This is a genomic window from Variovorax sp. KBS0712 (genome assembly GCF_006323185.2).
Lineage (GTDB): Bacteria > Pseudomonadota > Gammaproteobacteria > Burkholderiales > Burkholderiaceae_C > Variovorax > Variovorax boronicumulans.
This window is the reverse complement of the sequence record NZ_VCCD02000001.1, coordinates 2,254,514-2,308,731: the sequence shown is the minus strand read 5'-3', so window position 1 is coordinate 2,308,731 and position 54,218 is coordinate 2,254,514. Positions and strand designations below refer to the sequence as shown.

Sequence of the window (54,218 nt, the reverse complement as noted above, 5' to 3'; positions counted from 1 at the left end):
TCCCGTGCTGGGCAACATCCTGGCCGTGCTGGTGATCCCGTTCGTGGGCAACCTGTCGGACCGCATCGGCCGCAAGCCGCCGATCATCGTGGGTGCGCTGGCGTCGGGCCTGCTGTCGTTCGTGTACCTGTACGCCATCAGCATCAAGAACGTGCCGCTGGCCATCTGCATGTCGCTCTTGATGTGGGGCATCGTGTACCAGGGCTACAACGCGACCTTCCCGAGCTTCTACCCGGAGCTGTTCCGCACCCGCAACCGCGTGTCGGCCATGGCCATCTCGCAGAACATCGGCACCACCTTCACCGCGCTGCTGCCCGCGCTATTCGCCGCCGTGGCGCCTCCGGGCTCGACCAACATCTGGTTCACCGTGGGTGCGATCACCTTCGCCGTGACCGTGCTGGCCGCGCTGGCCGCCATGAGTGCCCGCGAGACCTACCGCGTCCACATGCACGACCTGGGCAACCCGAACGCCGTGCCGGTCGACAAGGCCGAGTACGACCGGCTGCGCGAAGAAACGCTGGCCAGCGCCCGCACGGAGCGCGAACGCCGCAAGGCCATGGCCTGAAAACCCCGCGCGCACAAAGGGGTTGTGGCGCCATGAAGAATGGCGCCATGACCGCCCATCTCAAGATCGATTTCGTTTCCGATGTGTCCTGCCCCTGGTGCGCCGTGGGCCTCGGCTCGCTCGAGGCCGCCCTGAAACGGGTGGCGCCGGAGGTCACGGCCGAGCTGCATTTCCAGCCCTTCGAGCTGAATCCGCAGATGCCGCCTGAAGGTCAGGACACCTTCGAGCACCTGAACCAGAAGTACGGTTCCTCGCGCGAGCAGCAGGCCCAGGCCCGCGAGGCGATCCGCCAGCGCGGCGCGGCCGTTGGCTTCGAGTTCAGCGCCGGGGGCCGGCCCCGCGTGTACAACACCTTCAACGCCCACCGCCTGCTGCACTGGGCCGAACTGGAAGACCCGGCCAAGCAGGTGGCGCTCAAGAAGCTGCTGCTCAAGGCCTACTTCACCGACAGCCAGAACCCTTCGGACATCGAGGTGCTGGTGCGCGCGGCGACCGAAGCGGGGCTGGACGCGGCGCGGGCCCGCGAGATCCTGGCCGGCGACGAGTTCGCGCAGGAAACCCGCGAGCGCGAGCGCCTGTACACCGACGCCGGCATCCATTCGGTGCCCGCGATCATCATCAACGACCAGCACCTGATCTCCGGCGGCCAGCCGGTCGAGGTGTTCGAGCGCGCGCTGCGTCAGATTGCGGGCGCGGAGCCCAGCCGTACCGCCACGGCCTGATGAGGCGGGGGGCGCAGGGCTGCGGCCCTGCCGTTTCGTCCTGAAACGAAGCTGACCTTCAGCTTTACCTGAGCGCGCGGCGAGGTCGGTCAACCGCCTACATCGCGAGGCGGTTGAAGGGCGCATGATCGACCGCATGCCGTTTCCGAAGCTGCACCGTTCGCGTGCGATCGCCGTGACGCTGGCCGCCGTGCTGGCGCTCACCGCTTGTTCCACCGGCCTGCTGCGCCCCGAGGGCCCGCCGCTCACGGCACTGGGCCATGCCGCCGACACGCCCGCCGCGCAATTGCGCTGGCTCGATCGTGTGAGCTGGGGCGCCAACGCCGGCAGCCAGGCCGAACTGGCGCGCGACGGCCTGCCGCGCTGGATGGGCCGCCAGCTGCGTCCCGCGCCGCGTCCGCTGCCCGCGGCGGCGCAGGCGCAGATCGACGCCATGGCCATCTCGCGCACGCCGCTCGACCAGCTCGTCTTCGCGCTCGACGCCCGGCGCAAGGCCGCCGATGCCTTGCCCGACGAAGAAGCGAAGAAGGCCGCGCGCACGGCCTACCAGCAGGAACTCAACACCCTCGCGCGCGAGGCGCAGCAGCGCTTCCTGCTGCGCGCGTTGTACTCGCCCAACCAGCTGCAGGAGCAGATGACCTGGTTCTGGATGAACCACTTCAGCGTCAGCATCCGCAAGGACCTGGTGCGCGCGATGGTCGGCGACTACGAAGAGAACGCCATCCGCCCGCACGCGCTCGGCAAGTTCCGCGACCTGCTGGGTGCCACCGCGCGGCACCCGGCCATGCTGCGCTACCTCGACAACGCGCAGAACGCCGCCAACCGCATCAACGAGAACTACGCACGCGAGCTCATGGAGCTGCACACGCTGGGCGTGGGCGGCGGCTACACGCAGGCCGACGTGCAGGAGCTGGCGCGCGTGCTGACCGGCGTGGGCGTCAGCGTGCAGCCGCCCGACGCGGCGCCGCCCGCGGTGCGCCCGGCCGTGCGCGCCGACTACGTGCGCCAGGGCCTGTTCGAGTTCCACCCGAACCGGCACGACTACGGCCCGAAGACCTTCCTGGGCCAGCCCATCCAGGCGCGCGGCCTGGCCGAGACCGACGAGGCGCTCGACCGCCTGGCGCGCGCGCCGGCCACCGCGCGCTTCATCTCGCGCAAGCTCGCCGTGTACTTCGTGGCCGACGAGCCGCCGCCCGCGCTGGTCGAGCGCATGGCCGCCACCTTCACGCGCAGCGACGGCGACATTGCCGCCACCTTGCAGACGCTGTTCGAGTCGCGCGAGTTCGCGGCCTCGCTGGGCCGCAAGTTCCGCGACCCCGTGCACTACGTGGTGGCGGGCGTGCGGCTGGCCTACGACGACGAGCGCGTGGTGCTCAACACCACGCCGATGATCGGCTGGATCAACCGCATGGGCGAGACCCTGTACGCCCACGAGACGCCCGACGGCTACCCGCTCAACGAGGCCGCCTGGGCCAGCGCAGGGCAGATGAACACCCGCTTCGAAATCGCGCGCGCCATCGGCACCGGCGGCGCCGTGCTGTTCCGCACCGACGACAAGGCCCCGCTCGAGAAGCCGCCGTTTCCGCCGCTGGCCGAGTCGCGCGCCGTGCATGCGCTGCAGCCCGGCCTGAGCGCCGACACGCAGCAGGCGCTTGCGCAGGCGAAGAACCCGCCGGAGTGGAACACCTTCCTGCTCGCATCGCCCGAGCTGATGCGGCGTTGATGGTTTTGGTTTTTCTCCCTCCCCCGCTGGGGGGAGGGCAGGGGGGGGGCCGGCGGCGTTCGATGAAGCGCAGCGATGAATGCCAGCGCCGCCGAGCCCCCATCCCAACCTTCCCCGGAAGGGGAAGGGGCAAGGCAAGAAGAAAGGACACCTGCGATGCAACGCCGACACCTGCTGCAACTCCTGGCCGCCGCGCCTTTCGTCGGCGCCGCCGCGCGCGTGATTGCCGCACCCGCGGCCGAGGGCACCAGGCTGCTCGTCGTGTTCCTGCGCGGCGCCTACGACAGCACCAGCCTGCTGGTGCCCACCGCGAACAGCGATTTTTATTACGCCTCGCGGCCCAACATCGCCATCCCCCGCCCCGGCACGCCAGACGGCGCGTTGCCGCTGGACGGCGGCGACTGGGGCCTGCACCCCGCGCTCGCGCAAAGCGTGCTACCGCTGTACCAGCGCAAGCAGGCGGCCTTCATCGCCTTCGCCGGCACCGACGACCTCACGCGCAGCCACTTCGAGACGCAGGACGCCATCGAGCTCGGCGTGGCGCCCGACAACGCGCGGCGCGACTACCGCTCGGGCTTTCTCAACCGGCTGGCCGGCGTGCTCGGCGCCGGGCCGCTGGCCGACGTGTCGCCCATCGCCTTCACCGACCAGCTGCCCATCGTGCTGCGCGGCGACGACGCCAAGGCCGCCAACATGGCGCTCGCGGGCGTGGCGCGGCAGGCCCTCGATGCGCGGCAGAGCCAGATCATCGCGTCCATGTACCGCAACACCGCGCTCGCGCAGCCCGTGGCCGAGGGCTTCCAGGTGCGCGACGAGGTGGTGCGCGCCATGCAGGCCGAGATGGACGCCGCCAGCCGCAACGCCATGAGCCCCAAGGGCTTCGAGCAGGTCGCGCGGCGCATGGCGCTCTTGATGCGCGAGCGCTACGACATCGGCTTTGTCGACGTCGGCGGCTGGGACACCCACGTGGGGCAGGGCGCGGCCAAGGGCTACCTGGCCAACCGTTTCGAAGAACTGGGCCGCGGCGTGGCCGGCTTCGCGCAGGAGATGGGCGAGCCCGCCTGGCGCCAGACCGTGGTGGTCGTCGTCAGCGAGTTCGGCCGCACCTTCCGCGAGAACGGCAACCGCGGCACCGACCACGGGCACGGCACCGTGTATTGGGTGCTCGGCGGCGGCCTGGCCGCACAGGCGGGCGGGCGCGTCGTGGGTGAGCAGCAGCCGCTGACGCAGGCCACGCTGTTCCAGAACCGCGACCACGCGGTGCTCAACGAGTACCGGGCGGTGCTGGGCGGGTTGTTCCAGCGGATGTACGGGCTGTCGACGGCGCAGGTGGCGCGGGTGTTCGGCGGTGCGACGACGAAGGACCTGCGGCTGGTCTGACGGCCCTGAGGGCAACCCTCATTCCCGATCTTTTCCGGACGCGTCGTTCGTCCCCGCTACCGCGTGGCTGCACGGACAAGCGTCGCCGCATTTACTTGTTTTCGGGGATGGTCCCGGCGCACGGCAATTACAAAAATAGACATTCAGAAACAATTGGGCGCTCCAGCCGGAGAGCGGGTTTCTCCAAAAAGGCGTCGGATGCTTTCCAAGCGAGTGAGTTCTTACGGGCGCTGCAGCGCCATGGCCGGTGTGATCGTGCTGCTGGCGGCCTGTGGCGGTGGTGGGGGAGGCGGCGGTGGCGCGGGGTTCCTGCCGATCGTCGCGCCGGCACAGCCGCAGCCCGAGCCGGCGCCTCCCGTGGTCGTGACCCACACGGTCGGCGGCACCGTCACTGGCCTCACCGGCAGCCTGGTGCTCCAGAACAATGCGGGCGACGACCTGAAGCTCACGGCCGATGGCAAGTTCACCTTCACCGCCGCGCTCGTCGAAGGTGCGGCCTACGAGGTCAGCGTACGCACCCAGCCGCTGTGGCAGTTCTGCACCGTCAGCAAGGGCAGCGGCAAGGCGGCGGCCGACGTCGGCGACGTGGCGGTCGCGTGCTCGGCGGTGCAGGCGCAAGTGTCCACGTTCGCCGGATCGGGTACCACCGGCTCGGTCGATGGCAACGGGACCGCCGCATCGTTCTACCTCCCGTACAGCGTGGTCGTCGGCAAGAGTGGCGGCCTGCTCGTGTCCGACGTAGGAACCAATCTCGTGCGAAAGATCTCGCCTGCCGGCGATGTCTCGATCTTTGCGGGCGGCGGTGCCGGTGGTGGCTCGGGGGATGGCAACGGCACGGCCGCATCGTTCGCGGGGCTGGCCGGTCTTGTGCTGGATGCTGCGGGCAATGCCTATGCAACGGAATTCAACGGCAACCGCATCCGCAAGATCACGCCGGCAGCTGACGTGACCACGTTCGCCGGGAACGGCAACAGCAGTTCGCTCGATGGTCATGGCACTTCCGCCACGTTCAATGCACCTGCGTCGGTCGCTACAGATGCCGCCGGCAACCTCTACGTGACCGAACTCTTCGGCGCCGTCATTCGCAAAATCACGCCTGCTGGCGATGTCACCACGCTGGCCGGTTCGGGTGCGCTGGGTTTCGCCGACGGCACCGGGAGCGCGGCGTCTTTCAATATGGCCTATGGCATCGCGGTCGACGCGGGCGGGACCGTCTACGTTGCCGATGGCGGCAACAACCGCATCCGCAAGATCACGCCCGGTGGCGTGGTCACGACGCTGGCGGGTTCGGGCCAGGCCGGGGCGGCCGACGGGGCCGGCAACTCGGCATCTTTCCACCAGCCGAGCGGCCTGACGGTGGACAGCGACGGCATCATCTACGTGGCCGACACGGGCAACAGCCTGCTGCGCAAGATCACGCCGGCGGGCGTGGTCTCCACGATCGCCGGCCAGCCTGGTGTGCTGGGCGCGCAGAACGGCATCGGCACGGCAGCCACGTTCAAGCAGCCTTATGGGGTGACGGTGGATGCCGCTGGCAATCTGTACGTGGCCGACACCTTCAACAACCTGATCCGCAAGGTCACGCCGGTTCGCACGCCCTGATCCCGAGGCATCGCGTCAGTGTCGGTGAGGGCAGGGGCCGTCATGCGACGGCCACGCCACCGAGAATCGGTGCATGCCTCACGCCGTCTCCCTCCTTCGCGCCGCGCGCCTGGCGCGCAGCGCCAAGCCTTTTCTTGCCCGTGGCGGTTTCAAGCGCGAGCGCTGTGCGGGCTGCCGCCTGGTGCCCAGCCACTGCATGTGCGCCGTGCGCCCTCCGGTGGCCACGCGCGCGGGGGTGTGTCTGCTCATGGCCGACATCGAGCCGCTCAAGCCCACCAACACGGGGTGGCTGGTGGCCGACGTGGTGGCCGACACCTTCGCCTTCGGCTGGGCCCGCACCGAGACCGATCCCGCGCTGCTGGCGCTGCTGGACGACCCGCAATGGCAGCCCTACGTGGTGTTCCCGGGGCAGTACGCGGCGCCCGAGCGCGTGGTGCTGGGTGTCGATCCTTCGTCGCCTGACCCGGCTGATGGCGGCGCCGCGAAACGCCCGCTCTTCATCCTGTTCGACGCGACCTGGGCCGAGGCCCGCAAGATGTTTCGCCGCAGCCCCTACCTCGACCGGCTGCCGGTGCTGAGCCTGCAGCCCGAGCAGATCACGCAGTACAAGCTGCGCAACTCCGGCCGCGACGACCATTTCTGCACCAGCGAGGTGGCGGCGATGTGCATGGACCTGGCGGGCGAGCAGGCTGCGCAGCAGACGCTGGACGCTTACCTGGGCGTGTTCACGCACCACTACCTGTGCGCGAAGAACCAGCAGCCGGTCGCGTGGGACGGCGCCGCGCACCAGCGGCTGCGCGAGGTGGCCGCGCGGCGCGATCAGGCCGCCTGAGACCGTCTGCGCGGGTGGGCCTCAGCGCAGGTCGAACAGCGCCGCCGCGTTGCCCCAGGCGATGCGCTGCGCCACGGCGGGCGGCAGGTCGCCCAGCCAGGTGCGGTAGCCGCGCATGATCTCGTCGTAGGCGCTCCAGCGCTGGTTGACCCAGGTGTCGGAGCCGACCATGAAGCGATCGGGGTGCTTGAGGATCAGCGCGCGCCACTCGGGGCACAGGCGTCCGCCTTCGCAGGTCAGGCCGGGGCGGTACGAGAGTTCGCCCATCAGCAGCGGGTAGCGCTCCAGCATCGCCTGCACGCGCTCGACCGGCGTGCCGCCGATGCCGGTGTGGGCCCAGATGAGGCGCAGCGTGCGGCCCTTCGACGGCGCATTCGCCATCAGCAGGTCGACGGCCACGTCGTCTACGTGCGCGAGCACGGCGAGTTTTTTCTCCTCGGCCAGCGCGATCAATTTCTTCGCGACGGGGCCGTTGGCGTTGGCGCTCTCGTACAGGTGGAATTCGCCGAGCCCGCGGTAGGGGCCGCTGGCCGTGCCGCGCGCCAGTTCGGCCAGCACCATCTCGTGGATGCTTTCGTCGCGGAACCAGTTGTTGTAGTCGTCGCGGTTGCGGTACAGGCGCACGAAGGGCACCACGGTGACGCCGGCGGCGCGGGTCTCGCGCGCGGCGGCCAGGGTCTGCGTGCCGGCGTTGGGCCGCGAGTTGGCGATGATGGCCTTCACCTGGTTGCGCTGCATGCGTGCGAGCGCCTCGGTGGGCGGGAAGGGGCCGGCGGTGCCGTCCCAGGCTTCCTGGTTGTAGTGCAGGTGGGTGTCGAACAGCGGGCCGTCGTAAGGCGCGGCGGTTTGCCCGTGGGCTTGGGACAGGGCCAGGGCCGCGCAGGCGGCGAAGCGGGCAATGAAGCGCATGGGGTTCTCGCGGTGAGGGCCGGGGAGCCGGATTACATCACCCCGGATCACCGCATCGGCACAGCCGCGCCCTTGTCGCCGGGCGCGACCTCGAGGCGATCGCGCGGGCCGGCGTCAGCTGCCGGCCGGATGTGTCGTCGCCTTGCGGCTGCCATCCAGCGAGTACAGCTGCGGGCGGTCTTCCACCGCGACCGCCACTGCCTCGGTGCCGTGCTCCGCGGCGCGCGGTTGCCGGTACAGCTCGTTCTCGAGCCGCCGGGCACGTTCCGCGTACATGCGGGCGAGGGCGCTGTGATGCTCTGCGGCAGCCTGGTGTTCGATGCGCGCCATCTGGGCCTCTTCGAGCAGTGCCGAGGCACGTTTCAAATAGGCCGTGTGGGTGGGCCGAAACAAGAAGTCGAACATGATTTCACACTCCTTTCCGCTGCAACAACGGTGCAATCATTGTGAACGAATGGCCTCAAAACGCCATCGCTTCCTGTGGCTGCGACGCATCGAAGAAGCGTTCTGTTTCACTTGAGTCAGACAGAATCGGTGGCGAAGAGAGGGTTCGATCACCGATGAGCAATGAGGTTCGTTTTTGTCTGGAATACCGGCTTGCCGAAGGCGGGCCCGCGCATGCCGTGCAGACCGCGTGGATGGTCGATTCACCGGCCACGCGTGCGCAGATCGAGGAAATGATTGTCAACGCGCGCGCGATGAATGCCGCGCAGGCGAAGTGGTGGGTGGAGGAGCGGCAGGGCGGCGACGCCCCGCGCTGAAACGGGCCGGGGGGGCCTCAGTCGCGCATGTTCGCGAACTTCACCAGCGTCGCGTACTTCGCCGTGTCCTCGCGCATGATCTGCCCGAGGTCTTCCTTGCCCGTGGCGGGAATGGAGCCGCCTTCTTCCAGGCGTCGGCGGATCGCCGGGTCGGCCAGGCCGGCCTGCAGCGCCGCGCGCAGGCTCTGCACGATGGGCGCGGGCAGGTCCTTCGGGCCCGCGAGCGCGAACCAGCCGCTCAGCTCATAGCCCTTCAGCTGCGGATGCTCGCCGAGCGCCGGCACCTGCGGCAGGCCGGGAAAGCGCTTGGCCGACGACACGCCCAGCGGCACGATCCGCCCGCCCTGCAGGAAGGGCGCCGCGGCGGTGGGTGACACGATCGCGAAGTCGAGCGTGCCGCCGACCAGGTCGCTCGTGAGCGGCGCGGTGCCGCGGTAGGGAATGTGCGTGAGGAACAGGCCCGCGCGCTGCTTGATCTGCTCGCCCACGAAGTGCAGCGTCGAGCCCACGCCCGAGCTGCCGTAGCTGTACTTGCCGGGGTTGCGCTTGGCCAGCGCGATGAACTCGTCGAGGTTCTTCACGCCCACCTTCGGACTCGCCACCAGCAGCACGGGCGCGACGGCGAGCAGGCTGACCGGGGTCAGGTCTTTCACCGGGTCGTAGCGCTGCGCCGGGTTCACCAGCACCGTGGCCGCCATCTCGTTGCTGGAACCGGCCAGCAGCGTGTAGCCGTCGGCCGGGCTGCTCACCGCGCGCTGCGCGGCGACCACGCCCGCGGCGCCGGTCACGTTCTCGACCACCACCGTCGCGCCGAGCTTGGCCGACAGGATGTCCGCCGCCACGCGCGCGGCCATGTCGACCGAACCGCCCGGCGCGTAACCGACCAGCAGCTTGATGGGCTTGGCGGGGTAGGTACCCTGCGCGAACGCGGGGGCGGCGGCACAGAAGGCGGCGGCGCCGAGCGCGCTCAAGACCACGCGGCGCGAAACGGAAGAAGAAGCAAGACGGGTCATCGCGGTTCCAGTACGAAAGAGTGGGAAAGGAGAAGGCCCGCTCAGGCCTGCGCGGCGAGGAAGTGCCGCACCAGCTGCACCCAGTAGCTGGCCGCGATCGGCAGGATCGCGTCGTTGAAGTCGTAGCCAGGGTTGTGGACCATGCAGCCGCCGGTGCGGTGGTGCTCGCCTTCGCCGTTGCCCACGATCAGGTAGCTGCCGGGGCAGCGCTCCAGCATGAAGGAGAAGTCTTCGCTGCCCGTGAGCGGCGCCAGCGGCGGCAGCAGGCCGTCGTCGCCCAGCCAGTCGCGCGCGACCTGCCGTGCGAAGCGCGTGGATTCCTCGTCGTTCACCAGCGCGGGGTAGCGCCAGTGGTAGTCCACCTCGGCCTTCACGCCGAGCGTGGCGGCCTGCGCCTGCGCCAGTTCGGTGATGCGCTCGCGCAGCATGGCGCGGATCTCGGGGCGGTAGGCGCGCACCGTGAGGCGCATCTGCACGCTGTCGGCAATCACGTTGGGGGCGTCGCCGCCGTGGATCGCGCCCACCGACACCACCGCCATCTCGCGCGGGTCGACGTTGCGCGACACGATGGTCTGCAGCGCCACGACGATGTGCGCCGCCGCCACCACCGGGTCGGCCGACAGGTGCGGCGCCGAGCCGTGTCCGCCGCGCCCCGTCACCGTGATCGTGACCGAGTCGGACGAGGCCATGAACGAGCCTTCCTTGAAGCCGAACTTGCCCGCCGGAAAGCCGGGCATGTTGTGCAGCGCGAAGATGGCGTCGCAGGGAAAGCGCTCGAACAGGCCTTCTTCCACCATGCGGCGCCCGCCGCCCAGGCCTTCCTCGGCCGGCTGGAAGATCAGGTGCAGCGTGCCGTCGAAGCTGCGCTCCTGCGCGATGACACGCGCGGCGGCCAGCAGGATGCTGGTGTGGCCGTCGTGGCCGCAGGCGTGCATCTTGCCGGGCACCTGGCTGGCGTAGGGCAGGCCGGTCGTTTCCTGGATCGGCAGCGCGTCCATGTCGGCGCGCAGGCCCAGGCGCCGCGTGCCCGTGCCGCATTGCAGCGTGGCGACCACACCGGTGCCGGCCAGGCCGCGGTGCACCTCGTAGCCCCACTCGGCCAGGCGCGTGGCCACCAGCTCGCTGGTGACGTGCTCTTCGTAGGCCAGCTCGGGGTGGGCGTGGATCCGGTGGCGCAGGCCGACCATCTCGGGCGCGACCTCGCGCACGGCGGGCAGCACGCTCTCGAGGGCGGCGGCGTTGTCGACGGTGTAGGTCGTCATGGGGGAATCTGTCTCCTTGCTGTCTTGCGGCGAGTCTAGGAATTCGCTGCCTGCGGGGGCAGACAGGCGCCGCCATGCGGGGGCGGGCGCAGCCTGTCGCCGCGCGCGGCTGCGGATAATCGGCCGCCATGAAGCTGCACCAGCTCCGCTATCTCGCCGCCGTCGCCTCCGAAGGCAGCATCCGCGCCGCCGCGCGGGCGCTGGGCGTCACGCAGGCCACGGTCACGCAGGGCCTGCGCGAACTGGAGGCGCATGCGCAGGTGGCGCTGTTCAGGCGCCACGGCGGCGGCATCGCCTTCACGCCGGCCGGGCTGGAGCTGCTCGAACATGCGCAGCGCGTGCTGGCCCAGCTGCGCCAGGCCGAAGACACGCTTTCACGCCACCGCGACACCGGCGCGCAGCAGCGCCTGACCGTGGCCATCACGCCCTGGATCACGCAGACCCTGCTGCCGCGCGTGGTGTCGCTGTTTCGCGAAGAGCTGCCGCACGTGCAGCTTGAGATGTTCGACGGCCTCTCCGCGCTCAGCTACCCGCGGCTGCGCGAGGGCAGCCTCGACCTGCTGATCGGCCGCATCGGCCCCGACGAGGCCATGCAGGGGCTGCAGGCGCAGCCGCTGTTCCGCTACGACATGACGGTGGTGGCACGCCGCGGCCATCCGCGGGCCGGCGCGCAGTCGATGGCCGAGCTGCTGCAGGACGACTGGGTGCTCAACTTCACGCCGGGCGAGGGCGCGAGCTTTCTGGACAACCTGTTCCGCCAGCACGGCCTGGCCGCGCCCGTGCAGCGCATCCAGCTGGCGCATTCGCCGTCGATGATGCTGGGCCTCGTGCGCAAGACCGACATGCTCACCTTCTGCCCCTGGCCGCTGGTGGAAACCGAGAGCCTGCGCCATGCGCTCGTGACCTTGCAGCTGCGCGAGCGCTTCCACAGCAATGTCGTGGGTATCGTGCGCCGCGCGCAGGAGGCGCCGTCGCACGCGGCGGCGTGTTTCATCGCGCACTTCCTGGCGCAGCTGCCGGCGTGGCAGACCTCGGACGATCCGGAGCTGCGGCGGGTGCTGCACTCGGTGGATTTCATCGAGGCGGCGCCTCACCCGTGATAGTCGCTCCACGACATGCGCACCATGCCCGGCGGCGTGGGTGCGCCGGTTGAGGCCAGCGTCACCGGCGGGTCGTCGTCCACGCGGCTTTTAGCGCGCGAGTCCCAGTCGTCGAGAAAGACCTGCTGGTAGTACTGCGCCACCTCTTCGTTGTGGATGATCAGCCCGGCGTCGCGGTTGCGCAGCACGCCGTCGCTCGACCAGTTGGTGCTGCTCACCAGCACCGCCTGGCCGTCCACGATGATGCCCTTGTTGTGGATGCTGCCCTGGACGCGGAACACGTCCTGGTTGCAGCCCGCCTCGACCAGCTTGCGGATGTTGTCGGCCGCGCTGGTGCTGCCCAGGATGATGCGCAGGTCAAGGTCCGGCTCGGTGCTGCGCTGCGCCAGCTTGCGCAGCAGCGCGCGAAAGTCGGCGTCCTTGTCGGCATCGCTCCAGGTGATGTAGGCGAACTGCAGGTACAGCGAGGTCTGCGCGCTGTCGATGAGCGCGTTGATGTGCGACAGGTAGTTGTCCGGCGTGAGCACGGGCTGCACCTTCACCGTGGTCTTCACCGCCGGCAGCCGCGCGGGTTCGACCGGCACCACCGGCCCCGCGAAGGCCACGGCCTGCTCCAGCAGGTGGTCGAGCGGCACGAACACGTCGGGCAACGTGAGTTTGGGCGCCACGTCCAGCGCCGCGTCGGCGGCGCCGTCGGCTTCTTCCTTCTCGGAGGCCTTGAGGTCGTGCAGGATGTACTTCTCGAACACCTTCGAGAGCACGGCGTCGTTGCAGATCACGTGCCACTCGCGGTTGCCCTTGCTGAACATGCCCTTGGCCTGCGCGGGCGTGGCCACGGGGTCGATGTCGGGCTGGCTGCGCTTGCTCCAGTTGCCGCTCGACAGCCAGAAGGCCTTGCCGTCGCGCACCGCCACTTTCTCGTGGTACGCGCTGGCGAAGCGGCGGCCCTTGCCGCACTGCACGAGCCAGGCCCTGAAGTCGGCCTCCTGCTGCAGCTTGCGCAGCTTCTTGCGGATGACCTGTTCTTCCTTCGTCATGCCGTCGTCCCAGCTCAGCGCCGCCGCGATGCCGCCGTTGCGCACGAGGTCCATGAAGACCTGGGCGACGTGGTCGGCGTTGAAGTCGTACATCGCCACCGACAGCGAACGCGTCGTGCCTTCGAGAAAAGGCCGCAGCACCGGCCACCCCGCATCGGGGCCGACGTGGCACAGGAAGGGCTGCTTCACGTTGTAGACCTTGTCGATGGGCTGGCCTGCAGGCGGCTTGTAGACGAGGCCGACGGCGGCTTCGGCGAGCGCGTTCACCGTGTCCTCGAAGTCCGCGCTGGCGGCCAGCTGCCGCGCCGGGTCGGCCTGCATCACGCAGACGCGGTACGGGCCGAGCTGCCGGGGCGCGCGCTCGGCCACGGGCACCTCCGATAACGGGCGCTTGCGGTCGACCAGCACGATCACCGCGGGCTCGCGCAGGAACCGGCCGTCGACCAGCGGAAAGCCCGGCTCCGCCGCCACGTAGCCGGGCAGGGCGGCCAGCTGCGCCTGGTGGGTGGCGATCACCGACCGGACCGCCGCGCGCGCGGCATCGTCGAGCACTTTCATGGAAGCTCCTTGGGCTGGGTTGTGGTGCACGCGTGTGCGGGCGCCTGCCGGCATGGCATGCGCGAAGCAAGCGCCCCGGGTGGGTCGCGTGTCAGGAGATGTTGGGCAGCCGGCGCGACAGCTCGACCGACTCGACGGCCGGGTCGGCTTCGAGTTGCTGGAGCTTGTCCAGCGGAATTTCGGCCGAGAACAGACCCGGCGAGATGTCGGCGCGCGCGGCGATGTAGTCCGGGCGCTCGGCGCCCTCGCACAGCTTGACCAGCACGACGACGCGCTCGCCCGACACCGGCGCGGGGGCGGCCGAAAAGTCGAGCTTCTTGAGCGAGCGCAAGTCGATGGTCATGAGAGGGCAGATGGGGGCGGGAACACAGATTACACCCCCCGCTCGGGTTCGGCACAACCGCACCGGGCGTGGGGGTCATGGCTGGATCGTCAGATCGCGCCGCTGCCGGCGCGGCCGTCGCCGCGCTGCGGGTCCCAGCCGGCCGGCCCGGCGCCGGGCTTGACGCCTGCCTTCAGCCTGGCGCGGATGTCGGCGATGGTCAGCTTCTTGCCCGCTTTGTGGGCCTTGGCCAGCATCAGCGCGACCAGCCCCGTCACCGCCGGTGCCGCCATGCTGGTGCCCGACTTCTTCACCATGCCGTCCTTCGTGCGCGACTGCGCGGCCTTCACCTGCACGCCGGGGGCGCTGACCTCGGGCTTGGGCCGGCCGTCGCGCGTCGGGCCCGCGCTCGAGAAGCTGGCGGCGGGCTCGCCCGTCTTGCGGGCGTCGTAGGCGCCGACCACGATCGACAGCTTGCCCGTCGACAGCGAGCCCAGCAGGTGCGATTTCACCGGGCTGCCGAAGTACGACTGGCCGCTGTCCAGGCGTTCGAGCCAGGCGTGGAACGGCACGTCGTCGGCGGCCAGGGCGTGCAGCCGCACCTTGAACTCGCCGTCGGGCCAGTTGGGTGCGAGCCAGATGCCGATCACGTTGTCCTTGTTGTTCGGGTCGGTGATGCGGCTGCTGAGGAAGGCGGCGATCTCGCCGTTGCCCGCGCCGAGCGGAAAGTTTTCGCCCGGCGCCACGCTGGCCAGCACCTGGCCGTCGGGGCCCAGCAACTCGGCGCGCAGGCGCTGGCTGCCGCCGTACCAGAGCTCGAATTCGCCACCCTTGCCGTTGACCAGGGTCCACGACACGTCCAGGTGCCCGTTGCCGGGCACCGTGCCTGCCGTGTGCGTGTTGTCTTCCTGCGAATTGCCGGCCGCCAGCACGATCGCGCGGTTGGGCTTTTGCGACACGAGCGCGTCGAAGCCCTGCTCGACCAGCGAGGTGCCGTCGTGCGGGCCGCCGTTGGTGCCCAGGCTCAGGTTGACGACGCAGGGCCTGTCGCCGGCGCGGTCGAAGATGAACTTCACCGCCTCGAGCATCTGCACCGAATCGCCGAAGGAGCTGAACACGGCGTTGTGGCCGGTCCACGCGATGTCGCGGGCCGACATCTCGACGAAGATCAGGTCGGCCTTGGGCGCCACGCCGGGTTGCAATGAGCCCCGGCCGTTGCCGCCGGCGATGTCCATCACATGCGTGCCGTGCGAGCCGGGGCTGCCCGGCATGCCCGCGCCGGGGTCGTAGCCCAGCGCCTTGTACGGATCGGCCTTCTTCAGCGCCTTGTCGATGTCGACCGCCTCGAAGAGCCGGCCGTAGCCGTAGGGGCTGTTGGCCTTGGCCGGCGCGCCTTGCTGCCACAGCGCCAGCAGGCGTGTCTTGCCGTTGGCCTTCAGGAAGTTCTGGTGCGCGAAGTCGCCGCCCGAATCGACCACGCCGATCACCACGCCGCTGCCACCGGCCGTGCCGGCGAGCGCGGGGTTGTCGGCCTGCACGCCCATCGACGCGATGGTGTTGTTCAGCGCCGGCAGCACGGGCTGCGAGGCCTTCATGCTGAGCACGGCCGGATGCTGGCGGATCGCCTCGGCCTTGCCCAGCGGAATGCGGCCCGTGACGAGCGCCGTGCCGTCGTCCGCGGTGCCGATGTCGGAGCCCGCATCGACGTCGGGAATGTCCGCCCATTCGGCATGGCTGGTGACGCGCGCCACCACCGGCACCGAATCGCCATCGGCGGACGAGATGGGCATGCTCTGCTTGCCCGCGCGGCGGTTCATCACCGCCAGCTGCAGGCGCGGGTCCATCGAGGTCTCGACGTCCATCGGCAGGCGCTGCAGCTGTGCGAGCCCGAAGGTCGACACCGGCGAGAGCCGCGTGCACAGCGCGTCGGCCGTGCCGGCGAGCGCGGCGGTGAGGGCGGGGGAGGCTTCGCCCGGCAGGTGGCCCGCGGCGGGCGCATCGGCGTGGGCCGACTGCGCCACCATCGCTGCGGCCATCTCGGGCGGAAGGTCGACCCAGCTGTTGAGCAGCTTGATCTGCCCGGTCACGTGCAGCCGCACGCTGCCCGACGACAGCGCCGGCGTCAGCACCCCGTGCGGCATCCTGGGGACTTTCGTATCAGCGGGCGAGGGCTTCTTCGCGGCGACGCGCTTCTTGGCTGGGGCCATCGGTCGGATCTCCTTGCGCAGGGGCACGGGTGGGTACCGCGAGGTGTAGCAGATTGCCGTGTCATCTGTCACCCCGGCTCGGGCAAGGAGGGGGTCAGAATCGCCGCATGAAAGTGGTGTTCAAGCTTCTGTTCGCGTACCTGGTGGCGAGCCTGCTGTCGACCGGCCTTGCGCTGGTTCTGTTTCCGCTGCACGCGCATGTGCCCGCGGTGGTGGTGCTGCTCGCGTTTCCGCTGGTGCCGTGGACCTTGCTTGCCAACTTGGCGAGCCAGGGCTTCAGGGCCAGGGAGGTGTTGCCGCTGCTTGTCTTTGTGTTGGCGTTCGGCGGCGTGGCCTGGCTGATGTTGCGCACGTCACCGAAGGCCGCGCAGCGATAGCAACGCCGGGCTCACTTCGTCCCGATCTCGAAGACATCGCCGTTCGTCGGCGTCGCGTTCTCGTGGTAGATGTCGTAGAGGTACTGCGCGAGGTCGGCCGGCGCCACGTCCGGCGGAATCGCGAGCTGGGCGAGGCCCAGTTTTCCGTCGGCACCGACCCAGTGGCTGCGCCAGCGGGCATCGGTCATTTCGACGCGCAGGGTGCGGCCGAACACATTGAAGAGGTGGCGCATCGTCGGGGCTCCGGGCATGCACGAAAAGAGATGAGGGGACAGCCACTGTAGCGTCCTCGTCGTATGCACAATGGGCCGAGTCGCCCGTCACATCCACTCCAGAGTCCGCATGGCAGACCCCAACGTACGCAAGACCTACGAAGCGGCCGTGGCCGCGCTCGGTCCTGCTGCCGAGCGGATGCTGGCCGGCGGTGTGATTGAAGAACAGGTGGCGCGCTGGATCTTCGCGCAGCGGGACGATCTGAAGCTGCACTACCGCGCGCTGACGCCCTCGCACGAGCTGCAGGCCCTCGAAGCCAGGTCGCACAGCCGCTACGGCAACACGCTGGGCCCATCGATCGAGCAACTGCGCAGCGCGGGCAAGTCGTGGCGGGACATCATCGATTCGGCGGCGCGGCCGGGGACTCACTACCGCCAGGGCGATTGATCGTTCGTTCGCTACGTGTCGCTGAGCCAGCGGCCGGAGTTCGCGCAGACCTCGGCCGGTTCGCCGTTCACCCGGACCTGTTCTTCATCGAGCCGCGACGCGGTGAGCGGATCGACATCGAAGCCGACGCCGAGCAGCCGCGCCACCTGCGCGTCTTCGATCGACAGCTCCCAGGTCAGGAACAACTGCGTGAGGTCCTGGCTGTCCGGGAAATCGGCCGCATTGAAACCGTGGTCGCTGCCGCGCGGCACCACGGCGTGGGGCTGGCCCGTGTCGAACAGCAGGGCCGTGCCTCGCGTGAGCGCGATGCGGTGACCGGTGACGGGAAAGTGCACGTCCAGGCCCTTGTCCTCGCTGAGGAACAGGTTGCAGAAGGCCGCGCCGCCGTACTGCGCGCCGTCGTGGTGGTAGCGGGCGCCGCGGCAGGCCATCAGGGCGACGTCGCTGGCGGGCAGCAGCGACGCGGGCAGGCCCAGCGTGCCGAGCCAATCGGACATCGCCTGCACGCACTGCGCGTAGTCGGGCCAGCGCGTGCGTGCGCGGGCCAGCGGCATGGGCTCGACATCACCGGGTTCGAGCGGCACGTTCGTGGCGATCTCCCGCTGCCAGTCCGCCGCGAGGCGGGCCGGGGGCTCGGGCACGTCGAGCAGGGCCGCGTGCACGATGCCGCTCACGCTGCGGCTGCGCAGCGTGTCGCCGTGCCAGAAATAGGAGGTCAGCAGGTCGTGCATGCGAGGGCTTTCAAGGCACGGAGGGTACACGCGGCGGGGCGCCGGGCACCGGGAAGCGACGGCCGATGCGGCATACTCCCACCCCCTCCCAACTCGCCAGAATTCCGCTGAATGGACAAGGAAGTCGACCCCTCCGTGCTCGCCGCCATCGATGAGATGCGGCTCTCCGGACCGCGCCTCACGCCGGTCGAAATCGTCGCCAAGATGGGGGTGTTCGACGCACGCGACAAGCCGTTCGAGCACGCCTGGCTCGCCACCGGCGACAACGTCATCGCCACCATCTGGGGCGAGTACGTGAGCGTGGCGGCCGGTGGCCGCTGGTTCTACCTGGAATCGCTCGACGCCCAGCGCCGCCCCGGCGGCGGCGTGCGCAGCGCCCAGCAGGCGCAGCGCGCCAAGGACCGGCTGGCCCTGCTCAAGCGCACCTTCGACGCCGGCCAGGGCTTCCGCGCCGTGCTGCAGACCAACCGCGTGGCCATCGCCGAGCTCGAGAGCAACAAGAGCGCCAAGGTGTCGACCCGCGTGCGCGACGACGCCGAATGGCACGTCGCGAGCTGGGAGCCGGAGCAGCAACTCGCCGTGCTGGTGCGCGGCGCGCGCGGCTGGGCGCCGACCGAGGCCGACATCACGGCCGCCAAGGCCCGCGGCGGTGTGCCGGCGGCCGACGACGCCGACGCGGCCCCGGCCGGCCCGACCACGACGGACGCCGTGCAGGCCGCCGCCATGGCCTACGTCATGGGCCATTTCAAGGGCTACGGCTACAACGCGGAAGACGTGACCAGCAAGGCGCTGGGCTACGACATCGAGGTGTCGAATGCCAAGGGCGCGATGCTGCTCAAGGTGGTCGTGAAGGGCACCGCCCCGGCGCTGCCCACCTTCGCGCTCACGCCCGACGAAAGCCTGTGCGCCGTGCGCGAGCCGCTGTGGCGCCTGCTGGTGGTGGCCGACGCGGGCAGCGCGACGGCGGCGCACAAGATCTACAAGCCGACCGAAGTGGACCAGGCGCCGGGCTTCCAGCGCAAGGCCTGACCGGCCTCCCGGGGCCTCCCAGGCCACGCCGCGGCTGCACCAGTGCGCCGCGGGCGTTTCCAAATTCTTACAACTGAGCCCCCGGAAACCCGTCGTTTCCAACGGTAAAGTTCCGCCGTCCGGCGCGAACAGTTCGTGCCTTCGCCCCTCTGTTCGCCCCCTTTCATGTCCAACCTCATCGTGCACGGCGGTACGCCCCTTCGCGGCCGCATCATTCCCTCCGCCAACAAGAACGCGGTGCTGCCGGTGCTGTGCGCCACCTTGCTCACCGGCGAGCCGCTGCGGTTGCACGGGGTGCCCGACATCACCGACGTGCGCAAGATCCTCGACATCTTCCGCACGCTGGGCAGCGAGGTCCGCATGGACCACGAGAGCGGCACGCTCGAGCTGCACCACCGCGCCACCACCTTCGATGCGGCGCTCCACCGCCTGCCCGAGGAAATGCGCTCGTCGATCATGCTGGTGCCGCCGCTTCTGGCGCGCTTCGGCGTCGCGCGGCTGGAAGACAACGTCAAGGGCTGCACGCTGGGCGTGCGCGAGATCGATCCGCACGTCGAGGTGTTCCAGCGCTTCGGCGGCCAGGTGGAGCGCACCGAGGGCTCGCTGCTGGTGTACGCGCCCGGCCGGCTCACGCCCACCGACCACTGGCTCGACTACGCCTCGGTGACGACCACCGAGAACTTCGTGCTGTGCGCGGCCGCCGCGGGCGGCACCTCGACGCTCACCAACGCGGCCTCGGAGCCGCACGTGCAGGAGTTCTGCCGCTTCATGGCCATGATCGGCGTGCGCATCGAGGGCATGGGCACCTCGCGGCTCACGGTGCATGGCGGCGGCGCGCTGGGCGGCGGCGACTTCCGCTTCGACGAAGACTTCCACGAGATCACCACCTTCCTGGCGCTGGGCGCGATCACGGGCGGCGACGTCGTGGTGCGCAACAGCGCGCCGGGCAACTTCCCGCTCATCGACCGCACCTTTGCCAAGTTCGGCGTGCAGATCGAGCATGCCGACGGCTGGTCGCGTGCCATCCGCAGCGGCCCGCTGAAGGTGCAGACACCGTTCACCAGCAACGTGCTCACCAAGGTGGAGGCCGCGCCGTGGCCGTACTTCCCGGTCGACCTGCTGCCGATCTTCATTGCGCTGGGCGTGCGCGCGCAGGGCAACGCGATGTTCTGGAACAAGGTGTACGACGGTGCGCTGGGCTGGACCGGCGAGCTGTCGAAGTTCGGCGCGCACGTGTTCTCGTCCGACCCGCACCGGCTCATCACCTTCGGCGGCCACGCGCTCACGCCGGCGGTGGTTGAGAGCCCCTACATCATCCGCGTGGCGATCGCGCTGTTCATGGTGGCCGCGAGCATCGAAGGCAAGTCCGAGATCCGCAACGCCACGCCGATCCGGCGCGCGCACCCGCGCTTCGTGGAGAACCTGCGCAGCCTGGGCGTGCAGGTGGAGTGGACCAGCGAGGAGTGAGCCTGCGGCAGGCTGCGCGCTGCTGCTGACCTGTCCCGCTGCCCGATGACCCCGCGGGCGCCGCGCTCAACGGCTTGGCCGGACAATGCCGTGCATTTGACACACGGACACAGGAGCGCACCCCGAATGACGACGTTGCAACAGATCCTCGGCACCGAACTTCCATTGATCCAGGCGCCGATGGCCGGCGCGCAGGCCAGCGCGATGGCGATCGCGGTGTGCAACGAAGGCGCGCTGGGGTCGCTGCCGTGCGCGATGCTCGGCCCCGACGCGATGCGCAGCGAACTCGCGGCGATCCGCGCGGGCACCGACAAGCCCTACAACGTCAATTTCTTCGCCCACACCCCGCCCACGCCGGACGAGGCACGCGAGGCCGCCTGGCGCGCCGCGCTCGCGCCGTACTACGCCGAGTTCGGCATCGACCCCGCGGGCATCCCGACCGGCCCCGGGCGCAACCCCTTCAGCGCCGAGGTGGCCGACCTGCTGGCCGAGTTCAAGCCGCCGGTTGTGAGCTTCCATTTCGGGCTGCCGCCCGAGCCGCTGCTGGCCAAGGTGCGTGGCTGGGGCGCGAAGGTGCTGGTTTCGGCCACCACCGTCGACGAGGCGCTGTGGCTCGAGGCGAAGGGTGTCGACGCGGTCATCGCGCAGGGGCTGGAGGCCGGCGGGCACCGCGGCCACTTCCTGTCGCACGACCTGACGAAGCAGCTGGGCACCTTCGCGTTGTTGCCGCAATTGGTGCGCGCATTGAAGGTGCCGGTGATCGCGGCCGGCGGCATCGCGGATGCCGACGGCGTGGCCGCGGCCATGGCGCTGGGCGCGGCCGGCGTGCAGGTCGGCACGGCCTACCTGCTGACGCCCGAGGCCATGACCAGCGCGCTGCACCGCGCGGCGCGCTGAAGAGCGAGGCCGCGCGCCACACGGCGCTCACCAACCTGTTCACCGGCCGGCCGGCGCGCGGCATCGTCAACCGCGTGATGCGCGAGCTGGGGCCCATCGGCCCGGCGCCGGAATTTCCGCTCGCCACCTCGGGCATCGCGCCGCTGCGCGCGAAGGCCGAGGCGCAGGGCAGCGGCGATTTTTTTCTCCGCTGTGGTCGGGGCAGAACGCCACCGGCTGCCGCGAGGTGTCCTCGGCCGAGGTCACGCGGGCGCTGGCCAAGGGCTTTCGCTGAGCCGCGCCGTCCGTCATTTTTTTCGAGCCCTTCCGACCCATGACATCGCTCCATCTGCCCCTGCAGTTCCTGCATCACCCCGCACCCTCGGGCGGCCCTGAACCCTGGCTGCTCGTGCTCATGCACGGCGTGGGCAGCAACGAGCAGGACCTGTTCGGCCTGGCGCGCATGATGCCGCCGCAGTTCCACGTGCTGAGCCTGCGCGCGCCGTATGTGCTGTCGCCCGGTTCCTACGCGTGGTTCGAGTTCCAGGTGCTGGCCGACGGCGGGCGCCGCATCGACGAAGAACAGGAGCGCGAAAGCCGCTTCCTCATCGGCGAGATGGTCACGTCGGCGTCGCAGCAGCTGGGCATTCCGCCCGAGCGCGTGGTGGTCGGCGGCTTCAGCCAGGGCGGGATCATGTCGCTGTCGCTGCTGCTCACGCAGCCCGAGGCGCTGCGCGCCGCGCTGGTGTGGCACAGCCGGCTGCTGCCCGAGGTGGTACCGCACATCGCGCCGCCCGAGGCCTTCGCGGGCAAGGCGCTGTGGGTGAGCCACGGCAGCGCCGACAACGTGATTCCGCCGAGCGCCGCGCAGGCCACGCGCGAGTTGGCGCGCGGGCTGCCGCTGGCACTGTCGGGCTCGGACTTCCCGGGCGCGCACGAGATCCGCCCGGCCGAGCTGCAGGGCACGCTGGCGTGGCTGCAGGCGCTCAGCGCGCCAACAGCCGCGCCCTGACCATCTTCCATCTCGGCGACCCACGCGTCGTCGATGGTGTCGGGCTGCACCAGCAGCCGGTAGCGGCGCCCGCCCCAGGCCGCCGTCAGCAGCGCCTGCACGGTGGCGGGCGAGGGCGGCGGCTGCAGGTCGCGGCAGGCGGCGAAGGCCTGCGTCCAGCGCGCGAGCAGTTCGTCGTACACGCGCCGGTGGTGCTTGGGCTCGGCCACGCGGTGTTCGAGCATCAGCATCTCGTGGTCGAAGGCGGGCAAGCCGTCGGTGCGCGTGTCGCAGGTGAGGCGCACGAGGCGCTGCGTGCGTTCGCGCCAGTCGATGTCCGGTGGCGCAATCACCTCTTCGTCGAGCCGCGCGAGCAGCGCCTCGACGCAGTGGCGCACATAGCCCGAGAGCAGGGCTTCCTTGTCGGGAAAGTAGTCGTAGAAGGTGCCGACGGCGATGCCGGTTTCGAGCGCCACGGCGCGCGTGGTCACGCCCTCCCAGCCCTGCGCGCGCCAAATCCGAACAAAGGCGTCGTAGATGGCCTGCACGGTGAACTTGCTGCGCGCCTGCGTGGGGCGTTTCAGGGGCTTGGAGCGGGGTGCGGCGGGCATGGACCGGGTTTCCGAACCCGCAGCGAAGCGGGCCGTCCTACAGTTTGCGAATGAACAACGCATTCACTTTAACCCGCCTCGAAACGCGCAAGAACGCACTCGGAACCACCCGCATCGTCACCTCGGAAGACGCCGGCAGTTTGCAGCCGGGCGAGGTGCTGATGCAGATCGAGCGCTTCTCGCTCACCACCAACAACATCACCTACGCGGCCTTCGGCGATGCGGTGATGAAGTACTGGCAGTTCTTTCCCACCGGCGACGCCGACTGGGGCCACATGCCGGCCTGGGGCTTTGCCGACGTGGTGGCGTCGAACGTGGAAGGCGTGGCGGTGGGCGAGCGCTTCTACGGCTACTTTCCCATTGCGAGCCACCTGCGCATGCAGCCGGTGCGCGTGACGCCGCGCGGCTTCTACGACGGCGCGGCGCACCGCAGCGAGCTGGTGTCGGCCTACAACCAGTACATGCGCTGCAGCCACGACGCCGGCTACGTCGCCGCGCTGGAGGACTACCAGATGCTGGTGCGCCCGCTGTTCATCACCTCGTTCATGCTGGCCGACTTCCTCGAAGACAACGGCTTCTTCGGCGCGACGCAGGTGGTGGTGTCGAGCGCATCGAGCAAGACCGCGTTCGGCACGGCCTTCTGCCTCGGCCGCCGCGAGGGCCTGCAGCTGATCGCCGCCACGTCGGAAGGCAACCGCGCCTTCGTCGAGGCGCTGGGCTGCTACGACCGCACGGTGGCCTACGGCGAGATCGCCACGCTCGCGGCCGACGTGCCCACGCTGTACGTCGACTTCGCGGGCCACGACGACCTGCGCGCCACCGTGCACCACCACTTCGGCGAATCGCTGGTGTACGACTGCTATGCGGGCTCGGCGCAGAAGACCGAATTCCTGGGCGACGCCAGCGCGCTGCCCGGCCCCACGCCGAAGCTCTACTTCGCGCCCGTGCAGATCCGCAAGCGCAATGCCGACTGGGGCCCGCGGGAGGTCAACCGCCGCTTCAACGATGCGCAGGGCCGCTTCATCGCCGAGCTGAGCCGCCCGGGCAACCGCTGGATGACGCTGGCGCAGGGGCGCGGCTTCGCGCATGCGCAGGCCGTGATCGCCGACCTGCACGCGGGTCGCGTCGACCCGCGCGAGGCGCACGTGGTGCGCATCGGCGGCGCGTGACGGGCTGAGCGACTGAACTTCGGCGCGGGTGGGGCGTCACAGGGGGTTACGAGAACGTGGCGATCGTGCGGGCCGTGCAGGCCATCCTGGTGCACCATTGCCTTTCGTCTCCCCACTGCCATCCCGCAAAAGGAAACCGCCCATGTCCGACGCCGACTCCCCCCGCGACACCCCCGAATTCCGACCCCGCAAGGAAGCGCCGATGGGCACCATCGTCGGCCTGGCGCTGGTCGTGTTGGTGGCGGCGTATTTCGGCTGGCGCTGGTACCAGCAGCAGCAACTGGCGCCGCTGCCGACCGCGCCGGTGGCCGTCGCCCCGACCGACGCGCCCCCCGAGCCGCCCAAGGTTGAAGAGCCGAAGGGCCCGCAGAACCCGGTCGAGGCGCTGGCCCCGCCCGATGCCGCGCTGCCCGCGCTGGCCAGTTCCGATGCGCGTGTGATGAAGGCGCTCACCGAGCTGCTGGGCGGCAAGGCCGTGGCGGCCTACCTGCAGTCCGACGGCGTCGTGCGGCGCTTCGTGGCCACCGTCGACAACCTGCCGCGCGAGCAGGCACCCGCCAGCAAGTGGCCCGTACAGCCCGCGCCGCAGCGCTTCATCACCGAGGGGCCGCAGCAGGGCGGCGTGCAGACCATCGCGGCGAACAACGCCGCGCGCTACAACGGCATCGTGATGCTGGCCGGGGCTGTCGATCCGGCCAAGGCGGCGGCGGTGTATGCGCGGCTGTACCCGCTGTTCCAGCAGGCGTACGAAGAGCTGGGCTATCCGGGGCGCTACTTCAACGACCGCTTCATTGCCGTGATCGACCACCTGCTGCAGGCGCCCGAGCCCACGGGGCCGGTGCAGGTGAAGCTGGTCGAGGTGAAGGGCGACATCCCCTCGCAGCGGCCCTGGGTGCGCTACGAATACGCCGACCCGAAGCTCGAATCGCTCTCGGCCGGCCAGAAGATCCTGGTGCGCATGGGGCCCGAGAACGAGCGCAAGATGAAGGCCAGCCTGCGCGGGCTGCGCGCGCAGATCGCCACCGGCGAGATCGCGAAGAAGAAGCAGCCCTGAGGCGCGATGCACTGACAGCGCCCCGCCTGCACGCCCTGTAGGCGCGGGCCGATTGCATGCGGCGCGAAGGGTCGAGATGATTTGCGCCTACGACTTCGAGGGCAAGCCATGAACCTGATGAGCGTCGATCTTTACCAGAGCACCACCGACCCCGGGAAATTCCTGGCGCTTCCCGCCGGCACCGACCCGACCGAACTCATGGGCCCGATGACCTTCGACCGGGACTACGCGCACATCAAGCGCTACCAGGCGGCCTTCGCGTTCGATCCGTCCGAAACCTACGCGGGCGTGAACGCCGCGAAGATCGCCGCGGACCTGCTCACCGTGAAGTGGGCCATGTACCGGCGCGAAGGCTGAACGGCGGGCGGCCTGCGCCGCCGCGCCTTCGTCAGGCCTCTTCGGTTTCCTGGTACTCGCCCACCGGCACGCAACTGCAGAACAGGTTGCGGTCGCCGTAGACGTTGTCGACGCGCCCGATCGGCGGCCAGTACTTGGCCTGCTTGAGTTCGGCCAGCGGGAACGCGCCGAGTTCGCGCGAGTACGGGTGGCTCCACTCCGTGCCCAGCAGGCTGGCGGCGGTGTGCGGCGCGTGCTTGAGCGGGTTGTCGTCCTTCGACCAGACGCCTTCTTCGACGCGGCGGATCTCGCCGCGGATGGCGATCATCGCGTCGACGAAGCGGTCGAGCTCGGCCAGCGGTTCGCTTTCGGTGGGCTCCACCATCAGCGTGCCGGGCACGGGGAAGCTCAGCGTGGGCGCATGGAAACCGTAGTCGATGAGGCGCTTGGCCACGTCTTCGGCGGTGACGCCGCTGGTGTCCTTGAGCGGACGCAGGTCGAGGATGCACTCGTGCGCGACGTGGCCGTTGGGGCTCGCGTACAGCGTGGGGTAGTGGTCCTTCAGGCGGGCGCTGATGTAGTTGGCGCTGAGGATGGCCGTTTCGGTGGCGGCCTGCAGGCCCTTGGCGCCCATCATGCGGCAGTACATCCAGCTGATCGGCAGCACGGCCGCATTGCCCAGCGGCGCGGCCGACACGGCGCCCACGCCATTCGAGGGCACGCCGGCCGTGGCGTGGCCCGGCAGGTAGGGCACGAGGTCTTCGACCACGCAGACCGGGCCGACGCCCGGGCCGCCGCCGCCGTGCGGAATGCAGAAGGTCTTGTGCAGGTTCAGGTGGCTCACGTCGCCGCCGAACTCGCCCGGTGCGGCCACGCCGACCAGCGCGTTCATGTTGGCGCCGTCGACGTACACGCGGCCGCCGTGCTCATGCACGAGCTCGCACAGCTCCTTCACGCGGGTTTCGAACACGCCGTGCGTGCTGGGGTAGGTGATCATCACGGCGGCCAGGTGGGCGCTGTGCTTCTCGCAGGCGCGCTTGAGGTCGTCCATGTCGACGTTGCCTTGCGCGTCGCAGGCCGTCACCACCACCTGCAGGCCCACCATCTGGGCGCTGGCCGGGTTGGTGCCGTGCGCCGACGAGGGAATCAGGCAGATGTTGCGGTGGCCCTGGCCCTTGGCTTCATGGAAGGACTTGATGGCCAGCAGGCCCGCGTACTCGCCCTGCGAGCCCGCGTTGGGCTGCAGGCTGATGCCCGCGTAGCCGGTGGCCTCGCACAGCCAAGCGCGCAGCTGCGCGTCGAGCTGGGCGTAGCCCTGCAGCTGGTCGGCGGGCGCGAAGGGGTGGATGTTGGCGAACTCGGGCCAGGTGATGGGGATCATCTCGCTGGTTGCGTTGAGCTTCATGGTGCAGCTGCCCAGCGGGATCATGCTGCGGTCGAGCGCGAGGTCCTTGTCCGACAGGCTGCGGATGTAGCGCAGCATCGCCGTTTCGCTCTTGTGGGTGTTGAACACCGGGTGCGTGAGGAAGGCGCTGGTGCGGCGCAGGTCCTCTGGAATCAGCGGCGTGGTGTTGGCGGCCAGCTCGTCGAAGCGCGGCATCGCGGTGCCGGCCGGCACGAACAGGGCCCACAGGGTTTCGATGTCGGCGCGCGTCGTGGTTTCGTCCAGCGAGATGCCCAGGTGCTGCTGCAGGCGCTGGCGCAGGTTGACGCCGCCGGCCTGCGCGCGTTCGATGATCGCGGCCGTGTCGTCGCCGGTGCGGATCGTCAGCGAGTCGAAGGCGGTTGTGTTCACCGGCTCGCGGCCCATCTGCGACAGGCCCTTGGCGAGGATGGCGGTGAGCACGGCCACGCGCTGTGCGATGCGCGTGAGGCCGTCGGGGCCGTGGTACACGGCGTACATGCTGGCGACCACGGCCGGCAGCACCTGCGCGGTGCAGATGTTCGAGGTGGCCTTCTCGCGGCGGATGTGCTGCTCGCGCGTCTGCAGCGCGAGGCGGTAGGCGGGCTGGCCGTGCGTGTCGACGCTCACGCCGACAAGGCGGCCGGGCAGCGAGCGCTTGAACGAATCGCGGCAGGCCAGGTAGGCGGCGTGCGGGCCGCCGTTGCACAGCGGCATGCCGAAGCGCTGCGTGGTGCCGCAGACGATGTCGGCATCGAACTCGCCGGGAGCGACCAGCAGCGTCAGCGCCAGCAGGTCGGCCGCGACGATGAAGGCGGCGTCGCACTGGTGCGCGTGGCCCGCGAGCGGGCGCAGGTCGTGCACGTGGCCGGTGGTGGCCGGGTACTGCGCGAGCACGCCGAAGAATTCGCCGCTCACCATCAGGTGCGGCAGCGTTTCCGACACGGTGCTCACCTTGACCTCGATGCCCAGCGGCGCGGCGCGGGTCTTGATGACCTCGATGGTCTGCGGGTGGCAGTCGCCAGAGACCAGGAACACGTTGCTCTTGCTCTTCACGCTGCGCTTGGCGAGCGTCATCGCCTCGGCGGCGGCCGTGGCCTCGTCGAGCATCGAGGCGTTGGCGATGGCCATGCCCGTGAGGTCGCACACCATCGTCTGGAAGTTGAGCAGGGCTTCCATGCGGCCCTGCGAAATCTCGGCCTGGTAGGGCGTGTAGGCGGTGTACCAGGCGGGGTTCTCCAGGATGTTGCGCAGGATCACGCCCGGCGTGTGCGTGCCGTAGTAGCCCTGGCCGATGAAGCTCTTGAACACCTTGTTCTTCGACGCCAGCGCCTTCAGCTCGGCCAGCGCGTCGGCCTCCGTGACCGGCGCGGGCAGGCGCATCGGCCGGGCACGGCGGATGGCCGCCGGCACGATGCCGTCGATGAGCTCCGCGCGCGTTTCCGAGCCGATCACCGGCAGCATGCGCGCCTCGTCCGCCGCATCGATGCCGATGTGGCGGGCGAGGAATTCTTCGGCGTTCTCTAGTTCTTGCAAAGAGGGAAGGGCGGGAATCGGCATGGCGGTGAAGGCTCGGGGGAGAAGGAACGAAGGTGCGAGGAAGCTGCTGTTCAGCGGATCAGGATTCGGCGGCGAACTTGTCGTAGCTGGCGGCGTCGAGCAGGGCGTCGAGCTGCGCGGGTTCGCTCAGCTTGACCTTGAAGAACCAGCCGGCGGCCAGCGGGTCGCTGTTGGCCAGCGACGGGTCGGCGCGCAGCGCTTCGTTGACTTCGGTGATCTCGCCCGACACGGGCATGAACACATCGGCGGCGGCCTTCACCGACTCGACCACACCGGCGACCTCGCCCTGCGCGAAGGTCTTGCCCACTTCAGGCAGGTCGACGAACACCACGTCGCCCAGCGCGTCCTGCGCATGCACGGTGATGCCAACGGTGGCGGCGCCGCCTTCGGCCGCCACCCATTCGTGGTCCTTGGTGTATTTGATGCTCATGAAAAAACTCCTCGTGGAAAAAATGGAATCGGGGTGCAGAGCCTAGCCGGGTCTGCGGGGTTCAGTGTCGGTCAGCCGCGGTAGTAGCGCGTCGGCACGAAAGGCAGGGTCGAGACCTCCATCGGCACCGGCTTGCCGCGCACGATGGCCTGCACGCGCGTGCCGGGCTCGGCGAAGGCGGCGGCCACGTAGCCCATGGCCACGCAGCGGTCGGCCGTGGGGCCGAGCAGGCCGCTGGTGACGGTGCCGATGTCGTGGCCTTCGAGCGACTGCAGCAGCGTGCCGTCGCGCACCGGAATGCGTTCGAGTGCCACGAGGCCGACGCGCTTGCGCGTGAGTGTCTTGTGGTCGGTGTGGCCGGCCGCGCCCGAGGCGACGGCAGCCAATTGGGCCAGCACCTTGGCCGCGCCCGGGAAACCGCCTTCGCGCGCACCGCCGGCGCGGCGCACCTTCTGGATCGCCCAGTTGAGCGAGGCTTCGACCGGGGTGGTGGTGGTGTCGATGTCGTTGCCGTACAGGCACAGGCCGGCTTCGAGCCGCAGCGAGTTGCGCGCGCCCAGGCCGACGGGCTTCACCTCGGGCTGTGCGAGCAGCAGGCGGGCGAGGGCGTCGGCGTCTTTTGCGGCCACCGAGATCTCGAAGCCGTCTTCGCCGGTGTAGCCGCTGCGGGTGACGAAGGCGGCGATGCCGCCGATCTGCACCGCGCCGCCGGTCATGAACACGAAGCGCTCGATACCGGGCGACAGGCGCGCCAGCGTGGCCGCGGCCTGCGGGCCTTGCAGTGCCAGCAGCGCGTGGTCGGGCAGGGGCTGCACCTGGCAGCGCGCGCCGATCTTGTCCTGGATGTGGGCGATGTCGGCCACCTTGCAGGCGCCATTCACGATCACGAAGATCGAACCGTGGCCTTCGTTGAAGAACATCAGGTCGTCGAGGATGCCGCCCTCGTCGTTCAGCAGCAGGCCGTAGCGCTGCTTGCCGGCGGGCAGGTCGATCACGTCGACGGGCATCAGGGTTTCGAACGCGGCGGCGGCGTCGGGGCCGACCAGGCGCAACTGGCCCATGTGCGAGATGTCGAACAGGCCGGCCGCGTCGCGCGTGTGCTTGTGCTCGGCCATGAGGCCGGCGGGGTACTGGACCGGCATCGAATAGCCCGCAAAGGGCACCATGCGGGCGCCCAACTCGACGTGGAGGTCGTACAGCGGGGTCTTGAGAAGTTGGGCGTCAGAAGCGGTAGAAGCGGCCACGGGGCACTCCAAAGGGGCAGTCGAAATCCATGGCTGCAACGCCACGGGCCACCCCTGCTGTCCGCTTTACCTGAGAGATTCGCCCCACGATCGGGGTTTGCTCCTTCGGTGGGCCGCATGCAATGCCACGGCCTCTCTCCAGCAAGGAAACGCCGGTGGTTGCCGGCGTCTTGTCAGTCCTTTTGCCTGAGCGTTCGGGGAACCCCTGCGCCTTCGGCGGCCCCGTCGCGCGGGGCTCTCTCCTGACCCGGCGAGTGTAGTGGATCGCGGGGCCGGGGCTGGCGGCTCAGTGCACGGTTTCGGCCGGCGGCAGCAGCTTGTCGATGCGCTCGCGCAGCGAGTCGGCGCGCTCGGGGCCGGCGGCCTTCTCGATCTCTGAGAGCATCAGCGCGGCGATGGTCAGCATGGCTTCGCGGTCGCGGGCCTCGCGCAGGGCGTCGCGCATCTGGTTGGCGAAGCGCGGGTCGCGGCGCACGAACATGCGCTCGCAGATGTCGAACAGGAACATGCGCGTGGTGGCCAGCGAGCGCTTGCCGTCGAAGCTGTCGGCCGAGGTGGCGACCTGGATCGGCTCGGCGGCGGGGACGGGCGTGGGGGCCGGTGCAGGAGGCGGCGCGACCGGGCGCGCGACCTGCAGGTAGCCGCGCTGCATCAGCCCCTGGATCGCCTGCTCGGCCTCGACGCGGCTGGGGAACAGCGGGCTGAAGTCGGTCAGAGAGCGCCGGCCGTCGGCCATGAGCAGCAGGGCGCGCTCACGCTGGCTGAGCGTGCGCTGCCCGGCCTGGAGTTCGTCGCGTGCCTTCTCGGTCTTGGTGGGGAACATGGCGGCCACAGCTTTCGGAGGTCGAAGGCTGCAGCATCGTTGCAAGTGGTGACATCTTCGTGAACCATTTGCCTTACAGGGAAAAGGCGGTGCGCGTCAGTTGCCCGCGCTCTCCTTGCGGATCAGCCAGCGCGGGCCCACGCGCTGCAGCTCGAGCGTCTTGCGGTCGGTCTCGGTGAGCGCGTCGGCGCTGTAGACCTGCCGGAACTGCGCGCTGGCCGACGTGCCCTGGACGCTGATCACCAGCCCCTCGATGCCCACGCTGATGCGCGACTTGCCCGTGATGCGGGCGCGCCGGTCGGCCTCCCAGCGCTCGCGGGTCTGGCCGCGCGCGGGGGTGAAGTCGCTCGCGTAGGCTGCGAGGTAGCGCTCGACGTCGCGCGCGGACCAGGCGGCGGCCCAGGCGCGCACGGCGGTTTCCACTTCGGCGAGGTGGGTGACGGGATTGGCGGGGGCGGCTGCTGGCGCAACGGCTGCAACGGGCGCGGCGGCCGGCGTGGCCGCGATACCGGCGGTGGCCAGCAAGCCGGCAGCGACAAGGCTGCTGCCCTGGGCGACGATTCGGTGCATGGCGTCCTTCTCTTTCCTTCTTCTTGTCTGTCAGGCTCGACGTCGAAGCTTGCGTCGATTCTGGCAGTGAAAGAGCAGGCGTGCGGCGTGGAATCGCCCACGGATTTCGGTGGTTCGTGGTTCAGGGCGCGTGCACAGGACACCGGGTGCTTCCCTCCGCGAATGTCCCCCGCCTTCGGCTCCTCCTTGATTTCGCTGCGGGAAGCACCCAGTGCCCTGTGCACGGTGGGCGCTGCCGTTGCGCGGGAACGGAACTCAACTCAGGCCGCCGCAGCCTCGCCCGCCATCACCTGCACCGTGCGGTTGCGCAGCCGCAAGGCCAGCACGGTCGCGACGCACAGCACGCACAACACCACCGTGAGCGTCACGCCGAGCCCGCGTGCATCCGACAGCAGGCCGAACAGCGGCGACACCAGCCCGCCGACCGAGAGCGCGAGACCGAGCGTGATGCCGCTGGCGGTGGCCGGGTTGCGCGGCAGGTAGTCCTGCGCGAGCGTCACCTGCGCAGCGAAGGGCAGGAACATGCTCATGCCGAGCAGCGCGGTGCAGGCCAGCGCCGCGCCGGGCGTGGAGGCGAGCACGAGGCCCGCCATGGCCGGCAGCGCGAGCAGGTAGCCGCAGCGGATCGTGCCCATGCGCCCGGTACGGTCGCCGAGCCAGCCGCCGGCCAGCGTGCCCACGGCCCCCGCGGCGGTGAAGGCGGTGAGCGCCGCGGCGCCTTGGAAGGTGGTGCCGTGCAGGTCGCGCGTGATGCGCAGCGAGAGCATCGACAGCACCGTGACGTAGGGGATCGACCAGCCCACGATGGTCGCCACCAGCAGGCTGAAGGCGCGCCAGTCGTTGTGCGGCTTCAGCACCTGGGCGCGGGCCTGCGCGGCGCGCGCCGCCGTGGCCGCATGGTGGGCCGCCGCGCTGCGCCGCGCGTTCGCCGCGACCCACACCACGCCCATCGCCAGCGCGGGAATGCCCAGCAGATAGCTGCGCGACAGGCTGCCGCCGCCGACCACCGTGGCCGCCAGCACGGGCGCGAACGAGGCGCCGATGGTGCCGCCCACCGAGAACACGCTCATCGCCTTCTGCGAGGCGCCGCCGCCGCGCGCGCGGCCACGGTGGCGGGCGGGTGGTAGGCCGCGATGCCCAGCCCGCACAGCGCGACCGCGATCCAGGTCAGCAGGTAGCTCTGGCTCAGGCCCGCCAGCACCACGCCCAGCGCCGCCACCAGGAAGCCCACGGGCACCAGCCAGGCGCGCGGGTGGCGGTCGGCGTACAGGCCGAACAGCGGCTGCACCACGCTCGACAGCCCGGTGGCCGCCAGCATCAGGCCGCTCACGGCCGTGTAGCTGTAGCCGCGCTCCAGCACCATGAAGGGCAGCAGCGCGGGCACGAGGCCCTGGTAGAGGTCGTTGACGGCATGGGTGCCGGTGAGCAGCCCGAGTCGGCGCGTGTTCATGCGATGGCTTCTTTCCTGGATGTCCGGTTGGAGAAAAAGAGGGAGAAGAGCCATCGTAGGAAGCCATGGGAAGATGTTCTCGCTACGAATGTGCAAACATCGTCGCGAAATGGACAAACTGAATCTGCGCCCCGACGAGGGCGAATCGACTCCGCGCGCGGTCGCCGTGCTGGCCACCGATCCGGCGGGCGACGCCTTCATTCCGCCGCATGCGCACCGGCGCGGGCAGCTCATTCATGCGATTTCGGGCGTGATGATGGTCGGCGCCGCGGCCGGCAGCTGGGTGGTGCCGCCGGGGCGCGGCGTCTGGGTGCCGCCGGGCATGACGCACCAGATCCGCATGGCGGGCGAGGTGAAGATGCGCACGGTCTTCGTCGAGCCCGGCACGCGGGCCGACCTGGGGGCCGACTGCCGCGTGATCCACGTGGGGGCGCTGTTGCGCGAGCTGATCGTGGCGGCCGTGTCGCTGCCGCTGGACTACCCGCCGGGCGGGCGCGACGAGCGCGTGATGGAGCTGATCCTCGACGAGATCGAGGCCGCGCCCGCGCTGTCGCTGCATGTGCCGATGCCGCGCCACGCGCGCCTGGCCGCGCTGTGCGAGGCGTTCATCCGCGACCCCGCGCAGCCCGCCACGCTCGACGGCTGGGCCGTGCGGCTGCACATGAACGCGCGCACGCTGGCGCGGCTGTTCGAACGCGAGACCGGCATGACTTTCGGTGCATGGTGCCGCCAGGCGCGGCTGCTGCTGAGCCTGCCGCGGCTGGCCGCGGGCGCGTCGATCCTGGAGGTGGCGCTGGCGCACGGCTACGAGAGCCCGAGCGCCTTCACCGCGATGTTCCGCCGCACGCTCGGCGTGCCGCCGAGCCAGTACCTGCACCCGCCGGCCTGAGGCGGGTGAAGGCGGGGGCGGGAGCGGCCTGCGCCGCTACTTGAACCCGAGCGCGCGCGGCAGCCAGGTGCTGAGCATCGGCACGAAGGTCAGCAGCATCAGCACCGCGCCGTGCGCCCACAGGAAGGGCACCAGTTCCTTCACCAGCGCCGACATCGGCACCTTCGACACGTTGCAGGTGACGAACAGCAGCCCGCCCACCGGCGGCGTGATCATGCCCAGCGTGAGGTTGAAGATCACGATCATCGCGAAGTGCACCGGGTCGACGCCCAGCTTGATCGCCACCGGCGCCAGGATCGGCGCCAGCACCATCACGCCCGGCAGCGGCTCGATGAAGATGCCGAACAAGAGCAGGAACACGTTGACGATGATCAGGAACATCCACGGCGAGAGGTTCATGCTGATGAGCCATTCGGCCATCTGCTGCGGAATGCCTTCGATGGTCAGCACCCACGCGAACGAGGCCGACAGGCCGATGATGATCAGCACCGACGCCGACAGCAGGGCCGAGCGCGACAGGATGTCGGGCAGCATCTTCCACTCGAGCGTGCGGTAGATGAACTTGCCGCACACCAGCGCGTAGAACACCGCCACCACCGACGCTTCGGTGGGCGTGAACCAGCCGGCGCGCATGCCGCCCAGGATCACCACCGGCAGCAGGATGGCGGGAATCGCCTTCCACGTCGTGATGAGAATTTCGCGCAGCGGCGGCGTCTGGCCGTCGCCCTTGTAGTTGCGCTTCTTCGAGACGTAGAAGTTCACCACGCACATCGCCACCGCGATCAGGATGCCCGGCACGATGCCGGCCACGAACAGCTGGCCGACCGACACCGTTTCGTCCTGCAGCGCGTAGATGATCATGATGATCGAGGGCGGAATGATCGGCCCCACGATGGCCGTGGAGGCCGTGAGCGCCGCCGCGTACGAGCGGTCGTAGCCGGCCTTGTCCATCATCTTGATGAGCATCGAGCCGGGGCCGGCCGCGTCGGCCAGCGCCGAGCCCGAGATGCCCGAGAAGAAGGTCAGAGACACCACGTTGGTGTAGCCCAGCCCGCCGCGGCGGTGGCCGACGAACTGGCCCGCGAAGCGCAGCAGCACCTCGGTGAGCGAGCCGCCGCTCATGAGCTCGGCGGCCAGGATGAAGAAGGGCACGGCCATCAGCGGAAAGCTGTCGATGCCGGTGAAGGTTTCCTTCAGCAGCACCATCAGCGGGTAGCTTTCCGCGAGGATCAGGGTGGCGGCCGTGGCCAGGCCGAGCGCGAAGGCCACGGGCACGCCGATGGCCAGGAACACGCAGGCGGAGACGATCAGGACAATGCTGGCATCCATGGTCTTCTCCTTACAGCGAGGCCGACGCGTTGGCGTCGAAATGCGCGTCCGACGCGAACTCGCGGTTCAGCACGTAGCCGCGCACCACCAGCAGCCAGTGCACGATCAGCAGCACGCCGCCGATCAGCATCGCGCTGTAGATGTAGGCAAACGGAATCTGCGTCACGGCGGTGAGCTGGAACATCGTGCGCTCCATGTAGAGCCAGCCGTACCAGACCATGAAGCCGAAGAAGGCGAACAGCAGCCCGGCCACCACGATGCGCACCGCCACGGCCGCGGGCCGGGGCAGGGCGTCCTGCAGGTTCTCGACCGCGATGTGGCCGCCGTAGCGCAGCACGGGCCCGGCGCCCAGGAAGGTGAGCCAGATCATCATGTGGCGCGACACCTCTTCGGCCCATTCGATCGACTGGTTCGTGGTGTAGCGCAGCACGACGTTGGTGAAGATGATGACGGACATGGCCGCCAGCAGGAGGATCAGCGCCCACCGGTTGGCGGCGAGAAAGTAGCGCTCGAAAGCTTGCACGTTGTGGTTCTCTGTGGTGTCGGAAATGCGAAGCGCCCGGCACACTGAGGCGGGCCGGGCGCGGTCGGGGCGGAGCAGTCTTACTTGACGTCCGTGATCTTCTTGATGTTGTCGGCGCCGAATTCCTTGGCGTAGCCCACGTAGGCCGGCTTCAGGGCTTCGCGGAAGGCCGCGCCGTCGACGGTGCGCGTGACCTTCATGCCGTCTTTCTCAAGCTGGGCGATGCCGTTGTTCTCGTCGTCGTTGACCTTCTTGCGCTGCGCGATCGAGGCCTTCTTCGCCGCTTCGGTGAACACCTTCTTGTCGGCGTCCGAGAGCTTGTTCCACACCTTGGGCGACAGCAGCAGCAGCGCCGGCGAGTAGACGTGGCCGGTGAGCGACAGGTGCTTTTGCACCTGCGAGAACTTCGAGGACAGGATCACCGGAATCGGGTTTTCCTGGCCGTCGACCGTGCCTTGCTGCAGCGCGCCGAAGAGTTCCGGGAAGGCCATCGGCGTGGGCAGGATGCCGAAGGTGCGGTAGCCGTCCATGTGCACCTTGTTTTCCATGGTGCGCATCTTCAGGCCGGCCGCGTCGGTGGGCTTGACGATGTCGCGCTTGCTGTTCGTCATGTGGCGAAAGCCGTTTTCCGTCCAGGCCAGCGCGATGATGCCCTTGCTCGGGAACTTGGTCAGGATGTCCTGGCCGATGGGGCCGTCCATGACCTTGCGGGCGTGGTCGTAGTCGCGGAACAGGAAGGGGATGTCGACGATCTTGACCTCGGGCACGAAGTTGCCCACGGGGCCGGTCGAGGTGTTCAGCAGGTCTTGCGTGCCCAGCTGGATCGCTTCGATCTGCTCGCGCTCGCCGCCCAGCGCCGAGTTGGCGAAGTGCTGGCACTTGAAGCGGTTCTGGGTGTTCTTCTCGACCTCTTCGCAGAACACGGTGGAGCCCACGCCGTAATGCGATTCCTTGGACGTCGCATAGCCGATCTTGAGAACGGTGGGTTGCTGCGCGAGGGCGGCGCTGCCCAGGGCGAGCGAAAGGCAGGCGGCGGCGATGTGGCCGAATTTCATGGTGTCTCCGGGGAGTTGGGGGTCGAAAGCGCGTCAGGCGCAGGTCAGGAAATGACTATGCACCAATAACCAGTTTGACCGCGTCGGGACTTTCACGGACGTAGGCGCGGATCACCGCGTCGAAGCTCTCGTCGGCCGTGAGGCCGAGGGCCCGCGCGCGCGGCGTGTCGAAGCGTCCGGGCCAGGTTTTCACGATGCGGCGGATGGCGGCGTCGGGCGTGCGGTCGAGCAGGTCGGTGGCGGCGCGGCCGGCCACGCGTTCGAGCGCGGCGGCCATTTCGCCCACGGTGGTGGCCAGCGAGGGCAGGTTGAGCGCGGTGCGCGGGCCCCAGTCGGCGTCGCTGGCTTCGGCGGCGCGCACGATGCCTTCGATGGTCCGGGCCGGCGAGGCGATGGCCACGGGCGTCTCGTCAGGCACCGGGCAGGCCGCGCGCAGGCCGGCGAGCGGCTCGCGGATCATGCCGCTGAAGAAGCCCGAGGCCGCGCCGTTGGGCAGGCCGGGGCGCACGCTCACCGTCATGAGGCGCACGCTGCGCCCCTGCACGAAGCCCTTGCGCGTGTAGTCGGCCACCAGCTGCTCGCCGATGAATTTTTGGATGCCGTAGCTGGTCTGCGGCGTGGGCAGCGTGTGGTCGTCGATGAGCGCGGGCAGCGGCTGTTCGGGCGAATCGCCGAACACGGCGAGCGAGCTGGAGAACACCAGCACCGGCCGCGTGCCGAGCGCGCGCAGCTTCTCGAGCAGGCCGTGCGTGGCGGCGAAGTTGCTGCGCATGCCCAGGTCGAAGTCGGCCTCGCATTCGCCGCTGACGGCCGCTGCCAGGTGGAACACCGCGTCGGCCTCGCGCCAGAAGGTGGCGCCGTCGTCGGCCAGCTGGGCGTTGAGGTCGCCGGTGGCGGCTGCGATGCGCGCGTTGGCCGCGAGGTCGGGCGGCGGCGGGGCGCGGTCGACCAGCGTGATACGGGCGATGTCGCGGGTGGGCGCGCCGGCGAGCGAGAGCTGGCCCAGGGCCAGGAGGGTGCGCGCCAGGCGCGCGCCGAGAAAGCCGGCGCCGCCGGTGATGACGATGTGCATGGGGTCCTGTCTCCTTGTGTCCTTGTGTCGCGAGGATAGCGTCGGCGGTATCGCACAATTTGCGCATGCCCATGCTGCCTCCCGATCTTCTTGCCACCCTGCGACTGCCTGTGCTGCAGGACGCCGACCTCGACACCCAGGCTTCCTTCTTCAAACGGCCGGAGGTCCGCGCGCTCTACTTCGAGGTGGTGGAGGGCTCGGCGAAGGACGAGGTGCTGCGGGCCGCCATCGCGCAGCTCGGCGAGCTGCATCCGCACCGGGCCGCGTTGCTGGCGGTGTTCTGCGGCGCGCTGGTCGAGAACGGCGCCGATCCGCAGCTCATGTTCGACGCCGTGCGCCAGCTGGCCGGGCGCCTGCTGGCGTCGCTGGCGCCTTACTGCGCGGCGCAGCCGTACGAGCCCGACGAGGAGGACGAGGAGGGCGACGAACCGCAGGACGAGGCAGAACTCGCCGCCTGGCAGGCCGCCGAAGCGGCGCTCGCGGCACTGTCGCCGCAGGCGCGTTTCGAGATCGATGCGCTGCAGCGCGCGGTCGACCTGCTGGTGCTGCCGCTCATGACCATGGTGGTGCGCGATGTGCGCAACCACCAGTCGCTGGTGGCGGACGCAGGCCTGCTCGCGCACATCGAGGCGATGTACGCCAACGACTCGCTGCCCTTCGAGGCCTTGCACTTCCTGCGCGCCGCGGCCCAGCTGTCGTACGAGGACGAACTGGTGGTCCTGCTGCCGGCGTCGCGCGCGGGCATGGTCGTTCGCGCACAGGGCATCAACAACAACTTCCACGCCTTCTCGCTGCTGCAGGACCTGATGGAAACGCACGCCCAGACGCTGGGCATCCGCCAGCCGCCGCGCACGCGCCGCGACGCGGACAGCGATGCCGCTGCCTTCCTCTGGCTGCAGGCGACGGCCTTCGCCCAAGGCGAGCTGGTGGACCGCATGGCGTGGTCCTGGGGCGAAGGCACGCTGCGCGAGAACGTGCGCCGGCAGGGGCGGCTGGTGCTCGTCGCGCTGGAGACGGACGACAAGCCCGCGCGCGGCTGGACCGGGTTCACCCACGTGTTGCACGCCGAGCAGAACCCGCAGGTGTCGCTGGTGCACTTCCTCACGCCCGACGAGGTCGCCGCGTACCTCGCCTGAAGCGCCATGAAAAAAGCCCTCCGAAGAGGGCTTTCATGCATCGACGCTGCGGGGCTTACATGCCCACGTAGTTCGGCCCGCCGCCGCCTTCGGGCGTGACCCAGACGATGTTCTGCGTCGGGTCCTTGATGTCGCAGGTCTTGCAGTGCACGCAGTTCTGCGCGTTGATCTGCAGGCGCTCCTTGCCGGCGCTGGCTTCGTCGGGCACGAACTCGTACACGCCGGCCGGGCAGTAGCGGCTTTCGGGGCCGGCGAACTTGGCCAGGTTGACGTTGACCGGCACCGACGCGTCCTTCAGCGTCAGGTGGGCGGGCTGCTGCTCTTCATGGTTCGTGTTGCTGATGAACACGCTGGAGAGGCGGTCGAAGGTGAGCTTGCCGTCCGGCTTCGGATAGACGATGGGCTTGCACTCGGCGGCCGGCTTCAGGTACTGGTGGTCGGGCTTGTTGCGGCGCAGGGTCCATGGGATGTGACCCTTGAGCAGCCACTGCTCGACGCCGTTCATGACCGTGGCGATGCCCAGGCCCTTCTTGAACCAGGCCTTGAAGTTGCGGGCCTTGTTCAGCTCGGTGTAGAGCCAGCTTTTCTCGAACGCGGCCGGGTAGGCCGTGAGTTCGTCGTGCTGGCGGCCGGCCATGACCGCGTCGAACGCGGCCTCGGCGCACAGCATGCCGGTCTTGATGGCGGCGTGGCTGCCCTTGATGCGGCTCACGTTCAGGTAGCCGGCCTCGCAGCCGACCAGCGCGCCGCCCGGGAACACCGTCTTGGGCAGCGACATCAGGCCGCCGGCCGTGATGGCGCGCGCCCCGTAGCCGATGCGCTTGGCGGGCTTGATGCCCTTGGCTTCGTCGCCCTCGAGGTACCAGCGGATGTTGGGGTGCAGCTTCCAGCGCTGCATTTCCTCGAACGGGCTCAGGTACGGGTTGCTGTAGTCCAGGCCCGTGATGAAGCCCATCGTGACCTTGTTGTCCTCCATGTGATAGAGGAACGCGCCGCCGTAGGTGTTGTTGTCCATCGGCCAGCCGGCCGTGTGCAGCACGAAACCGGGCTGGTGGCGCTTGGGATCGATTTCCCAGACTTCCTTGACGCCCAGGCCGTAGGTCTGCGGGTCGCGGCCTTCGTCGAGCTTGAACTTGGCGATCAGCTGGCGGCCCAGGTGGCCGCGCGCGCCTTCGGCGAACACCGTGTACTTGCCCAGCAGCTCCATGCCGAGCTGGAAGTTCTCGGTGGGTTCGCCGTCCTTGCCGACGCCCATGTTGCCGGTGGCCACGCCGCGCACCGAGCCGTTCTCGTTGTAGAGCACTTCGGCGGCCGGGAAGCCGGGGAAGATTTCCACGCCCAGGTTCTCGGCCTGCTGCGCCAGCCACTTGGTGAAGGCGCCCAGGCTGATGATGTAGTTGCCGTGGTTCTGGAAGCAGGCCGGCAGGAAGGCGTTGGGCGTGCGCAGGCCCGACTTTTCGCTCAGGAACACCATGGCGTCGTCGGTCACCGGCTGGTTCAGCGGGGCGCCGAGTTCCTCCCAGTCGGGCAGCAGCTCGTTGAGCGCGCGCGGGTCCATGATGGCGCCCGACAGGATGTGCGCGCCGGGCTCGGAACCCTTCTCGAGCACCACGACGGAGATTTCCTTCTCCTGCTGGGCGGCGAGCTGCTTGAGGCGGATCGCGGTCGAGAGGCCGGCGGGGCCGCCGCCGACCACGACCACGTCGTATTCCATGGCTTCGCGAGGGCCGAACTGGGCGAGGATTTCGTCGTGCGTCATGTGGGTTGGGTCGATAATGATTTTTAGAGGCGCGGGGGCGTCCCGGTTCGCCGGGCATTTTATGCGGCGTCCGGCGGGGGGCCTTGTCGCCCGCAGGCGAGGCGCCTTGCGTCACCTGCGCGACTCCACAGGATTCAGCTCATGGCTTACAGCATCGATCTCTCCGGCCGCGTGGCTTTCGTCACCGGCGCCTCCAGCGGACTGGGCGCCCAGTTCGCGAAAACACTGGCCCGTGCCGGCGCCGCCGTGGTGCTGGCCAGCCGCCGCGTCGAGAAGCTCAAGGAGCTGCGCGCACGCATCGAAGGCGAGGGCCATGACGCCCACGTAGTCGAGCTCGACGTGACCGACATCGGCAGCATCAAGGCCGCCGTGGCGCGCGCCGAAACCGAAGTGGGGCCCATCGACATCCTGGTCAACAACTCGGGCGTGAGCGCCACGCAGCGCCTGCAGGACGTCACGCCCGAGGACTACGACTACATCTTCGACACCAACGTGAAGGGCTCCTTCTTCGTCGCGCAGGAGGTCGGCAAGCGCATGCTGGCGCGCGCCCAGGGCAAGGCGCCGGGCACCTACATCGGCGGACGCATCATCAACATCGCGTCGTCAGCGGCGCTGAAGGTCATGCCGCAGATCGGCACCTACTGCATGAGCAAGGCCACCGTGGTGCAGATGACCAAGGCCATGGCGCTCGAATGGGGCCGCTTCGGCATCAACGTGAATGCGCTGTGCCCGGGCTACATCACGACCGAGCTCAACGAGGAGCACTGGAGCACCGAGGGCGGCGCCAAGCTGGTCAACATGCTGCCGCGCAAGCGCGTGGGCAAGCCCGAAGACCTCGATGGCCTGATCGTGCTGCTGGCCAGCGGCGAGAGCCATTTCGTGAACGGCGCCGTCATCGCGGCCGACGACGGGTTCGCACTCTGAGCCCCCGGGCCTGGATCGGCATTGCCGCCGGCCTGGGCGCGGGCGCGCTCTGGGGCCTGGTGTTCGTGGCGCCGCGCATGGTCGGCCACTTCGGCATGGTCGACATCACGGCGGCGCGCTTCGCGGTGTTCGGCGCGGTGTCGGCGCTGGCGGTGTTCGCGCGGCCCGCGGCCCTGCGCTGGCCCACGGGCCGGCAGGCGCTGGCGGCGCTCGCGCTCAGCGTGCTGGGCTTCAGCGGCTACTACCTGCTGCTGGCCTTCGGCATCGCGGCGGCGGGCACCGAGGTGCCCAGCCTCATCATCGGCACCATTCCCGTCTGGATGATGCTGCTGGGCCGTCCCGCGGGCCTGCACATGCGGGCCTTGCTGCCCGGCCTGCTGCTCACGGGCGCGGGCATCGCGCTGATGATCTGGGGCGCGTGGTCGGCGCAGCACGGTGCAGGTGGAGGCGGCGCGCGCTTCGGCTGGGGCATTGCGCTGGCGCTGTGTTCGATGGTGAGCTGGACGGTCTACGGCCTGCTCAACGCCGCCTGGCTGCAACGGCACCGCGAGGTGCATGCGGCCGACTGGGCCAACTGGCTGGGCATCGCCACCGGCCTCGGGGCCTTGCTGCTGTGGGCGGTGGCGGGCAGCGGTGTGGCCACGCTGCAGTCGCAGCCCGACGGCATGCTCTTCATCTGGATCGCGCTGGCGAGCGGCTTCGGCTCGTCGTGGCTCGCGACCATTCTCTGGAACGTCGCGAGCCAGCGGCTCTCGGCCAGCCTGTGCGGCCAGCTCATCGTGAGCGAGACGCTGTTCGCCTTGCTCTATTCCTTCCTCTGGGACGGCCGCTGGCCACAGACCACCGAATGGGTGGCGGCGGCGCTGTTCGTCCTGGGCATCCTCGCATCCATCAAGGCCCACCGATGAGAATCGAAATCCCCGAAAAGAAGAAGCTCGTGTACGAGATGTCGATCCCCATCCGCTGGGGCGACATGGACGCCATGGGCCACCTGAACAACGGCACCTACTTCCGCTACCTCGAAACGGCGCGCATCGACTGGATCCGCTCGCTCGGCGTGGAGCCCACGCCGGGCGGCGAGGGCATGGTGATCGTCAACGCCTTCTGCAATTTCTACCGGCAGATCGAGTACCCGGGCAACGTGCGCATCAAGATGTACGTGAGCGACCCGGGGCGCACCACCTTCGAGAGCTGGGCCACCATGGTCCGCGAAGACGCGCCCGACGTGCTCTGCGCGGCCGGCGGCGCCACCACCATCTGGGTCGATTTTCCGAAGCAGAAGGCGCTGGCGCTGCCCGACTGGCTGCGCGAGATCGTCAGCGACTGAAAGCGCGCTGACGCGAAAGGCTCAGGCCGGCCGCAGCACGATGCGCGCCTCGAAGCCGCGCGCCATGCCGGGCGGCGGCGAGGCCAGCTCCAGCGTCGCGTTGTGCTTCTCGACGATGGTGCCCACGATCGACATGCCCAGGCCGTAGCCGGCCCGGTCCGAGCCGTGGCGCACATGGCGCTGGTGCAGCGACTGCAGCTGCTCGGGGCTGACACCCGGACCGGCATCGCGCACCACCAGCACGCAGGGCGCCGCGACCTCGATCGTCACGCGGCCGTCGCCGCTGTAGCGCAGGGCGTTCTCGACGAGGTTGCGCAGCGCGATCGCCAATGCATCGACGTCGCCGAAGGCCACGGGCGCCGCACTGTCGGGCACCTTGAGCTTCAGGCGCTCGTTGATCTGCGGGTCTTGCCAGAACTCCTGTGCCACCGTGCCCGCCAGTTGCACCAGGTCGACCCGCGCTCGCGCGAGCGAGGCGCCCGATTCGGCGCGCGACAGCTGCAGCAGCTTTTCGGCGCGGTGGCTCAGCATCTGCAGCGCCTGCAGCGCGCCTTCGACGTCGGTGCGCTTCAGGTCGTGGTCGAGCGCGGTCTGCAGCCGCAGGCGCGCGGCGGCCAGCGGCGTGCGCAGTTCATGCGCGGCATTGGCGGCCAGCGCGCGCTCCACGTCGAGCGACTGCGACAGCCGCTGCAGCAGCCGGTTGACATGGTCGCCCACCGCGCGCAGCTCCTGCGGCAGGCCGGGCAGGGTGATGGGGCGCAGGTCGGCGCCGTTGCGCTTCTCGATCTCGGCGGCCAGCTGCTGCAGCACGCGCAGCTCGGTGCGCGCCACGCGGCGCAGCACCAGCGCCAGCAGCGGCAGCACCGCGCCGAGCGGGATGATGAGGCCGAACAGCGTGCGGTTCAGCGCGCGGCGGCGTTCGTCCAGCGGGTCGGCCACCTGGAAGTACAGGCCCAGCGTGGGGTGGCGCACGGTGTAGATGCGCCAGGTCTGGTTGTTGGCGAAGCCCGCGGCCAGCGGCACATCGAAGGCGTCGTCGGGCGCTTCGGCCGAGCGCAGCAGCACGTGCTCGTGCACGTCGACCACCTGGTACATCACGGCATCTTCGGAGAACAGCTGCTTGGGCGCGATCAGCGGCGTGTCCTGCTTGCCGCTTTCATGGCGCAGGCGCAGCTTCTCGAGCTCCTGCACCGCCATGTCGAACATGCGGTGCGACACCTCCACCAGCTCGTTGTCGAAGTTGTGGTTGATCTCGCGGTCCACGTACCAGACCACGGCGAGCACGCACAGCAGCCACACGCCGCCGACCCACAGGATCAGCGTGCGCGTGAGGCGCCCGGCCAGCGAATCGCGGCGGTCGCGCAGCAGGGCGCTGGTCATTCCTCGTCGTCCGCCGAGAACGACAGCCGGTAGCCCAGGCCGCGCAGCGTCTGGATGTGGCTGCGCCCGAGCTTGCGCCGCAGCCGGCTGATGAACACCTCGAGCGTGTTGCTGTCGGCCTCGTCGCCGAAGCCGTACAGCGCGTCGGCCAGGTTGTCGCGCGTGTGGATGCGCTCGGGCCGCGTGGCCATCACGCGCAGCAGGGCCCATTCCTTCTGCGTGAGCACGACGGGCACGCCGTCCTTGCGCACGCGGTCGTGCGCCAGGTCGATCTCCAGCGTGCCCAGCTGCAGCACCGGCGAGGTGTTGGCGCTGCGCCGGCGTTCCACGGCGCGCAGCCGCGCGAGCAACTCGGCCGGGTCGTAGGGCTTGATGAGGTAGTCGTCGGCGCCGGCGTCGAGGCCGCGGATGCGGTCGGTGACCTGGTCGCGCGCCGTGAGCACGATGACGATGGGCGGCTCGCGCAGCGCGCGCACCTGCGGCAGCAAAGAGAGGCCGTCGCCGTCGCCCAGATGCAGGTCGAGCAGCACCGCCGCGTACTGCACCGAGAGCAGGGCGCCGCGCGCCTCGGCCAGGCTGGGGGCCACGTCGACGACGAACGCCTTGGCGACGAGGTAGCTGCAGACCGCGTCTGCCAACGAACTGTCATCTTCGACCAGCAAGATTCGCACGCGGTGGCCCTTACAAAAACTCGAAGTCTAGCGCCGCCCCTCTGGCGATCGCGTCAGGAATCGTTCAGGTCGCTTCAGACTGGGTTCATCCCGCGTGCGTAGGCTTGCGCCAGTCTGTTCCGAGGCCTGTTTTTCTTCATGACCCGTCGTACCCCGTATCTCCGTCTCGGAGCCCTGACCTTGCTTGCCCTGGCCCTGCTGATGATCTGGGACGCCCTTGGCGGCGACCTGCCGCTGGCTCGCCTGGCCGGCACGCCGATGGGCTTTCCCTGGCGCGAGAACCCCTTCCTGGTCCACGTGATGCACGAGGGCGCGAGAAACCTCAGCTGGCTGCTGGTGATCGGCCTGTTCGCCGCCATCCGCTGGCCCGTGGGCGTGCTGCGGCGCCTGGGCACGGGCGCTCGCGTGCAGCTGGCGCTGACGGTGCTGGCCTCGGTGCTGGCCGTGAGCCTGATCAAGCATGCGAGCGACACCAGCTGCCCCTGGGACCTGAAGGAGTTCGGCGGCGTGGCGCGCTACGTGTCGCATTGGGCCTGGGGCCAGGACGACGGCGGGCCGGGCGGCTGTTTCCCGGCCGGCCATGCCTCGGCCGCCTTTGCCTACCTCGGCGGGTATTTCGTGCTGCGGCATGTGGCGCCGCGTGGCGCCATCGTGTGGCTGTGCGTGGCGCTGGTCGCCGGCTTCGTGCTCGGCGTGGCGCAGCAGATGCGCGGCGCGCACTACATGAGCCACACGCTGTGGACCGCCTGGGTCTGCTGGACGGTCGGCTTCCTCATCGAACTGGTGGCGACGCGCCGCCGTACTTCCCCTCCCATCGAGCGCACCGCGCCCCTGCATGCAAGCCCTTGATTTCGCCCTGTTCAGCTGGCTCAACGCCTCGGCCTCCGCGCCGGCGTGGAGCCTGCGCTTCGCGATGTTCGCGTCCGACGTGCTGCCGGCGCTGCTGGCGCTGTCCATCGCGGCCGCCGCGGCCTTCGACCGCCGCTGGCGCCACGCCTTCTTCACCGCACTCGTCAGCGTGCTCGTCGTGTGGCTGGTGGTGAACGTGTTCCGCTCGGTGCTGCCGTTCCCGCGGCCCGCGTTCTACGGCCTGGGCATCCAGTGGGTGCCGCAGGGGGCGCGCCCGGGCTTCCCCAGCCTGCATGCGGCCGGCACGTTTGCCGCCGCCTTCTCGCTGTGGTGCCTGCCGTGGCGCACGCCGATGCGGCTGGCGCTCGTGGCGGCGGTGGTGGTGGCCTGGAGCCGGCTGTACCTGGGCCTGCATTTCCCGACCGACGTGACGGCCGCCGCGATCCTGGCGGCGCTGGTCTCGATCGTGGTGGAGCGCGGCATCAGCCGCCCCGCCGGCCGTGCGGTGTCGCGCAGCCCGCGCCTGCGGCTGCTGCGCCGCGCGCGCATCGGCCGAGCCTGAATGCGCTCTGAATGAACTGTTCAGGCTCTCTTCAGGCACGCTGCCTACATTGGCGGCATGTCTGTTTCGCGTCTCGACTCCGCGCTGCTGGCGCGTGCTCCCAGCCGATCTGAATCCCGCCCCGCGCCGCTGTCGGATGCGGGCGCCGCCGGTACTTTCTGGCAACGCATCGACCGCTGGATCTCGCAGCCCCGCTCGACGCGGCAGGTGATCGTCTGGCTCAGCCTGTACCTCGGCCTCACCGCCAACTGGCCGCTGCTGAACGACCTGGCCCGCCTGGGCGGCGCGCCCAGCACCTACATGCCGACCATCGCCGCGTTGGGCATGCTCACCTTCTGCGGCACCGTGGCGATGCTGTCGCTCACGGCCTGGTCGCGCTGGATGAAACCGCTGTGGCTGCTCGTGGTCGTGATCGCCGCGGTGGCGCAGCACTACATGCTCCAGTACCGCGTGGTGATGGACCCGAGCATGATCGCGAACGCGTTCCAGACCGACCCCAACGAAGCGCGCGACCTGTTGAGCGGGCGCATGGCCTTCAACGTGCTCGTGGTCGTTCTGCCGGCGGCCTGGGCGATCTGGCGCGTGCGCATCGTGCCGATGGGGCTGCTGTCGCACGTCTGGCGCAACGCGCTGCTGCTGGTGCTGGCCGCCGCCGTGGCGGTGGTCACGGCCGTGGCCATGAACCGGCAGCTCGCGCCGCTGATGCGCAACAACGTGCACCTGCGCTACATGATGAACCCGATCGCCAGCCTGTACTCGGCTGGCGCCGTGGTGCTCAAGCCGATGTTCAAGCGCAGCAGCAAGCTGATCCCGATCACCGCAGGCACGGCGCTCGGCGCGAGCTATGCGGCGCAGAAGCGCCCGCCGCTGTTCGTGGTGGTGGTGGGCGAGACCGCGCGTTCCGATCACTTCGGCCTGAACGGCTACGCCCGCGACACCACGCCCGAGCTCGCCAAGCGCAATGTGCTGAGCTACCGCGAGGTGCGCTCGTGCGGCACCAACACGTTGGCCTCGGTGCCCTGCATGTTCTCGCCCCTGGGCAAGAGCGGCTACGAGTCGCGCAAGGACGAGTACGAGAACCTCATGGACGTGCTGCAGGCCTCGGGCCTGGCCGTGTTCTGGCTGGACAACCAGGCGGGTTGCAAGGGCGTGTGCGCGCGCATCCCGAACGCCTCGGCCTTCGACGGGCTCGATTCGGCCACCAAGAAGGCCCTGTGCGACGGCGAGGAATGCCTCGACAACGTGATGCTCAAGGGCCTCGATGAACGCATCGCCGCGCTGCCCGCCGAGCGGCGTGCCAAGGGTGTCGTGCTCGTCATGCACCAGATGGGCAGCCACGGCCCGGCCTACTACAAGCGCTCGGCGCCCGAACTGAAGCGCTTCACGCCCGAGTGCAAGACCAACGCGCTGGCCGAGTGCGCGCATGCCGAGCTGATGAACGTCTACGACAACTCGATCGCGCAGACCGACCATTTCCTCGGCCAGACCATCGACTGGCTCCAGACCCAATCCAAGCAGTACGACACGGCGCTGCTGTACATGAGTGACCACGGCGAGTCGCTGGGCGAGTACGGCCTGTTCCTGCACGGCGTGCCCTACAGCTTCGCGCCCGATGCGCAAAAGCACGTGCCCATGGTCACGTGGTTCGGCGACGGCATGAGCGAGCGCCGCAAGCTCTCGCGTTCGTGCATGGAGGCGGGCCTGGACGCGCCGCTCACGCACGACAACCTCTATCACACGGTGCTGGGCCTCATGGACGTGACCACGCCCACCTACAAGCCCGCGCTCGACGCGCTGGCCTCGTGCCGCGGCAAGGCCTGAGCGCGCTCGCCGCTTCGGCTTCTTACTTCTTTTCGCGCGGCAGCCGGCCCATCAGGAAGAACTCCGGGTTCGGCTGCATGCCGCTGAAGCTGGCCAGGCGGTTGCTCAGGCCGAAGAAGGCGGTGATGGCCGCGATGTCCCAGATGTCCTCGTCGTCGAAGCCGTGCGCGTGCAGCGGCCCGAAGTCGCGGTCGTCGATCTCGTGCGAGCGTTCGCAGACCTTCATCGCAAAGTCGAGCATCGCGCGCTGGCGCTGCGTGATGTCGGCCTTGCGGTAGTTCACCGCCACCTGGTCGGCCACCAGCGGTTTCTTCTCGTAGATGCGCAGCAGCGCGCCGTGCGCCACCACGCAGTACAGGCATTGGTTGACCGCGCTGGTGGCGGTGACGATCATCTCGCGGTCGCCCTTGGTGAGCGAGCCTTCTTCCTTGAGCATCAGCGCGTCGTGGTACGCGAAGAAGGCCCGCCACTCGGCGGGGCGGCGCGCAAGGCCGAGGAACACGTTGGGCACGAAGCCGGCCTTTTCCTGCACGGCAAGGATCGCGGTGCGGATGTCGTCGGGCAGGTCTTTCAGTTCGGCGAGGGGGTAGCGGGGGGCGTTCATTGCTATGTCTCCTGGGGATCGGTCCCGGGATCATAGGCAACGGCGTCCGGGCCTGCAGCCAGCACAGCCAGGTCGCTCTCGTCCTTGAGCTCCACCCCGCTCAACCCCCGGCGCAGCGACTCGCGCACCAGCCACGCAAGCTTGAAGGCGGCCTGCGCGTACGACAGCCCCTCGGGTCGCACGTTCGAGATGCAGTTGCGTTCGGCGTCGTGCCGGCCGCGGCGTGGCGAATGGGTCAGGTAGATGCCGAGGCTGTCGGGCGAGCTCAGGCCCGGGCGCTCGCCGATGAGCATGACCGACAGCACCGCGCCGACCGCTTCGCCCAGTTCGTCGGCCAGCGCCACGCGCGCCTGGGTGGCGATGAACACGGGCGACAGGCGCGTGCCGGGCGGCAATTGCGGGCGCAGCGCCGCGAGCAGCGGCACGGCGTGGCGGGCGACGGCGAGGGAGGAGAGGCCGTCGCCGATCACGAGGCAGACGTCGCAGCCGCCCGCAGGCCGCTCGTCGCGCAGGCGCGCGGCATCTTCCGCGTCGAGCTGGCGGCCCAGGTCGGGGCGGCGCAGGTAGGTGGTGCGGTCGGGGGCGCGGCTGTGCACGCGGTTCACTTGCCATCGGTCGGCGCGCAATGCGGCATCGAGCGCGTCGACATCGAGCGCCGCATGGATCGCGTCGCGCGCCATCGCGTGGGCCCAGCCGAAGCGCAGCGTCTCGTCGGTGGGCATGCCGGCACCGGCGCGGCCCAGCGCGAGCCGCGCGGGCGTGGCGGCGCGCCATTGCGCCCAGGGGTTGGGGGTGACCGGCGAATCGCTCATGGCGCCAGCGCGGAGAGCCCGCCCATGTCGCTGAGCAGCCGGTTGGCCGTGGGCGGTGCGAGCCGCCCGGTGGTGTCGGTGATCTGCATGCGCTGCAGCCAGGCCTCGAACTCGGGCGCGCGCTTCAGGCCCAGCGTTTCGCGCAGGAAGAGGGCGTCGTGGAACGAGGTGCTCTGGTAGTTGAGCATCACGTCGTCCGCGCCCGGGATGCCCATGATGAAGTTGATGCCCGCCGTGCCCAGCAGCACGAGCAGCGTGTCCATGTCGTCCTGGTCGGCTTCGGCGTGGTTGGTGTAGCAGATGTCGCAGCCGATCGGCAGGCCCATCAGCTTGCCGCTGAAGTGGTCTTCGAGCCCGGCGCGGATGATCTGCTTGCCGTCGTACAGGTACTCGGGGCCGATGAAGCCGACCACGGTGTTGATGAGCAGCGGCTGGTAGCGCCGCGCCAGCGCATAGGCGCGCACCTCGCAGGTCTGCTGGTCGACGCCGAAGTGGGCGTTGGCCGAGAGTGCGCTGCCCTGGCCGGTCTCGAAGTACATGAGGTTGTTGCCGACGGTGCCCCGCGCAAGCGACTGCGCCGCGGCGTGGGCCTCGTCGAGCAGCGCGGGCGTCACGCCGAACGAAAGGTTCGCTTTCTCGGTGCCCGCGATCGACTGGAACACGAGATCCACCGGCGCGCCGGCCTCGGCGAGCTTCAGCGTGTTGGTCACGTGCGTGAGCACGCAGCTTTGCGTGGGGATCTCGAAGCGCTGGATCACCTCGTCGAGCATGTGCAGCAGGCGCCCGAGCACCGGCAGGCTGTCGGACACGGGGTTGATGCCGATCACCGCGTCGCCCGCGCCGTACAGCAGGCCGTCGAGCGTGGAGGCGGCCACGCCGCGCAGGTCGTCGGTGGGGTGGTTGGGTTGCAGGCGCACGGCCAAGTGGCCGGGCAGGCCGATGGTGTCGCGAAAGCGCGTGACCACGTGGCACTTCTTCGCGACCGCGACCAGGTCCTGGTTGCGCATGAGCTTGGACACGGCCGCCACCATCTCGGGCGTGAGGCCTGGTGCGAGCGCGGCGAGTGCCTCTGTGGTGGCCTGCTCGGACAGCAGCCAGTTGCGGAAATCGCCGACCGTGAGGTGCGCGACCGGCGCGAAGGCCTGCGCGTCGTGCGTGTCGATGATCAGCCGCGTGATGTTGTCCTGCTCGTAGGGAATCAGCGCCTCGGTGAGGAACTGCTTCAGCGGCGTGTCGGCCAGCACGTGGCGCGCCGCCATGCGCTGCTGCGCGGTGGCAGCGCCCAGGCCCGCGAGGTAGTCGCCCGAGCGCGCGGGGCTGGCGCAGGCGAGCACCTGTCGCAGATCGTCGAAGGCGAAGCCCTGGCCGGCAATGGTGGTGCGGTAGCGCATCTTTGTTTGTCAGGGCGTGGAAGACAACATCGCGTCCGGCGCGGCGGCGTCGCGCTGCGCCGAGGTGAGCAGGAAGTAGCCGTAGGCGGCCGCCATCAGCACGAGGAACAGCACCGTGAGCATCGGGTTGAACCAGACCATCGCGCCCAGGCACACCAGGCCGAGCCCGAGCGAGACGGCCGGGAACAGGGGGTAGAAGGGCGCGCGGTAGGTGCGCAGCAGGTCGGGCTCGGTGCGCCGCAGCTTGAACAGGGCGGCCATCGAGACCAGGTACATCACGATCGCGCCGAGCACGGCCATGGTCACGATGTTGGCCGTGAGCGTCTGTCCGCCGAACTGCACCCACTCGTCGCTGAAGATGGCGGCGATGCCGATCACGCCACCGGCCAGCAGCGCGCGGTGCGGCGTGTCGAAGCGCGGACTCAGGCCGGCGAAGTAGGCCGGCAGGTAGCCGGCGCGCGCGAGCGCGAAGATCTGGCGCGAGTAGCCCATGAGGATGCCGTGGAACGAGGCGACCAGGCCGAACAGGCCGATCCACACCAGCATGTGCAACCAGCCGCTGTTGGCGCCCACCACCGCCTTCATCGCCTGTGGCAGCGGGTCGTTGATGTTCGCGAGCTGGCGCCAGTCGCCCACGCCGCCCGCGAAGATCATCACGCCGAAGGCCAGCAGCACCAGCGTGACGATGCCGGTGGTGTAGGCCAGCGGAATGGTGCGGTGCGGATCGCGCGCCTCTTCCGCCGCCATGGCCGCGCCCTCGATGGCCAGGAAGAACCAGATCGCGAACGGGATCGACGCGAAGATGCCCGACACCGCCGCGCCGTTCAGCACATTGCCGCCGGCCCATCCGTTGGCCACGAAGTTCGCCATCGACCAGCCTGGCGCGACCACGCCCATGAACACCAACAGCTCGAAGATCGCGAGCACCGTGACGAACAGCTCGAACGCCGCTGCGATGCCGATGCCGATCCAGTTCAGCCCGATGAAGACCACGTAGGCCCCCACCGCGAACCACTTCGGGTTGATGCCCGGGAACTGCACGTTGAGGTAGGCGCCGATCGCCAGCGCGATGGCCGGCGGCGCGAAGACGAAGTCGATCAGCGTCGCGAAGCCGGCCACGAAACCGCCGCGCGGCCCGAAGGCGCGCCGCGCATAGGCGAAGGGGCCGCCCGCGTGCGGGATGGCGGTCGACAGCTCGGTGAAGCTGAAGATGAAGGTCGTGTACATCGTCGCCACCAGCACGGTGGCGACCAGGAAGCCGAGCGTGCCGGCCGTGTTCCAGCCGTAGCTCCAACCAAAGTATTCACCCGAGATGACGAGGCCGACCGCGATGCCCCACAACTGGACGGGACCGAGGACTTTCTTGAGATGACCGGTGCCGGCGACGGGGGCCGGCGGAGCGTCGTTGGAGCGCATGGGGGCTTCCTCTCTGGGCGGATGGTGACAGTGCACCCCTCCCAAAGCAAGGGCCGTTCCATCGGATACATCGGCGTACAGGCGGCTTCACGGGGGCTGTCCATAATCGGCAGCTTTTCAACCACCGAGGTGTTTCGTGAAGTCATTTGTCTGTGCCGCGCTCGTGTCCGTATTTGCCATTCCCGCAGCCTTTGCGCAGTCCGCGGCAGTCACCACGCCCAGCGGCCTGATCTACCAGTCGCTCAAGGAAGGCACCGGCGCATCGCCCGCCGCCACCGACGTGGTCAAGGTGCACTACCGCGGCACCTTCCCCGACAGCGGCAAGGAGTTCGACAGCTCGTACAAGCGCGGCGAACCCACCGAGTTCCCGCTCAACGGCGTGATCCCCTGCTGGACCGAAGGCGTGCAGAAGATGAAGCCGGGCGGCAAGGCCAAGCTGACCTGCCCCGCGTCGATTGCTTACGGTGCGCGCGGTGCGGGCAACGGCCTGATTCCGCCGAATGCGACGCTGAATTTCGAAGTCGAGCTGGTGTCGGTCACGAAGAAATAGTGGTCGCAGCCGGTTGGAGCCGGCTTGGGCAATGGGCGGTGCGTGCAGTCCATCACGCTGCTCGCCACGCAATAGTTGCCCGATTCTTTCCCCCTGTTTTTGCGCACATGGGCCTCCCACAATCCGCCGCCTGACTCCTGATCCACAGGAGCGGCTTCTGGGAGGAATACATGTCCGCATTCAGTGCTGCGCCAACGCGCACGCTCGACATCAACAGCACCGCCGTTCCGGTGTTTCTGGGGCGGCCGGCGCTCAAGCCGGTTCGTTTGTCGGGACGCGAAGGCGTCAACCGCTTGTTCGAGTACGAGCTGCTGCTCAAGAGCCCCGACGCACTCAACCTTGGCGCGAGCGAGGCTGCCGATCTCGGCCGCAATGCGCAGGGAGTTGTCCAACATGGCTAAGCAGGAAAAGAAAAAGCCAGGATCGGTGGCTGGAACCATCCTGTGGGTGGTTCTTGCGCTCCTCGTCGTGCTTTGCGGGCTCTATTGGGCGTTCGTGTGTTTCGTCATGTGCGGTCGGACAGGTTGAGAGCACCATGAGCGCCAAACAAATCATCGAGGACCACGACAAGTGGCGAAAAGGCGCAGGCGGTGCGCCGGCGGGTCTTTCCGGCCAGAGCGATGGCAAGGCCTACGCCGGCCTGGACCTCAACCTGATCACCTTCTCGTCCAGCGCCTTCAGTGGCAGCAGCTTCACTGCGACCACTTTTCAAGATGCCGTCTGGACCGCATGCCAGTTCAGCGGTTGCTCTTTCAGCCAGTGCGACATGCAGCGCATCGCGATCAGCGGATGCACCTTCGTGGACTGCACTTTCAGCGCCTCACAGTTGAAAGCCAGCACGCTCAGCGACTGCACCTTCACCCGGTGCAACTGGACCGCACTCAATTTCGATGCGAGCCAGTGGTCGCGTTTGAAGTTGCTCGAATGCCGAGGCACGCAGGTGAGTGCGACCAACCTGCAGGGCGAGCAGGTTGACTTCACAGGCAGTCAGTTTGAAGACATGGAACTGACCAACGCACGAATCAACTGAGGCTGCAGGATGCAGCCGTCCCCACTCACCCCGGCTGGTACTGATACAGCCAGGTCTCCGTCAACGTCTGGTCCCCGTTCTTCAGATACAGCCGCATGTCGACCGGCTCCGTGCCCTCGGGCGTGAAGTCGAACTGTGCGCGCCAGTGGCCCGGCACGCCATTCGGCACGGCTTCGGCGAAGACGTAGGAGAACTTGCCGCGCGGCGCGGTGAGCACCAGTTCGGGTTTCACGCCGAAGGGCACCGTGGTGAGCGGCTGCCCGATGAACTCCACCATGAACTTGCGCACGCCCTGCGGCCGTGGCTGGCCCGGTTGGCCGCCGCGGCCGATGCGGGTGGCGACGC

General features: G+C 69.3%; 53 protein-coding genes, 3 pseudogenes and 2 riboswitches (2 of these 58 running past the window's edge). Of the genes and pseudogenes, 28 read left to right on the top strand and 28 right to left on the bottom strand.

The annotated features are described in order from the left end of the window. The 6 genes from FFI97_RS10625 to FFI97_RS10600 form a co-directional block, all read left to right on the top strand. Positions 1 to 565: the final stretch of an MFS transporter gene (locus FFI97_RS10625; protein ID WP_139703870.1), read on the top strand. 857 nt of this gene lie to the left of the window's left edge; the window shows 565 of its 1,422 coding nt (coding positions 858-1,422); its start codon lies beyond the left edge, outside the window; its stop codon occupies positions 563 to 565. A 47-nt stretch (positions 566 to 612) separates the two neighbouring features. Further along, positions 613 to 1,287: a DsbA family oxidoreductase gene (locus FFI97_RS10620; RefSeq protein WP_062481278.1), complete on the top strand. Its 675-nt coding sequence runs from the start codon at positions 613 to 615 to the stop codon at positions 1,285 to 1,287. Between the two features lie 124 nt (positions 1,288 to 1,411). Further along, positions 1,412 to 3,010: a DUF1800 domain-containing protein gene (locus FFI97_RS10615; protein ID WP_260684956.1), complete on the top strand. Its 1,599-nt coding sequence runs from the start codon at positions 1,412 to 1,414 to the stop codon at positions 3,008 to 3,010. Between the two features lie 156 nt (positions 3,011 to 3,166). Next, positions 3,167 to 4,390: a DUF1501 domain-containing protein gene (locus FFI97_RS10610; protein WP_139703873.1), complete on the top strand. Its 1,224-nt coding sequence runs from the start codon at positions 3,167 to 3,169 to the stop codon at positions 4,388 to 4,390. Positions 4,391 to 4,630: 240 nt separating this feature from the next. Further along, positions 4,631 to 5,992: a hypothetical protein gene (locus tag FFI97_RS10605; protein ID WP_185993594.1), complete on the top strand. Its 1,362-nt coding sequence runs from the start codon at positions 4,631 to 4,633 to the stop codon at positions 5,990 to 5,992. Between the two features lie 73 nt (positions 5,993 to 6,065). Next, positions 6,066 to 6,824: a tRNA-uridine aminocarboxypropyltransferase gene (locus FFI97_RS10600; RefSeq protein ID WP_139703877.1), complete on the top strand. Its 759-nt coding sequence runs from the start codon at positions 6,066 to 6,068 to the stop codon at positions 6,822 to 6,824. A gap of 21 nt (positions 6,825 to 6,845) precedes the next feature. Here the strand turns inward: FFI97_RS10600 and FFI97_RS10595 are convergent, their stop codons facing one another. Beyond that, positions 6,846 to 7,733, bottom strand: coding sequence for an amidohydrolase family protein (locus FFI97_RS10595; RefSeq protein WP_260684955.1), 888 nt, complete (start codon positions 7,731 to 7,733; stop codon positions 6,846 to 6,848). A gap of 114 nt (positions 7,734 to 7,847) precedes the next feature. Beyond that, positions 7,848 to 8,138 (bottom strand): hypothetical protein, encoded by a 291-nt coding sequence (locus tag FFI97_RS10590; RefSeq protein ID WP_062474377.1) that lies wholly within the window; start codon positions 8,136 to 8,138, stop codon positions 7,848 to 7,850. A gap of 155 nt (positions 8,139 to 8,293) precedes the next feature. Here FFI97_RS10590 and FFI97_RS10585 point away from each other — a divergent pair, with 155 nt between their 5' ends. Continuing rightward, a complete protein-coding gene (locus FFI97_RS10585; RefSeq protein WP_062474379.1) occupies positions 8,294 to 8,494 on the top strand; it encodes a hypothetical protein in 201 nt (66 codons plus the stop codon). 17 nt (positions 8,495 to 8,511) lie between these two features. On the opposite strand, the gene FFI97_RS10580 is transcribed toward FFI97_RS10585, so the two are convergent. Both FFI97_RS10580 and FFI97_RS10575 read right to left on the bottom strand, forming a co-directional pair. Next, positions 8,512 to 9,507: a Bug family tripartite tricarboxylate transporter substrate binding protein gene (locus FFI97_RS10580; protein ID WP_139703881.1), complete on the bottom strand. Its 996-nt coding sequence runs from the start codon at positions 9,505 to 9,507 to the stop codon at positions 8,512 to 8,514. A gap of 41 nt (positions 9,508 to 9,548) precedes the next feature. Further along, entirely contained in the window at positions 9,549 to 10,769 is a 1,221-nt protein-coding gene (locus tag FFI97_RS10575) for a M20 aminoacylase family protein (protein ID WP_139703883.1), read from the bottom strand. Between the two features lie 128 nt (positions 10,770 to 10,897). Between FFI97_RS10575 and FFI97_RS10570 the strand changes: the two genes are divergently transcribed. Further along, entirely contained in the window at positions 10,898 to 11,869 is a 972-nt protein-coding gene (locus FFI97_RS10570) for a LysR family transcriptional regulator (RefSeq protein ID WP_144004424.1), read from the top strand. Here the strand turns inward: FFI97_RS10570 and FFI97_RS10565 are convergent. From FFI97_RS10565 to FFI97_RS10555, 3 genes are all read right to left on the bottom strand, one after another. Then, positions 11,860 to 13,464, bottom strand: coding sequence for a phospholipase D-like domain-containing protein (locus FFI97_RS10565; RefSeq protein WP_139703885.1), 1,605 nt, complete (start codon positions 13,462 to 13,464; stop codon positions 11,860 to 11,862). The two genes, FFI97_RS10570 and FFI97_RS10565, sit on opposite strands and share 10 nt — an antisense overlap. Before the next feature lie 91 nt (positions 13,465 to 13,555). Further along, entirely contained in the window at positions 13,556 to 13,807 is a 252-nt protein-coding gene (locus FFI97_RS10560; RefSeq protein ID WP_139703887.1) for a hypothetical protein, read from the bottom strand. Positions 13,808 to 13,896: 89 nt separating this feature from the next. After that, complete coding sequence (locus tag FFI97_RS10555; RefSeq protein WP_144004423.1) at positions 13,897 to 15,993, bottom strand: S8 family serine peptidase; 2,097 nt, start codon at positions 15,991 to 15,993, stop codon at positions 13,897 to 13,899. Positions 15,994 to 16,100: 107 nt separating this feature from the next. Between FFI97_RS10555 and FFI97_RS10550 the strand changes: the two genes are divergently transcribed. Continuing rightward, on the top strand, positions 16,101 to 16,370 hold the full coding sequence (locus FFI97_RS10550) for a hypothetical protein (protein WP_139703891.1): 270 nt from the start codon (positions 16,101 to 16,103) through the stop codon (positions 16,368 to 16,370). 11 nt (positions 16,371 to 16,381) lie between these two features. Here FFI97_RS10550 and FFI97_RS10545 read toward each other — a convergent pair whose 3' ends face one another. Then, entirely contained in the window at positions 16,382 to 16,603 is a 222-nt protein-coding gene (locus FFI97_RS10545; protein ID WP_139703893.1) for a hypothetical protein, read from the bottom strand. Positions 16,604 to 16,712: 109 nt separating this feature from the next. Here FFI97_RS10545 and FFI97_RS10540 point away from each other — a divergent pair, with 109 nt between their 5' ends. After that, positions 16,713 to 17,030, top strand: coding sequence for a hemagglutinin (locus FFI97_RS10540; RefSeq protein ID WP_139703895.1), 318 nt, complete (start codon positions 16,713 to 16,715; stop codon positions 17,028 to 17,030). A gap of 11 nt (positions 17,031 to 17,041) precedes the next feature. Here the strand turns inward: FFI97_RS10540 and FFI97_RS10535 are convergent, their stop codons facing one another. Continuing rightward, positions 17,042 to 17,761 (bottom strand): hypothetical protein, encoded by a 720-nt coding sequence (locus FFI97_RS10535; RefSeq protein ID WP_139703897.1) that lies wholly within the window; start codon positions 17,759 to 17,761, stop codon positions 17,042 to 17,044. A gap of 111 nt (positions 17,762 to 17,872) precedes the next feature. Here FFI97_RS10535 and FFI97_RS10530 point away from each other — a divergent pair, with 111 nt between their 5' ends. The 4 genes and pseudogenes from FFI97_RS10530 to FFI97_RS10515 all read left to right on the top strand — a co-directional run bounded on the left by FFI97_RS10530 (position 17,873) and on the right by FFI97_RS10515 (position 22,145). Continuing rightward, the gene (locus FFI97_RS10530; RefSeq protein WP_139703899.1) at positions 17,873 to 18,790 is read left to right on the top strand and encodes a protein NO VEIN domain-containing protein; all 918 of its coding nucleotides are present in this window, start codon (positions 17,873 to 17,875) and stop codon (positions 18,788 to 18,790) included. Positions 18,791 to 18,955: 165 nt separating this feature from the next. Beyond that, positions 18,956 to 20,257 carry a UDP-N-acetylglucosamine 1-carboxyvinyltransferase gene (locus FFI97_RS10525; protein WP_139703901.1) on the top strand — a complete coding sequence of 434 codons (1,302 nt, stop codon included), beginning with the start codon at positions 18,956 to 18,958 and terminating at the stop codon, positions 20,255 to 20,257. A gap of 126 nt (positions 20,258 to 20,383) precedes the next feature. Next, positions 20,384 to 21,428, top strand: a pseudogene (locus FFI97_RS10520) (NAD(P)H-dependent flavin oxidoreductase). Between the two features lie 39 nt (positions 21,429 to 21,467). After that, entirely contained in the window at positions 21,468 to 22,145 is a 678-nt protein-coding gene (locus tag FFI97_RS10515) for an alpha/beta hydrolase (RefSeq protein ID WP_139703903.1), read from the top strand. A gap of 398 nt (positions 22,146 to 22,543) precedes the next feature. Here the strand turns inward: FFI97_RS10515 and FFI97_RS33930 are convergent. After that, positions 22,544 to 22,735, bottom strand: a pseudogene (locus FFI97_RS33930) (TetR/AcrR family transcriptional regulator); the annotation flags it as partial. Between the two features lie 50 nt (positions 22,736 to 22,785). Here FFI97_RS33930 and FFI97_RS10505 point away from each other — a divergent pair. From FFI97_RS10505 to FFI97_RS10495, 3 genes are all read left to right on the top strand, one after another. Continuing rightward, a complete protein-coding gene (locus FFI97_RS10505) occupies positions 22,786 to 23,904 on the top strand; it encodes a DUF2855 family protein (protein WP_139703908.1) in 1,119 nt (372 codons plus the stop codon). Positions 23,905 to 24,046: 142 nt separating this feature from the next. Next, entirely contained in the window at positions 24,047 to 24,958 is a 912-nt protein-coding gene (locus FFI97_RS10500; RefSeq protein ID WP_139703910.1) for a DUF3014 domain-containing protein, read from the top strand. A gap of 108 nt (positions 24,959 to 25,066) precedes the next feature. Continuing rightward, positions 25,067 to 25,315: a hypothetical protein gene (locus FFI97_RS10495; RefSeq protein WP_062474407.1), complete on the top strand. Its 249-nt coding sequence runs from the start codon at positions 25,067 to 25,069 to the stop codon at positions 25,313 to 25,315. Between the two features lie 31 nt (positions 25,316 to 25,346). On the opposite strand, the gene gcvP is transcribed toward FFI97_RS10495, so the two are convergent. The 6 genes and pseudogenes from gcvP to FFI97_RS10465 form a co-directional block, all read right to left on the bottom strand. Beyond that, positions 25,347 to 28,256: an aminomethyl-transferring glycine dehydrogenase gene (gene gcvP, locus FFI97_RS10490; protein ID WP_139703913.1), complete on the bottom strand. Its 2,910-nt coding sequence runs from the start codon at positions 28,254 to 28,256 to the stop codon at positions 25,347 to 25,349. Positions 28,257 to 28,314: 58 nt separating this feature from the next. Then, positions 28,315 to 28,686, bottom strand: a complete 372-nt coding sequence (gene gcvH, locus FFI97_RS10485) for a glycine cleavage system protein GcvH (protein WP_062474411.1) — start codon at positions 28,684 to 28,686, stop codon at positions 28,315 to 28,317. Positions 28,687 to 28,757: 71 nt separating this feature from the next. Then, the gene (gene gcvT / locus FFI97_RS10480; protein WP_139703916.1) at positions 28,758 to 29,930 is read right to left on the bottom strand and encodes a glycine cleavage system aminomethyltransferase GcvT; all 1,173 of its coding nucleotides are present in this window, start codon (positions 29,928 to 29,930) and stop codon (positions 28,758 to 28,760) included. 47 nt (positions 29,931 to 29,977) lie between these two features. Next, positions 29,978 to 30,082: riboswitch (glycine riboswitch) on the bottom strand. A gap of 16 nt (positions 30,083 to 30,098) precedes the next feature. Continuing rightward, a riboswitch (glycine riboswitch) is annotated at positions 30,099 to 30,185 on the bottom strand. Positions 30,186 to 30,216: 31 nt separating this feature from the next. After that, positions 30,217 to 30,753, bottom strand: a complete 537-nt coding sequence (locus FFI97_RS10475) for a hypothetical protein (protein ID WP_062474467.1) — start codon at positions 30,751 to 30,753, stop codon at positions 30,217 to 30,219. Between the two features lie 96 nt (positions 30,754 to 30,849). Next, positions 30,850 to 31,323, bottom strand: coding sequence for a hypothetical protein (locus FFI97_RS10470; RefSeq protein WP_139703919.1), 474 nt, complete (start codon positions 31,321 to 31,323; stop codon positions 30,850 to 30,852). 260 nt (positions 31,324 to 31,583) lie between these two features. Continuing rightward, a pseudogene (locus FFI97_RS10465) lies at positions 31,584 to 32,686 on the bottom strand (MFS transporter). Positions 32,687 to 32,882: 196 nt separating this feature from the next. Here FFI97_RS10465 and FFI97_RS10460 point away from each other — a divergent pair. After that, positions 32,883 to 33,662, top strand: a complete 780-nt coding sequence (locus FFI97_RS10460; protein ID WP_144004422.1) for an AraC family transcriptional regulator — start codon at positions 32,883 to 32,885, stop codon at positions 33,660 to 33,662. A 36-nt stretch (positions 33,663 to 33,698) separates the two neighbouring features. Here the strand turns inward: FFI97_RS10460 and FFI97_RS10455 are convergent, their stop codons facing one another. The 4 genes from FFI97_RS10455 to denD form a co-directional block, all read right to left on the bottom strand. Then, a complete protein-coding gene (locus FFI97_RS10455; protein WP_062474420.1) occupies positions 33,699 to 34,991 on the bottom strand; it encodes a TRAP transporter large permease in 1,293 nt (430 codons plus the stop codon). Positions 34,992 to 35,001: 10 nt separating this feature from the next. Continuing rightward, a complete protein-coding gene (locus FFI97_RS10450; RefSeq protein WP_062474469.1) occupies positions 35,002 to 35,514 on the bottom strand; it encodes a TRAP transporter small permease in 513 nt (170 codons plus the stop codon). An 80-nt stretch (positions 35,515 to 35,594) separates the two neighbouring features. Beyond that, positions 35,595 to 36,569 (bottom strand): TRAP transporter substrate-binding protein, encoded by a 975-nt coding sequence (locus FFI97_RS10445; RefSeq protein ID WP_139706933.1) that lies wholly within the window; start codon positions 36,567 to 36,569, stop codon positions 35,595 to 35,597. 55 nt (positions 36,570 to 36,624) lie between these two features. Then, positions 36,625 to 37,641 carry a D-erythronate dehydrogenase gene (denD, locus tag FFI97_RS10440; protein ID WP_139706935.1) on the bottom strand — a complete coding sequence of 339 codons (1,017 nt, stop codon included), beginning with the start codon at positions 37,639 to 37,641 and terminating at the stop codon, positions 36,625 to 36,627. Positions 37,642 to 37,706: 65 nt separating this feature from the next. On the opposite strand from denD, the gene FFI97_RS10435 reads away from it, so the two are divergent. Beyond that, on the top strand, positions 37,707 to 38,777 hold the full coding sequence (locus FFI97_RS10435) for a hypothetical protein (protein ID WP_144004421.1): 1,071 nt from the start codon (positions 37,707 to 37,709) through the stop codon (positions 38,775 to 38,777). A 55-nt stretch (positions 38,778 to 38,832) separates the two neighbouring features. On the opposite strand, the gene FFI97_RS10430 is transcribed toward FFI97_RS10435, so the two are convergent. Next, positions 38,833 to 40,536 carry an electron transfer flavoprotein-ubiquinone oxidoreductase gene (locus tag FFI97_RS10430; RefSeq protein ID WP_062474428.1) on the bottom strand — a complete coding sequence of 568 codons (1,704 nt, stop codon included), beginning with the start codon at positions 40,534 to 40,536 and terminating at the stop codon, positions 38,833 to 38,835. A gap of 141 nt (positions 40,537 to 40,677) precedes the next feature. Here FFI97_RS10430 and FFI97_RS10425 point away from each other — a divergent pair, with 141 nt between their 5' ends. The 3 genes from FFI97_RS10425 to FFI97_RS10415 are packed head-to-tail and all read left to right on the top strand — an operon-like array spanning position 40,678 to position 42,787. Next, positions 40,678 to 41,460: an SDR family oxidoreductase gene (locus tag FFI97_RS10425; RefSeq protein WP_139705207.1), complete on the top strand. Its 783-nt coding sequence runs from the start codon at positions 40,678 to 40,680 to the stop codon at positions 41,458 to 41,460. A 20-nt stretch (positions 41,461 to 41,480) separates the two neighbouring features. Next, positions 41,481 to 42,368, top strand: a complete 888-nt coding sequence (locus tag FFI97_RS10420) for a DMT family transporter (protein WP_409574629.1) — start codon at positions 41,481 to 41,483, stop codon at positions 42,366 to 42,368. Next, positions 42,365 to 42,787: an acyl-CoA thioesterase gene (locus FFI97_RS10415; protein WP_070059373.1), complete on the top strand. Its 423-nt coding sequence runs from the start codon at positions 42,365 to 42,367 to the stop codon at positions 42,785 to 42,787. Before FFI97_RS10420 ends, FFI97_RS10415 begins: the two co-directional genes overlap by 4 nt. Before the next feature lie 21 nt (positions 42,788 to 42,808). On the opposite strand, the gene FFI97_RS10410 is transcribed toward FFI97_RS10415, so the two are convergent. Both FFI97_RS10410 and FFI97_RS10405 read right to left on the bottom strand, forming a co-directional pair. Next, on the bottom strand, positions 42,809 to 44,167 hold the full coding sequence (locus tag FFI97_RS10410) for a sensor histidine kinase (RefSeq protein ID WP_139705210.1): 1,359 nt from the start codon (positions 44,165 to 44,167) through the stop codon (positions 42,809 to 42,811). Beyond that, the gene (locus FFI97_RS10405) at positions 44,164 to 44,838 is read right to left on the bottom strand and encodes a response regulator transcription factor (protein ID WP_062474437.1); all 675 of its coding nucleotides are present in this window, start codon (positions 44,836 to 44,838) and stop codon (positions 44,164 to 44,166) included. Before FFI97_RS10405 ends, FFI97_RS10410 begins: the two co-directional genes overlap by 4 nt. A 138-nt stretch (positions 44,839 to 44,976) precedes the next feature. Here FFI97_RS10405 and FFI97_RS10400 point away from each other — a divergent pair, with 138 nt between their 5' ends. Genes FFI97_RS10400 through FFI97_RS10390 form a run of 3 tightly spaced genes read left to right on the top strand, consistent with a single transcriptional unit; the run spans position 44,977 to position 48,070 of the window. After that, on the top strand, positions 44,977 to 45,687 hold the full coding sequence (locus tag FFI97_RS10400; RefSeq protein ID WP_139705212.1) for a phosphatase PAP2 family protein: 711 nt from the start codon (positions 44,977 to 44,979) through the stop codon (positions 45,685 to 45,687). Next, positions 45,674 to 46,249, top strand: coding sequence for a phosphatase PAP2 family protein (locus FFI97_RS10395; RefSeq protein WP_139705214.1), 576 nt, complete (start codon positions 45,674 to 45,676; stop codon positions 46,247 to 46,249). The genes FFI97_RS10400 and FFI97_RS10395 overlap by 14 nt, the downstream gene beginning before the upstream one ends. 57 nt (positions 46,250 to 46,306) lie before the next feature. Beyond that, on the top strand, positions 46,307 to 48,070 hold the full coding sequence (locus tag FFI97_RS10390) for a phosphoethanolamine transferase (RefSeq protein WP_139705216.1): 1,764 nt from the start codon (positions 46,307 to 46,309) through the stop codon (positions 48,068 to 48,070). Between the two features lie 22 nt (positions 48,071 to 48,092). Here FFI97_RS10390 and FFI97_RS10385 read toward each other — a convergent pair whose 3' ends face one another. The 4 genes from FFI97_RS10385 to eat are packed head-to-tail and all read right to left on the bottom strand — an operon-like array spanning position 48,093 to position 52,293. Then, a complete protein-coding gene (locus tag FFI97_RS10385) occupies positions 48,093 to 48,674 on the bottom strand; it encodes a peroxidase-related enzyme (protein WP_062474448.1) in 582 nt (193 codons plus the stop codon). Between the two features lie 2 nt (positions 48,675 to 48,676). Further along, entirely contained in the window at positions 48,677 to 49,486 is an 810-nt protein-coding gene (gene eutC, locus FFI97_RS10380; RefSeq protein WP_139705218.1) for an ethanolamine ammonia-lyase subunit EutC, read from the bottom strand. Then, entirely contained in the window at positions 49,483 to 50,877 is a 1,395-nt protein-coding gene (locus FFI97_RS10375) for an ethanolamine ammonia-lyase subunit EutB (protein ID WP_139705220.1), read from the bottom strand. The genes eutC and FFI97_RS10375 overlap by 4 nt, the downstream gene beginning before the upstream one ends. 9 nt (positions 50,878 to 50,886) lie before the next feature. Further along, entirely contained in the window at positions 50,887 to 52,293 is a 1,407-nt protein-coding gene (eat, locus tag FFI97_RS10370; RefSeq protein ID WP_139705223.1) for an ethanolamine permease, read from the bottom strand. A 136-nt stretch (positions 52,294 to 52,429) separates the two neighbouring features. Here eat and FFI97_RS10365 point away from each other — a divergent pair, with 136 nt between their 5' ends. The 3 genes from FFI97_RS10365 (at position 52,430) to FFI97_RS10355 (ending at position 53,873) form a co-directional block, all read left to right on the top strand. Beyond that, positions 52,430 to 52,843 carry an FKBP-type peptidyl-prolyl cis-trans isomerase gene (locus FFI97_RS10365; protein ID WP_139705225.1) on the top strand — a complete coding sequence of 138 codons (414 nt, stop codon included), beginning with the start codon at positions 52,430 to 52,432 and terminating at the stop codon, positions 52,841 to 52,843. 170 nt (positions 52,844 to 53,013) lie between these two features. Continuing rightward, positions 53,014 to 53,244: a hypothetical protein gene (locus tag FFI97_RS10360; protein WP_260684953.1), complete on the top strand. Its 231-nt coding sequence runs from the start codon at positions 53,014 to 53,016 to the stop codon at positions 53,242 to 53,244. A gap of 134 nt (positions 53,245 to 53,378) precedes the next feature. Continuing rightward, entirely contained in the window at positions 53,379 to 53,873 is a 495-nt protein-coding gene (locus FFI97_RS10355; protein ID WP_139705227.1) for a pentapeptide repeat-containing protein, read from the top strand. Between the two features lie 25 nt (positions 53,874 to 53,898). Here the strand turns inward: FFI97_RS10355 and FFI97_RS10350 are convergent, their stop codons facing one another. Continuing rightward, positions 53,899 to 54,218: the 3' portion of a glucan biosynthesis protein gene (locus FFI97_RS10350; protein ID WP_139705229.1), read on the bottom strand. 1,279 nt of this gene lie beyond the right edge of the window; only the last 320 of its 1,599 coding nucleotides appear in the window; its start codon lies off the right edge, out of view — the gene reads right to left on this strand; the stop codon is at positions 53,899 to 53,901.

What these genes read in the sequence shown, in the direction of transcription:
- FFI97_RS10620 (WP_062481278.1), top strand. Translation starts at nt 613, where the DNA reads ATGACCGCCCATCTCAAGATCGATTTCGTTTCCGATGTGTCCTGCCCC.
- FFI97_RS10540 (WP_139703895.1), top strand. Translation starts at nt 16,713, where the DNA reads ATGGCAGACCCCAACGTACGCAAGACCTACGAAGCGGCCGTGGCCGCG.
- FFI97_RS10505 (WP_139703908.1), top strand. Translation starts at nt 22,786, where the DNA reads ATGAACAACGCATTCACTTTAACCCGCCTCGAAACGCGCAAGAACGCA.
- FFI97_RS10605 (WP_185993594.1), top strand. Translation starts at nt 4,631, where the DNA reads ATGGCCGGTGTGATCGTGCTGCTGGCGGCCTGTGGCGGTGGTGGGGGA.
- FFI97_RS10455 (WP_062474420.1), bottom strand. Translation starts at nt 34,991, where the DNA reads ATGGATGCCAGCATTGTCCTGATCGTCTCCGCCTGCGTGTTCCTGGCC.
- FFI97_RS10415 (WP_070059373.1), top strand. Translation starts at nt 42,365, where the DNA reads ATGAGAATCGAAATCCCCGAAAAGAAGAAGCTCGTGTACGAGATGTCG.
- FFI97_RS10425 (WP_139705207.1), top strand. Translation starts at nt 40,678, where the DNA reads ATGGCTTACAGCATCGATCTCTCCGGCCGCGTGGCTTTCGTCACCGGC.
- FFI97_RS10400 (WP_139705212.1), top strand. Translation starts at nt 44,977, where the DNA reads ATGACCCGTCGTACCCCGTATCTCCGTCTCGGAGCCCTGACCTTGCTT.
- FFI97_RS10615 (WP_260684956.1), top strand. Translation starts at nt 1,412, where the DNA reads ATGATCGACCGCATGCCGTTTCCGAAGCTGCACCGTTCGCGTGCGATC.
- FFI97_RS10525 (WP_139703901.1), top strand. Translation starts at nt 18,956, where the DNA reads ATGTCCAACCTCATCGTGCACGGCGGTACGCCCCTTCGCGGCCGCATC.
- FFI97_RS10575 (WP_139703883.1), bottom strand. Translation starts at nt 10,769, where the DNA reads ATGACGACCTACACCGTCGACAACGCCGCCGCCCTCGAGAGCGTGCTG.
- FFI97_RS10495 (WP_062474407.1), top strand. Translation starts at nt 25,067, where the DNA reads ATGAACCTGATGAGCGTCGATCTTTACCAGAGCACCACCGACCCCGGG.
- FFI97_RS10390 (WP_139705216.1), top strand. Translation starts at nt 46,307, where the DNA reads ATGTCTGTTTCGCGTCTCGACTCCGCGCTGCTGGCGCGTGCTCCCAGC.
- FFI97_RS10395 (WP_139705214.1), top strand. Translation starts at nt 45,674, where the DNA reads ATGCAAGCCCTTGATTTCGCCCTGTTCAGCTGGCTCAACGCCTCGGCC.
- FFI97_RS10445 (WP_139706933.1), bottom strand. Translation starts at nt 36,569, where the DNA reads ATGAAATTCGGCCACATCGCCGCCGCCTGCCTTTCGCTCGCCCTGGGC.
- FFI97_RS10460 (WP_144004422.1), top strand. Translation starts at nt 32,883, where the DNA reads ATGGACAAACTGAATCTGCGCCCCGACGAGGGCGAATCGACTCCGCGC.
- FFI97_RS10590 (WP_062474377.1), bottom strand. Translation starts at nt 8,138, where the DNA reads ATGTTCGACTTCTTGTTTCGGCCCACCCACACGGCCTATTTGAAACGT.
- FFI97_RS10500 (WP_139703910.1), top strand. Translation starts at nt 24,047, where the DNA reads ATGTCCGACGCCGACTCCCCCCGCGACACCCCCGAATTCCGACCCCGC.
- FFI97_RS10475 (WP_062474467.1), bottom strand. Translation starts at nt 30,753, where the DNA reads ATGTTCCCCACCAAGACCGAGAAGGCACGCGACGAACTCCAGGCCGGG.
- FFI97_RS10535 (WP_139703897.1), bottom strand. Translation starts at nt 17,761, where the DNA reads ATGCACGACCTGCTGACCTCCTATTTCTGGCACGGCGACACGCTGCGC.
- eat (WP_139705223.1), bottom strand. Translation starts at nt 52,293, where the DNA reads ATGCGCTCCAACGACGCTCCGCCGGCCCCCGTCGCCGGCACCGGTCAT.
- FFI97_RS10435 (WP_144004421.1), top strand. Translation starts at nt 37,707, where the DNA reads ATGCCCATGCTGCCTCCCGATCTTCTTGCCACCCTGCGACTGCCTGTG.
- FFI97_RS10565 (WP_139703885.1), bottom strand. Translation starts at nt 13,464, where the DNA reads ATGAAAGTGCTCGACGATGCCGCGCGCGCGGCGGTCCGGTCGGTGATC.
- FFI97_RS10595 (WP_260684955.1), bottom strand. Translation starts at nt 7,733, where the DNA reads ATGCGCTTCATTGCCCGCTTCGCCGCCTGCGCGGCCCTGGCCCTGTCC.
- FFI97_RS10430 (WP_062474428.1), bottom strand. Translation starts at nt 40,536, where the DNA reads ATGACGCACGACGAAATCCTCGCCCAGTTCGGCCCTCGCGAAGCCATG.
- eutC (WP_139705218.1), bottom strand. Translation starts at nt 49,486, where the DNA reads ATGAGCGATTCGCCGGTCACCCCCAACCCCTGGGCGCAATGGCGCGCC.
- FFI97_RS10600 (WP_139703877.1), top strand. Translation starts at nt 6,066, where the DNA reads ATGCCTCACGCCGTCTCCCTCCTTCGCGCCGCGCGCCTGGCGCGCAGC.
- FFI97_RS10555 (WP_144004423.1), bottom strand. Translation starts at nt 15,993, where the DNA reads ATGGCCCCAGCCAAGAAGCGCGTCGCCGCGAAGAAGCCCTCGCCCGCT.
- FFI97_RS10355 (WP_139705227.1), top strand. Translation starts at nt 53,379, where the DNA reads ATGAGCGCCAAACAAATCATCGAGGACCACGACAAGTGGCGAAAAGGC.
- FFI97_RS10515 (WP_139703903.1), top strand. Translation starts at nt 21,468, where the DNA reads ATGACATCGCTCCATCTGCCCCTGCAGTTCCTGCATCACCCCGCACCC.
- FFI97_RS10375 (WP_139705220.1), bottom strand. Translation starts at nt 50,877, where the DNA reads ATGCGCTACCGCACCACCATTGCCGGCCAGGGCTTCGCCTTCGACGAT.
- FFI97_RS10385 (WP_062474448.1), bottom strand. Translation starts at nt 48,674, where the DNA reads ATGAACGCCCCCCGCTACCCCCTCGCCGAACTGAAAGACCTGCCCGAC.
- FFI97_RS10585 (WP_062474379.1), top strand. Translation starts at nt 8,294, where the DNA reads ATGAGCAATGAGGTTCGTTTTTGTCTGGAATACCGGCTTGCCGAAGGC.
- FFI97_RS10410 (WP_139705210.1), bottom strand. Translation starts at nt 44,167, where the DNA reads ATGACCAGCGCCCTGCTGCGCGACCGCCGCGATTCGCTGGCCGGGCGC.
- gcvH (WP_062474411.1), bottom strand. Translation starts at nt 28,686, where the DNA reads ATGAGCATCAAATACACCAAGGACCACGAATGGGTGGCGGCCGAAGGC.
- gcvP (WP_139703913.1), bottom strand. Translation starts at nt 28,256, where the DNA reads ATGCCGATTCCCGCCCTTCCCTCTTTGCAAGAACTAGAGAACGCCGAA.
- FFI97_RS10580 (WP_139703881.1), bottom strand. Translation starts at nt 9,507, where the DNA reads ATGACCCGTCTTGCTTCTTCTTCCGTTTCGCGCCGCGTGGTCTTGAGC.
- FFI97_RS10550 (WP_139703891.1), top strand. Translation starts at nt 16,101, where the DNA reads ATGAAAGTGGTGTTCAAGCTTCTGTTCGCGTACCTGGTGGCGAGCCTG.
- FFI97_RS10560 (WP_139703887.1), bottom strand. Translation starts at nt 13,807, where the DNA reads ATGACCATCGACTTGCGCTCGCTCAAGAAGCTCGACTTTTCGGCCGCC.
- FFI97_RS10610 (WP_139703873.1), top strand. Translation starts at nt 3,167, where the DNA reads ATGCAACGCCGACACCTGCTGCAACTCCTGGCCGCCGCGCCTTTCGTC.
- FFI97_RS10545 (WP_139703893.1), bottom strand. Translation starts at nt 16,603, where the DNA reads ATGCGCCACCTCTTCAATGTGTTCGGCCGCACCCTGCGCGTCGAAATG.
- FFI97_RS10360 (WP_260684953.1), top strand. Translation starts at nt 53,014, where the DNA reads ATGTCCGCATTCAGTGCTGCGCCAACGCGCACGCTCGACATCAACAGC.
- denD (WP_139706935.1), bottom strand. Translation starts at nt 37,641, where the DNA reads ATGCACATCGTCATCACCGGCGGCGCCGGCTTTCTCGGCGCGCGCCTG.
- FFI97_RS10530 (WP_139703899.1), top strand. Translation starts at nt 17,873, where the DNA reads ATGGACAAGGAAGTCGACCCCTCCGTGCTCGCCGCCATCGATGAGATG.
- FFI97_RS10570 (WP_144004424.1), top strand. Translation starts at nt 10,898, where the DNA reads ATGAAGCTGCACCAGCTCCGCTATCTCGCCGCCGTCGCCTCCGAAGGC.
- FFI97_RS10470 (WP_139703919.1), bottom strand. Translation starts at nt 31,323, where the DNA reads ATGCACCGAATCGTCGCCCAGGGCAGCAGCCTTGTCGCTGCCGGCTTG.